General features: G+C 53.5%; 52 protein-coding genes, 6 tRNA genes and 2 pseudogenes (1 of these 60 cut by a window edge). 38 read left to right on the forward strand and 22 right to left on the reverse strand.

Going from position 1 to position 56,755, the window contains the following annotated elements:
* The first annotated feature begins 147 nt into the window (after positions 1–147).
* From B5F38_RS05385 to B5F38_RS05395, 3 genes and pseudogenes are all read left to right on the forward strand, one after another.
* A complete protein-coding gene (locus tag B5F38_RS05385; protein WP_087408293.1) occupies positions 148–1,467 on the forward strand; it encodes a TolC family protein in 1,320 nt (439 codons plus the stop codon).
* Positions 1,468–1,480: 13 nt separating this feature from the next.
* Positions 1,481–2,540 (forward strand): annotated as a pseudogene (locus B5F38_RS05390) (HlyD family secretion protein).
* Positions 2,524–4,137, forward strand: a complete 1,614-nt coding sequence (locus B5F38_RS05395; RefSeq protein WP_087408294.1) for a hypothetical protein — start codon at positions 2,524–2,526, stop codon at positions 4,135–4,137. The pseudogene B5F38_RS05390 and the gene B5F38_RS05395 overlap by 17 nt, the downstream one beginning before the upstream one ends.
* Before the next feature lie 78 nt (positions 4,138–4,215).
* Here the strand turns inward: B5F38_RS05395 and B5F38_RS05400 are convergent, their stop codons facing one another.
* Positions 4,216–4,914: a GIY-YIG nuclease family protein gene (locus tag B5F38_RS05400; RefSeq protein WP_087408295.1), complete on the reverse strand. Its 699-nt coding sequence runs from the start codon at positions 4,912–4,914 to the stop codon at positions 4,216–4,218.
* 275 nt (positions 4,915–5,189) lie between these two features.
* On the opposite strand from B5F38_RS05400, the gene B5F38_RS05405 reads away from it, so the two are divergent.
* Entirely contained in the window at positions 5,190–6,527 is a 1,338-nt protein-coding gene (locus B5F38_RS05405) for a cytidylate kinase family protein (protein ID WP_087408296.1), read from the forward strand.
* Between the two features lie 176 nt (positions 6,528–6,703).
* Here B5F38_RS05405 and B5F38_RS05410 read toward each other — a convergent pair.
* From B5F38_RS05410 to prmC, 10 genes are all read right to left on the reverse strand, one after another.
* Positions 6,704–6,787 (reverse strand) — tRNA-Leu (locus B5F38_RS05410).
* 5 nt (positions 6,788–6,792) lie between these two features.
* Positions 6,793–6,868 (reverse strand) — tRNA-Gly (locus B5F38_RS05415).
* 141 nt (positions 6,869–7,009) lie between these two features.
* Positions 7,010–7,495 (reverse strand): hypothetical protein, encoded by a 486-nt coding sequence (locus tag B5F38_RS05420; RefSeq protein ID WP_087408297.1) that lies wholly within the window; start codon positions 7,493–7,495, stop codon positions 7,010–7,012.
* A complete protein-coding gene (locus B5F38_RS05425; protein ID WP_087408298.1) occupies positions 7,492–8,484 on the reverse strand; it encodes an aldo/keto reductase in 993 nt (330 codons plus the stop codon). Before B5F38_RS05425 ends, B5F38_RS05420 begins: the two co-directional genes overlap by 4 nt.
* A 4-nt stretch (positions 8,485–8,488) precedes the next feature.
* Positions 8,489–9,838 (reverse strand): argininosuccinate lyase, encoded by a 1,350-nt coding sequence (argH, locus tag B5F38_RS05430; protein WP_087408299.1) that lies wholly within the window; start codon positions 9,836–9,838, stop codon positions 8,489–8,491.
* 54 nt (positions 9,839–9,892) lie between these two features.
* Complete coding sequence (locus B5F38_RS05435) at positions 9,893–10,324, reverse strand: SRPBCC family protein (RefSeq protein WP_087408300.1); 432 nt, start codon at positions 10,322–10,324, stop codon at positions 9,893–9,895.
* Complete coding sequence (pyrE, locus tag B5F38_RS05440) at positions 10,321–10,974, reverse strand: orotate phosphoribosyltransferase (protein WP_087408301.1); 654 nt, start codon at positions 10,972–10,974, stop codon at positions 10,321–10,323. The genes B5F38_RS05435 and pyrE overlap by 4 nt, the downstream gene beginning before the upstream one ends.
* An 87-nt stretch (positions 10,975–11,061) precedes the next feature.
* The gene (locus tag B5F38_RS05445) at positions 11,062–11,757 is read right to left on the reverse strand and encodes a phosphoribosyltransferase family protein (protein ID WP_087408302.1); all 696 of its coding nucleotides are present in this window, start codon (positions 11,755–11,757) and stop codon (positions 11,062–11,064) included.
* Entirely contained in the window at positions 11,754–12,221 is a 468-nt protein-coding gene (locus B5F38_RS05450) for a regulatory protein RecX (RefSeq protein ID WP_087408303.1), read from the reverse strand. The genes B5F38_RS05445 and B5F38_RS05450 overlap by 4 nt, the downstream gene beginning before the upstream one ends.
* Complete coding sequence (gene prmC / locus B5F38_RS05455) at positions 12,214–13,074, reverse strand: peptide chain release factor N(5)-glutamine methyltransferase (RefSeq protein WP_087408304.1); 861 nt, start codon at positions 13,072–13,074, stop codon at positions 12,214–12,216. The genes B5F38_RS05450 and prmC overlap by 8 nt, the downstream gene beginning before the upstream one ends.
* A gap of 117 nt (positions 13,075–13,191) precedes the next feature.
* Here prmC and ribD point away from each other — a divergent pair, with 117 nt between their 5' ends.
* The 9 genes from ribD to B5F38_RS05500 all read left to right on the forward strand — a co-directional run bounded on the left by ribD (position 13,192) and on the right by B5F38_RS05500 (position 22,907).
* On the forward strand, positions 13,192–14,244 hold the full coding sequence (gene ribD, locus B5F38_RS05460) for a bifunctional diaminohydroxyphosphoribosylaminopyrimidine deaminase/5-amino-6-(5-phosphoribosylamino)uracil reductase RibD (protein ID WP_087408305.1): 1,053 nt from the start codon (positions 13,192–13,194) through the stop codon (positions 14,242–14,244).
* Between the two features lie 287 nt (positions 14,245–14,531).
* Positions 14,532–16,025 (forward strand): DUF6242 domain-containing protein, encoded by a 1,494-nt coding sequence (locus B5F38_RS05465; RefSeq protein ID WP_087408306.1) that lies wholly within the window; start codon positions 14,532–14,534, stop codon positions 16,023–16,025.
* Between the two features lie 86 nt (positions 16,026–16,111).
* On the forward strand, positions 16,112–16,786 hold the full coding sequence (locus tag B5F38_RS05470; protein ID WP_087408307.1) for a DUF6089 family protein: 675 nt from the start codon (positions 16,112–16,114) through the stop codon (positions 16,784–16,786).
* Positions 16,787–16,791: 5 nt separating this feature from the next.
* Complete coding sequence (locus tag B5F38_RS05475; protein ID WP_087408308.1) at positions 16,792–17,529, forward strand: isoprenyl transferase; 738 nt, start codon at positions 16,792–16,794, stop codon at positions 17,527–17,529.
* 33 nt (positions 17,530–17,562) lie between these two features.
* Positions 17,563–20,199, forward strand: a complete 2,637-nt coding sequence (locus tag B5F38_RS05480) for a POTRA domain-containing protein (RefSeq protein ID WP_087408480.1) — start codon at positions 17,563–17,565, stop codon at positions 20,197–20,199.
* Between the two features lie 155 nt (positions 20,200–20,354).
* Positions 20,355–20,870: an OmpH family outer membrane protein gene (locus B5F38_RS05485; protein WP_087408309.1), complete on the forward strand. Its 516-nt coding sequence runs from the start codon at positions 20,355–20,357 to the stop codon at positions 20,868–20,870.
* A 53-nt stretch (positions 20,871–20,923) separates the two neighbouring features.
* Entirely contained in the window at positions 20,924–21,439 is a 516-nt protein-coding gene (locus B5F38_RS05490; protein ID WP_087408310.1) for an OmpH family outer membrane protein, read from the forward strand.
* 78 nt (positions 21,440–21,517) lie between these two features.
* Complete coding sequence (gene murI / locus B5F38_RS05495; protein WP_241147812.1) at positions 21,518–22,363, forward strand: glutamate racemase; 846 nt, start codon at positions 21,518–21,520, stop codon at positions 22,361–22,363.
* A gap of 19 nt (positions 22,364–22,382) precedes the next feature.
* Entirely contained in the window at positions 22,383–22,907 is a 525-nt protein-coding gene (locus B5F38_RS05500; protein WP_206422480.1) for a S4 domain-containing protein, read from the forward strand.
* A 175-nt stretch (positions 22,908–23,082) separates the two neighbouring features.
* Here B5F38_RS05500 and B5F38_RS05505 read toward each other — a convergent pair whose 3' ends face one another.
* The 3 genes from B5F38_RS05505 to B5F38_RS05515 form a co-directional block, all read right to left on the reverse strand.
* Positions 23,083–24,144, reverse strand: a complete 1,062-nt coding sequence (locus B5F38_RS05505; protein WP_087408311.1) for a YeiH family protein — start codon at positions 24,142–24,144, stop codon at positions 23,083–23,085.
* A gap of 264 nt (positions 24,145–24,408) precedes the next feature.
* Positions 24,409–24,927, reverse strand: coding sequence for a gamma carbonic anhydrase family protein (locus tag B5F38_RS05510; protein WP_087408312.1), 519 nt, complete (start codon positions 24,925–24,927; stop codon positions 24,409–24,411).
* A 29-nt stretch (positions 24,928–24,956) separates the two neighbouring features.
* Positions 24,957–26,735, reverse strand: coding sequence for an aminopeptidase P family protein (locus B5F38_RS05515; protein WP_087408313.1), 1,779 nt, complete (start codon positions 26,733–26,735; stop codon positions 24,957–24,959).
* Between the two features lie 338 nt (positions 26,736–27,073).
* On the opposite strand from B5F38_RS05515, the gene rpsU reads away from it, so the two are divergent.
* From rpsU to B5F38_RS05600, 17 genes are all read left to right on the forward strand, one after another.
* Positions 27,074–27,265: a 30S ribosomal protein S21 gene (gene rpsU / locus B5F38_RS05520; RefSeq protein ID WP_087408314.1), complete on the forward strand. Its 192-nt coding sequence runs from the start codon at positions 27,074–27,076 to the stop codon at positions 27,263–27,265.
* 76 nt (positions 27,266–27,341) lie between these two features.
* On the forward strand, positions 27,342–28,223 hold the full coding sequence (locus B5F38_RS05525; RefSeq protein ID WP_087408315.1) for a tyrosine-type recombinase/integrase: 882 nt from the start codon (positions 27,342–27,344) through the stop codon (positions 28,221–28,223).
* Positions 28,224–28,237: 14 nt separating this feature from the next.
* Entirely contained in the window at positions 28,238–28,540 is a 303-nt protein-coding gene (raiA, locus tag B5F38_RS05530; RefSeq protein ID WP_087408316.1) for a ribosome-associated translation inhibitor RaiA, read from the forward strand.
* 162 nt (positions 28,541–28,702) lie between these two features.
* Positions 28,703–28,785, forward strand: a tRNA-Tyr gene (locus B5F38_RS05535).
* Positions 28,786–28,884: 99 nt separating this feature from the next.
* Positions 28,885–28,959: transfer RNA gene (locus tag B5F38_RS05540), tRNA-Thr, on the forward strand.
* Between the two features lie 42 nt (positions 28,960–29,001).
* Positions 29,002–30,186, forward strand: coding sequence for an elongation factor Tu (tuf, locus tag B5F38_RS05545; protein ID WP_025279249.1), 1,185 nt, complete (start codon positions 29,002–29,004; stop codon positions 30,184–30,186).
* A 64-nt stretch (positions 30,187–30,250) separates the two neighbouring features.
* Positions 30,251–30,323, forward strand: a tRNA-Trp gene (locus B5F38_RS05550).
* Between the two features lie 17 nt (positions 30,324–30,340).
* Complete coding sequence (gene secE, locus B5F38_RS05555) at positions 30,341–30,538, forward strand: preprotein translocase subunit SecE (protein ID WP_025279250.1); 198 nt, start codon at positions 30,341–30,343, stop codon at positions 30,536–30,538.
* A 16-nt stretch (positions 30,539–30,554) separates the two neighbouring features.
* The gene (gene nusG / locus B5F38_RS05560) at positions 30,555–31,100 is read left to right on the forward strand and encodes a transcription termination/antitermination protein NusG (RefSeq protein WP_087408317.1); all 546 of its coding nucleotides are present in this window, start codon (positions 30,555–30,557) and stop codon (positions 31,098–31,100) included.
* Between the two features lie 61 nt (positions 31,101–31,161).
* Positions 31,162–31,605, forward strand: coding sequence for a 50S ribosomal protein L11 (rplK, locus tag B5F38_RS05565; protein ID WP_087408318.1), 444 nt, complete (start codon positions 31,162–31,164; stop codon positions 31,603–31,605).
* A gap of 15 nt (positions 31,606–31,620) precedes the next feature.
* Positions 31,621–32,319 carry a 50S ribosomal protein L1 gene (gene rplA / locus B5F38_RS05570; protein WP_087408319.1) on the forward strand — a complete coding sequence of 233 codons (699 nt, stop codon included), beginning with the start codon at positions 31,621–31,623 and terminating at the stop codon, positions 32,317–32,319.
* A gap of 11 nt (positions 32,320–32,330) precedes the next feature.
* Positions 32,331–32,846 (forward strand): 50S ribosomal protein L10, encoded by a 516-nt coding sequence (rplJ, locus tag B5F38_RS05575; RefSeq protein WP_087408320.1) that lies wholly within the window; start codon positions 32,331–32,333, stop codon positions 32,844–32,846.
* Between the two features lie 51 nt (positions 32,847–32,897).
* Entirely contained in the window at positions 32,898–33,272 is a 375-nt protein-coding gene (gene rplL / locus B5F38_RS05580) for a 50S ribosomal protein L7/L12 (protein ID WP_087408321.1), read from the forward strand.
* Positions 33,273–33,376: 104 nt separating this feature from the next.
* The gene (gene rpoB / locus B5F38_RS05585; RefSeq protein ID WP_087408322.1) at positions 33,377–37,189 is read left to right on the forward strand and encodes a DNA-directed RNA polymerase subunit beta; all 3,813 of its coding nucleotides are present in this window, start codon (positions 33,377–33,379) and stop codon (positions 37,187–37,189) included.
* Positions 37,190–37,262: 73 nt separating this feature from the next.
* The gene (gene rpoC / locus B5F38_RS05590) at positions 37,263–41,537 is read left to right on the forward strand and encodes a DNA-directed RNA polymerase subunit beta' (protein WP_087408323.1); all 4,275 of its coding nucleotides are present in this window, start codon (positions 37,263–37,265) and stop codon (positions 41,535–41,537) included.
* Positions 41,538–41,726: 189 nt separating this feature from the next.
* Positions 41,727–42,554, forward strand: a complete 828-nt coding sequence (locus tag B5F38_RS05595; protein ID WP_087408483.1) for a metallophosphoesterase — start codon at positions 41,727–41,729, stop codon at positions 42,552–42,554.
* Positions 42,535–43,188: a hypothetical protein gene (locus B5F38_RS05600; RefSeq protein WP_087408324.1), complete on the forward strand. Its 654-nt coding sequence runs from the start codon at positions 42,535–42,537 to the stop codon at positions 43,186–43,188. The genes B5F38_RS05595 and B5F38_RS05600 overlap by 20 nt, the downstream gene beginning before the upstream one ends.
* 5 nt (positions 43,189–43,193) lie before the next feature.
* Here B5F38_RS05600 and B5F38_RS05605 read toward each other — a convergent pair whose 3' ends face one another.
* The 3 genes from B5F38_RS05605 to B5F38_RS05615 form a co-directional block, all read right to left on the reverse strand.
* Positions 43,194–43,853 (reverse strand): ATP-binding cassette domain-containing protein, encoded by a 660-nt coding sequence (locus tag B5F38_RS05605; protein WP_087408325.1) that lies wholly within the window; start codon positions 43,851–43,853, stop codon positions 43,194–43,196.
* On the reverse strand, positions 43,834–44,718 hold the full coding sequence (locus B5F38_RS05610) for a zinc ABC transporter substrate-binding protein (protein ID WP_087408326.1): 885 nt from the start codon (positions 44,716–44,718) through the stop codon (positions 43,834–43,836). Before B5F38_RS05610 ends, B5F38_RS05605 begins: the two co-directional genes overlap by 20 nt.
* Before the next feature lie 159 nt (positions 44,719–44,877).
* Positions 44,878–45,411 carry a GNAT family N-acetyltransferase gene (locus tag B5F38_RS05615; protein WP_087408327.1) on the reverse strand — a complete coding sequence of 178 codons (534 nt, stop codon included), beginning with the start codon at positions 45,409–45,411 and terminating at the stop codon, positions 44,878–44,880.
* A 369-nt stretch (positions 45,412–45,780) separates the two neighbouring features.
* Between B5F38_RS05615 and B5F38_RS05620 the strand changes: the two genes are divergently transcribed.
* The 3 genes from B5F38_RS05620 (at position 45,781) to B5F38_RS05630 (ending at position 48,631) form a co-directional block, all read left to right on the forward strand.
* Positions 45,781–46,257 (forward strand): Lrp/AsnC ligand binding domain-containing protein, encoded by a 477-nt coding sequence (locus tag B5F38_RS05620; protein ID WP_087408328.1) that lies wholly within the window; start codon positions 45,781–45,783, stop codon positions 46,255–46,257.
* A gap of 352 nt (positions 46,258–46,609) precedes the next feature.
* Positions 46,610–47,668, forward strand: a complete 1,059-nt coding sequence (trpS, locus tag B5F38_RS05625) for a tryptophan--tRNA ligase (RefSeq protein WP_087408329.1) — start codon at positions 46,610–46,612, stop codon at positions 47,666–47,668.
* Positions 47,669–47,686: 18 nt separating this feature from the next.
* A complete protein-coding gene (locus tag B5F38_RS05630; RefSeq protein WP_087408330.1) occupies positions 47,687–48,631 on the forward strand; it encodes a cation diffusion facilitator family transporter in 945 nt (314 codons plus the stop codon).
* Positions 48,632–48,721: 90 nt separating this feature from the next.
* Here the strand turns inward: B5F38_RS05630 and dprA are convergent, their stop codons facing one another.
* A complete protein-coding gene (dprA, locus tag B5F38_RS05635; protein WP_087408331.1) occupies positions 48,722–49,819 on the reverse strand; it encodes a DNA-processing protein DprA in 1,098 nt (365 codons plus the stop codon).
* A gap of 27 nt (positions 49,820–49,846) precedes the next feature.
* On the reverse strand, positions 49,847–50,254 hold the full coding sequence (locus B5F38_RS05640) for an acyl-CoA thioesterase (protein WP_087408332.1): 408 nt from the start codon (positions 50,252–50,254) through the stop codon (positions 49,847–49,849).
* A 77-nt stretch (positions 50,255–50,331) separates the two neighbouring features.
* Here B5F38_RS05640 and B5F38_RS05645 point away from each other — a divergent pair, with 77 nt between their 5' ends.
* Both B5F38_RS05645 and B5F38_RS05650 read left to right on the forward strand, forming a co-directional pair.
* A complete protein-coding gene (locus B5F38_RS05645; protein ID WP_087408333.1) occupies positions 50,332–51,534 on the forward strand; it encodes a carcinine hydrolase/isopenicillin-N N-acyltransferase family protein in 1,203 nt (400 codons plus the stop codon).
* Between the two features lie 306 nt (positions 51,535–51,840).
* Positions 51,841–52,263, forward strand: a pseudogene (locus B5F38_RS05650) (mobilization protein); the annotation flags it as partial.
* A gap of 48 nt (positions 52,264–52,311) precedes the next feature.
* On the opposite strand, the gene B5F38_RS05655 reads toward B5F38_RS05650, so the two are convergent.
* On the reverse strand, positions 52,312–52,806 hold the full coding sequence (locus B5F38_RS05655; RefSeq protein WP_087408334.1) for a hypothetical protein: 495 nt from the start codon (positions 52,804–52,806) through the stop codon (positions 52,312–52,314).
* Between the two features lie 25 nt (positions 52,807–52,831).
* On the opposite strand from B5F38_RS05655, the gene B5F38_RS14250 reads away from it, so the two are divergent.
* Positions 52,832–53,215 carry a hypothetical protein gene (locus tag B5F38_RS14250; protein WP_158096845.1) on the forward strand — a complete coding sequence of 128 codons (384 nt, stop codon included), beginning with the start codon at positions 52,832–52,834 and terminating at the stop codon, positions 53,213–53,215.
* 31 nt (positions 53,216–53,246) lie between these two features.
* On the opposite strand, the gene B5F38_RS05660 is transcribed toward B5F38_RS14250, so the two are convergent.
* Positions 53,247–53,320, reverse strand: a tRNA-Asp gene (locus B5F38_RS05660).
* A 152-nt stretch (positions 53,321–53,472) separates the two neighbouring features.
* Positions 53,473–54,507, reverse strand: coding sequence for an aspartate--ammonia ligase (asnA, locus tag B5F38_RS05665; protein WP_087408335.1), 1,035 nt, complete (start codon positions 54,505–54,507; stop codon positions 53,473–53,475).
* 325 nt (positions 54,508–54,832) lie between these two features.
* Between asnA and B5F38_RS05670 the strand changes: the two genes are divergently transcribed.
* Positions 54,833–55,801 carry a phosphatidylglycerol lysyltransferase domain-containing protein gene (locus B5F38_RS05670; RefSeq protein WP_087408336.1) on the forward strand — a complete coding sequence of 323 codons (969 nt, stop codon included), beginning with the start codon at positions 54,833–54,835 and terminating at the stop codon, positions 55,799–55,801.
* Between the two features lie 315 nt (positions 55,802–56,116).
* Positions 56,117–56,755, forward strand: the 5' end (the start) of a protein-coding gene (locus B5F38_RS05675; protein ID WP_087408337.1) for a zinc-dependent metalloprotease. 1,899 nt of this gene lie beyond the right edge of the window; 639 of the gene's 2,538 nt are visible here — the first part of the coding sequence; its start codon is at positions 56,117–56,119; its stop codon lies off the right edge, out of view.

Here is a 56,755-nt window from a genome sequence, read left to right on the forward strand (position 1 = left end):
TTCTAGGGCAATTGGAGGTATTCTTTTTATCTTTAGCTAAGATACAAATTTTATATTACATTGGCAATCAATTCGTTATAAAGTTTTATTCTTTTTACGACAGTCCCTAGTTAATCCTACATTTTTAATTCATAATTTTTTTTACGAATGAACAAATTCTACTTGTCCATAGCGGTGCTGTGTGCATCGTTATGTGCAGGTGGTGCATGTGCTCAGGAGCCGGTCCGTCGGGTGTTTACGCTGGACGAGATTTTCGACCTGGCCGATCGCAACAGCAAGACACTGCGCCCCTCGTTTACGGCAATCGATGAGGCTAACGAGGCGGTGAGAGTCGCCAAAAACGACCGCTTACCCGACATAGATGTCTCGCTTTCTTTTAGTTACTTGGGCGATGGAACCCTGATGGAGCGTGATTTCACGCAGGTGGAACGGGCTCCGATGCCTCACTTGGGAAACAACTTTGCACTGGAGGTTTCGCAAATCATCTATTCGGGTGGAGCCGTTTCGAACGGTATCGCCATAGCACAGTTGCAAGAGCAGAATGCCCGGCTCGACTGGGCCAAAGACCGCAACAAGGTGCGTTTCCTGCTGGCGGGTTACTACTTCGACCTCTTCAAGCAGCTCAATCTGATCAAGGTTTATGAGCAGAATATCGAGCAGACCAAACAGTTGCTCAAGGATATACGGGCCAAGCAGGGCGAGGGTCTGGCGTTGAAAAACGACATCACCCGCTACGAGCTGCTGCTCTCGGACCTCGAGTTTACCGTCGTGCAAATCAAGAACACGCTGGGTATCCTCAACCGCAACCTGGTTACCAACCTGGGGCTCGACGAGTCGGTATGGATCGAGCCCGACACCACCCTGCTGTCGCGCACGCTGCCCATGGGCGATGCGGCCTACTGGCAAAACGAGGCGATGGAAAACTCGCCCGAACTGAAGCAGTTGGCTCTGGCCGTGCAGATGAACAAGCATCAGGATAAAATCGTGAAGTCCGACCGCCTGCCCAAGATTGCCCTCATGGCCGGCAACCATTTCGACGGCCCTATCACCATCGAGGTTCCTCCCATCAACAAGAATTTCAACTACTGGTATGTAGGCGTAGGGATAAGTTACAATCTGGCTTCGCTCTACAAGACCAACAAGGCGGCCAGCCGCAGCAAGCTGACCATACGCCGCACACAGGAGCGATATGACGACGCGAGCGAACAGACCGGACTGGTCGTGCAGGCGGCCTATGTGCGCTATATCGAGGCCTATGAACAGCTGGTTACCCGCAAGAAGAACGTAGAGCTGGCCGGCCAGAACTACACCGTCATCGCCAACCGCTACAAAAACGAGCTTGCGCTCATCACCGATATGCTCGATGCGAGCAACTCCAAACTCTCGGCCGAGGTACAGCTGGCCAATGCGCAAATCGACATCGCTTTCAATTATTACAAACTTCTTTATTTAACAGGTACATTATAAATCGTTTACAGCTATGAATAAGAAATCACGCAAAATAGTATTCAACGTCGTGGCCATCGCCTTGCTGGTGATTGGTTTTGTATGGGTATGCTCGCGATTTGTCCATCTGGGACGGGTCGAGTATACCGACAATGCGCAGGTACGTCAGCACATCGTACCGGTAAACAGCCGGTTGCAGGGCTTTATCAAGAAGATTTATTTCGAGGAGTATGAGCCGGTGCACAAGGGCGACACGCTGTTGCTCATCGAGGATGCCGAGTTCCGCCTGCGGGTGGCTCAGGCCGAGGCCGACTACCAGAATGCGCTGGCCGGCCGCAGCGCCATGGGTACGGCCGTATCGACGGCCCACAACAACCTGGCCGTGTCGGATGCCGGTATCGAGGAGGTAGAGGTGCTGCTGAAGAATGCCGAGAAAGACTACGAGCGTTACAAGAAGCTGCTTTCCGAAGAGGCTGTGACGCAACAGCAATACGACGGGATGAAGACCAATTACGAGGCCTTGAAGGCCAAGTATGAGATGCTGGTGCGGCAGAGACGTTCGGCCTCGCTGGTGAAGGATGAACAGGCGCAACGCCTCGACCAGAACGAGGCTGCCGTGGCTGTGGCCGAGGCGGCTCTCGACCTGGCCAACCTGAACTTGTCGTACACGGTGGTGCTGGCTCCCTGCGACGGGGTGACTTCGCGCAAGACCATTCAGGAGGGGCAGCTCATTCAGCCGGGGCAGACACTGGTGTCGATTGTCGACGAGGCCGAGAAGTGGGTCGTTGCCAACTACAAGGAGACCCAGACGGCCCACATTGCCAAGGGGATGCCGGTCGACATGACCATCGATGCCATTCCCGGGGTGGTCTATAAAGGTCGGGTGCAGTCCATCTCGAAAGCTACGGGTGCCCAGTATTCGCTGGTACCGCAAGACAACTCGGCCGGCAACTTCGTGAAGGTCGAGCAGCGTATCCCGGTGCGTATCGTCTTTTCGGAGGAGAACTCGCCCGAGGATATGGACAAGCTGCGGGCCGGATTGATTGAACGTAGAGTGTGAGGTAAAGTATCGCGACCATGACTCCGCTCGATGACTTGATGCGCCGGGTGCCCGCCTTCAAGGAGTGGGTGCCCATGTGGGCGCGGGTAGTGTCGTTTCTCTTTTGCATTCTGGTGTTCCAGTGCTCGGGGGGTATCTACCTCTCGTCGGTGAGCGAGATGATGGGGGCCACGACGCTGATGCAGGAAGATATACTCATGGCCGGTTATGCCTCGTTTATCGGCATTACGATGATTTTCCCCGTCCTGTTCCGGCTGAAATTCAGGTTGCCGACACGCACCATTCTGCCCATCGTGGCCGTGGGGCTTATCGTGGGCAATATCATCACGATGAGCACCGACAACCTGATGGTACTGGCGATAACCTGTTTCTTCACGGGAGTGTTGCGCATGTGGGGAACCTTCAAGTGCTTCTCGTCGATACAGTTGCGCATCACCCCCACGCGTAACTTTGCCGTATTCTTCCCGGTTATCTACCTCACGGTATTTGGCTGCATACAATTCTCGGGGCTGGTCACCACCTACCTCACCTACTTTTACAGCTGGCACTACATGCACTACCTGGCCGTAGGGCTGTTGCTGGTGGTGATTGTCCTATCGCAGTGGCTGCTGCGCAAGTTCTATCTGCGTCCGCCGCTGCCGCTCTTCGGCATCGACTGGCTGGGTGCCGTGCTCTGGAGCGTGGTGCTGCTGCTCATCGCATTTGCCTTTAACTACGGCGACTATTACGACTGGTTCGACTCGCCCTACATACGGCTGGCACTGGTGTGTGCGGCTCTGTTTCTCTTCCTGAGTCTGCAGCGCATGTGGCACATACGTCACCCCTATATCGAGCCCGAGACCTTCAAGTACTGGCACTTCGGCACGGTGGTGCTCCTCTTCTTCGCCCTCAACTGCCTGTCGGCCACCTCGACGGTGCTGCAAGGAGCTTTTACGGGAGGCATCCTCCACTACGATTCGCTCAATGCCATCTCGCTCAATGTACCCGGTCTGCTGGGTGTCGTAGCCGGGGCACTCCTGTCGCTACTGCTCCTGGCCCGCTGGCAGATGAGTTACAAGACGGTGACCTTCATCGGGTTTGTGCTGATGGTGGCCTATCAGTTGGTGATGTACTTCTTGATTTCGCCCGACATGAATATCGAGCGGCTCTACCTGCCGCTCTTCCTGAAGAATGCGGGCAATGTGATGATTTATGTGACCCTGACTACCTATCTGTCGCAGATTGTGCCCTTCCGGCACTTCTTTCAGGCCCTTTGTGCCGTGGGTTTCGTGCGCGAGGGGATAGGTGGCCCCATCGCTTCGGCGCTGGTGGCCCGGGTCTTCAAGATGGCGATGCAGTCGAACTACTACACCCTGGGCGGCTCGCTCGATGCCGTGAACCCGCTCACGGACCAGGTACCTTTCTCGGCCTACTTCGGCGAGTTGCAGCGGCAGGCTACGCTGGTCTCGATCAAGCAGGTGTTCGGCTATGCCGTGTTGCTGGGTATCCTGTTCCTCATCGTGATACTCTTCACCCGGTATGCGCGCATTACGCATCGTGTCAAGCTCTTCCGCGTGCCGGTCGTAGGCCGGCTCTTTGCCATCAACCTCTCGCACGAGCGGATGGAAGAGAGTGAACAAGCCGAACGGTAATGACGCTTGAATGATTCAGATAAAAACACAGCCCGCTTTTTGGCGGGCTGTGTGCGTAATTGAAATGTCGATATTGAATTACTCTGTGGCAGGCTCGGACTGTACCTCCAACTCTTCGTCGTCTTGTTCAATCTCTCTCCTCAGCTCTTCGAGAACCTTTCCCTTATAGGTGAAATATTTGGCCCCTTGATAGGTGCCCGACGTATTGCGCTTGTCTTCGGGCATGAAAGTCCCTACAAAGGGCGAGAGTTTATAGATGCGGCCATCGTATTCGATGGAGTTGTCGCTGGCTACTTTTACCTGTATACCCGTGGGAATGAATGTAATATATTCGCCAATAGGAATACCGACCAGACTGAACCGGAAGCGTTCGCGCTTGACTACTCTCTTGTTGTTGGTTGGGGGGCAGTCGTTACCCGGTTCTTGAATGGGCCTGTTGTCGCGATACTCTGTGATGACAGCGTCGTCGATGGTTTGGGCTATGTCCTTGAATATGTCTAAAGCAACTTGTGGCGGCACATTGAAAAACTCTCTGTTTTGGCGAATCCGTAGGTCGGTTAATCGGTCTATGGTTTTGTGTACGAGCTTTTCGACCTCGTTGAATTTTACGGTCTTGATGGTCGCATAAATCTCGAAAGGCAATGGCACGGCGGTATTATCCAGTTCTTTGGAGCGAATATCGACCGGGCGGGCACTCTTCCCGATTTTGACCCAGTCTTCACGAAAACTGGGATTGGTCAAAATATATACATATCCGGGTTCTGTCGTGGTATTCATATTGAATAAGGCTTTGCAATAACAGTAGTGAGAGGGGGTGCAGACACAAGTGAAAATTCACCGGTTCCATTGGGTTGACTATGCCGAACCACATCCTCTCTTTTACAAAGATAGCTATTTGAGGGTAAAGATTTAGGTTATTTGTAAAAAATATCATTTCGAGCAGGATCTCGGCCCTTCGCCGCAAGTATAAATAAGTTTAAAGACCGGGTAAGAGCCAGCCGGTTAAGCCGGTTTTTGCGTAATTTCGCAGTTGTTTTGAAATATTACCAATTATGAACGGGAAGAGGAGTAAGGCGGAGTGGCTGCGGCGCTATGCCAGTTTTGTAGTTATTCTTTTTGTAATCGCTTTCGGTACCTCCTTGTCTATACGGGCCAACCTGGGCTCGTCGCCTATATCGGCTCCCCCCTATATCTTGTCGTTGGTCCCGGGAGTGAACCTGACGATGGGGCAGCTCACCATCTGCATGCACGTGTTTTTCATCACCATTCAGATTCTGTTGCTGCGCCGTAATTTCGAGGCCCGGCAGTATACCCAGATTCTGGTCTCTTTCCTGTTCGGATTCTATACCGACCTCACGATGTGGTTGACCGGTTTCCTGCAAATCCCCTTCGACATCAACCCCATGATAGGTTATCCCTTGCGATTCATCGAGCTGCTCATCGGTGGTGCCGTGTTGGCATTCGGCATTGCGTGCGAGGTGCGTTGCGACTCGCTGATGCTGGCCGGTGAGGGGCTGCCGCTGGCCATATCGAAGTTTCTGAAAAAGGATTTCGGCAAGGTGAAGATCTGTTCCGATACTTCGCTGGTGCTCATCGGTACGATATTCATGTTCATCTTCTTCGGTCTCTGGAGCTGGGAGATGGTTGGTGTAGGTACACTCGTCTCGATGTTTTACGTGGGCTTTATGGTTCGGGTATTCGCCCCGCACATCGGGTGGCTCGACCGCATCTTTATCCCCAAGGCCGAACGGCAGGCTGCTGCGATTGTGGCTGCCGACGAGTGGAGCGGCAACCGCATCATCACCATCGCCCGCATGTATGGCAGTGGGGGCAATGCCGTGGGCGAGGCTGTTGCCCACTGGTTGGGCTGCCCCTGTTACAACCGGCAGATTATAGACCAGACGGCCCGGGAGATGGGCTACTCGACCGACTTTGTGGCCCAGACCGAGCAGAATCTCCCCACCAGCCGCCTGTGGGAGTTGATATTTGCCGATAGCGGTATACCCGCCTCGATGAACCCCTCGAAGGACGATGCCATCTATGTGAACCAGAGCCGTACCATCCGTGAACTGGCTCATAAGGGCGAGTGTGTCATCATCGGCCGGTTGGGCAACTGGATTCTCCGCGACGACCCGCACGTGCTGCGTGTCTTCATCACCTCGGGCCGAGACTTTGCCGTGAAGCAGCTGGTCGACAAACTCCATATTTCGCCCGAAGAGGCTGCCCGTAAAATCGAGCGGGTGAATACCGGTCGGGCCAATCACTACTGGCACTACACCGGCAAACAGTGGACCGATATTGCCGGCTACGACTTGGTAATCAATACCGAACGTACCGGCATCGATGGAGCCGTGGATATGATTCTGCGTGCTTTCAAGAATGTGAAGTAGGGGATAGTCGGGTAGTAGCTTCTTCCCTTTTGATGTTTGTGCAATCTATTTTTGGACTGCGTGGCTGCCTTCTGCATCGGGTGTAGGAGGGAGCACCCTTTTGTTTTGTTACACCCCTGTGGCTACCTGAAAAAATAAATAGAGCTGAAAATCAAATGATTAACAGCTCTATACAGTACCCGAAGGGGGACTTGAACCCCCACAGCCGCAATGGCCAAAGGATTTTAAGTCCTTCGTGTCTACCATTCCACCATTCGGGCAGCCTTGGAGCGAAAAACGGGACTCGAACCCGCGACCCCAACCTTGGCAAGGTTGTGCTCTACCAACTGAGCTATTTTCGCAAATGCGATTGCAAAGATAAAATGCTTTTTTGGTTCTGCAAAATTACGACTCGAAAATCTGTTCCCGTCGGACATTACCCGTGTGGTGAGGTGACCCGGCCTCACAAGCGAAGTCCGGGCGCACTATACCGGGTGTGCAGGTTAGCGGAAGATGAGCTGCCCGCCGGCGGTACCGTAGGGAGCTATCTGGTAGCTTTGCAAGAAGTAGCGACCGTCTTTGGCGGCGCCGGTCATGGGGCCACCGGTCGAGATGTCGTAGGTAGAGCCACATTTGGGGCAACGCAGGCAGAAGTTGTCTTCGTCGAACTCGATGCGGATGTTGGGGTTTATCTCGACAGGGCAGCAGAGGTCGTAGACGAAGGGGATGGCGTGCTCGTTGGTCACGAGCATGAGTCCTCCGTAGCCGGTAGCCGAGGAGAGGTTGTAGGGAAATCCGGCGGGGAGTTTCTGGCTGAGGATAAAGCGGCGGTGTATGAAACTGCCACTTACGCCATACTGGTCCCACATGGCCTGGCTGGCAAACTCGACCCGCACGGCTGCGGCGGGTATGCGGTCGCGGTCGCCTCCGTCGCAGGCAACGGCGGCCAAGGCGAGCAGGAGCAGGAGTAGGTGTTGCAATCGTTTCATTTCAGTATCTCCTCTATCATTTCGGTTTCGGTGTCCGTGAGCGACAGGGCCGTGGTGGCGTGCAGGTTGTCTTTCAGCTGGTCGAGGTTGCGGGCGCCCACGATTACGGTGCTCACTTCGCTTTGGCGCAATACCCAGGCGAGGGCCAGTTGCGAGAGGGTTTGTCCCCGCTGGTCGGCTATCGCTTTCAGCCGGGCCACGCGAGCTATCTTTTCGGGGGTGATATCGGTTGTCTTCAGATACCCTTCGGGGCGGGCGGCACGCGAGTCGGCCGGGATGCCGTGCAGGTATTTGCCGGTGAGTATGCCTTGGGCCAGCGGCGAGAAGGCTACGACGCCTATACCTTTGGAGGCGCAGAGTTGCAGGTGGTGCTCCTCGACGTGGCGGTCGAACATGTTGTAGCGGTCCTGGTAGGCCAGGCAGGGTACACCGGCGGAGTGCAGGTAGTTGAGGGCATAGAGCAGCTTGTCGATGGGGTATTTCGAGAGCCCGATGTAGAGCGCTTTGCCCTGGCGCACGATGTCGACGAGGGCCTGCATGGTCTCGTCGATGGGGGTAACCCCGTCGTAGCGGTGGCTGTAGAAGAGGTCGACGTAGTCGAGCCCCATGCGTTGCAGACTTTGGTCGATGCTGGCCATGAGGTTCTTGCGCGAGCTGTTGCCGCCGTAGGGGCCGGGCCACATGTCGTGACCGGCTTTCGAGGTGATGAACATCTCGTCGCGGTGGGCGGCGAAGCACTGTTTCATCATGCGGCCGAAATTCTCCTCGGCACTGCCGGCGGGCGGTCCGTAGTTGTTGGCCAGGTCGAAGTGGCAAATGCCGTGATCGAAGGCATATTTGACCATCTCGAGTTGGGTGGCATACGAGTCGATGTGACCGAAGTTGTGCCAGAATCCGAGCGAGATGACGGGCAGTTGTATGCCGCTGTTTCCGCAACGGCGATAAATCATGCCGTTGGTGTAGCGGTCGGGTTGCGGTTGGTAATCCATAGGCCTATGAGTTTTGGCGACCGAGAAGCCGGGCTTCGGCCTCCTGGGCGCGAGCGAAGTCGAAACTGGCGACCGTCTGCTGCATGAGGGCGGTGATGCGGTCGTTGCACAAGTTGCCCATGCTGCCTTCGTGGGTGTGGACGATGTGCTTGTCGGGGGTGAAGTGCCCGGCCTCGATCTCGAGCCCCACCTGCTTGTAGGCATCGCGAAAGGGGACACCGGCCTGTACGCGGCGGTTCACCTCCTCGACGCTGAACATGAGGTTGTAGCGCGGGTCGTCGACGATGTGGGTGTTGACCTCGATTTGCGACATCATCTGGTTGACCATGTGCAGGCAGTCGTCCAGTTCGTCGAAGGCGGGGAGGAACAACTCCTTGATGATTTGCAGGTCGCGGAAGTAGCCCGAAGGCAAGTTGTTGGCTATGAGTGTAATCTGGTAGGGAAGGGCCTGCAGCTTGTTGCATTTGGCCCGGGTCAGTTCGAATACGTCGGGGTTCTTCTTGTGGGGCATGATGCTCGAGCCGGTGGTAAAGGCGTCGGGCAACTTGATGAAGGCGAAGTTTTGCGAGTTGTAGAGGCAGGCGTCGAAGGCCAGTTTGGCCAGCGTCGCCGCTATCGAGGCGATGGCCGAGGCGACGATGCGCTCGGTCTTGCCGCGTCCCATCTGGGCATACACCACGTTGTAGTCCATCGACTCGAATCCCAGCAGGTCGGTGGTGCGGGTGCGGTCGAGGGGGAACGACGAACCATATCCGGCAGCCGACCCCAGCGGGTTGCGGTTGCACACCCGGTAGGCGGCTTGCATGACGATGAGGTCGTCGACCAGGCTCTCGGCGTATGCCGCAAACCAGAGGCCGAACGACGAGGGCATGGCCACCTGCAGGTGGGTGTAGCCCGGCATGAGTACCTGTTTGTACCGTTCGCTTTGGTCGATGAGCGTATTGAACAGCGTCTCTACCCCCTCGACGGTATGTTGCAGCCGGGCCCGGGTGAAGAGCTTGAGGTCGACCAGCACCTGGTCGTTGCGCGAGCGTCCGCTGTGTATCTTCTTGCCCATGTCGCCCAACCGGCGGGTGAGCATCAGCTCGACCTGCGAGTGCACATCCTCGACCCCCTCTTCGATGGTGAATTGCCCCGACTGGGTTTCGGCGTAGATGTGTCGTAACTCGGCGGTCAGCTTCTCCAGCTCGTCGGCCGAGAGGAGCCCGATGGATTGCAACATGTTGATGTGAGCCAGCGAGCCCAGAATGTCGTAGGGGGCCAGATAGAGGTCCATTTCCCGGTCCCGGCCTACGGTGAATCGCTCTACGTCGTGATTGACCTGTACCGATTTTTCCCAAAGTTTCTGTGCCATTCGAGTTACGTTTTTAAGATTCTACAAATAGATTGCGGGCAGACTACCTCCTGATTATTGCTCGTAGGGGAGCACCACCAGCATGTCGGCCATTTTGTCGACCCCCTCTTGCAAGGGTTTCGACACCATGGGCTTGATGAAGGGGTTGAGGTCGGCCTTGACGGTGACGCGCGAAGCGGTCTCGCACTCGCCGGTGGGTACGAACTGTATCCACAGGTTGAGGGGCAGCGGCGAGTTTTCGGCCTCGAACTTGATGGTCTTGTTGGGCTCCCGGTTTACGATGCGGAAGGTGACCGAGCCGATGGGGCTCACCTCGATCGAGAGGCTGTCGCTGTCGTATCCCGTAATCTTGAGTTTGTTCTGGTTTTCGGGAGCGTTCAACACGCTTTGGAAGCGGTCGAGGTTCGAGAGGTCGGAGAGCAGGGCATACACCTTCTCTACGGCGTGGGCAATCCGCACCGTTTTACTTTCGAAACTGCTGGTCATACGGCGGGCGTGTTGTTGGGACCTTGCCAGCTCGAGGGGTCTTTGCGCCACTCTTGCAGAGTCTCGAGGTCTTCGGGTTTGATATAGTTGGTCTCGAGAGCCGTCTCGAGCATGGCGTTGTAGTTGCTCAACGTAATCAGTTCTACCTGAGCGGCCTTGAACTTGCGCGTGGCAACGGGGAAGCCGTAGGTGAAGATGGCTACCATACCGATGACTTCGCAGCCGGCGTTGCGGATGGCTTCGACTGCTTTCAGACTGCTGCCGCCGGTCGAGATGAGGTCTTCGATAACGACTACCTTTTGTCCGGGAACCAGGTTACCCTCGATGAGGTTCTCGAGTCCGTGGTCTTTCGGTGCCGAGCGCACATATACATAGGGTAACCCCAGTGTGTCGGCTACCAGTGCACCTTGGGCAATGGCGCCTGTGGCTACGCCGGCAATGGCATCGGCCGAGCCGAAGTTTTCCATAATAACCCGGCAAAGTTCTACCTTGATGAAACTTCTCACCTCGGGGTAGGAGAGGGTACGGCGGTTATCGGTGTATATGGGTGAATTCCAGCCCGATGCCCATACGAAAGGATTCTCGGGTTGCAGTTTGATGGCTCTGATTTTTAAGAGTTTCTCGGCCAGTAATCGTTCTACCGTTTTCATGACGAATAATATTTAGGATAATCGAAAGACAAAGGTAAGAAAAATAGCAGATAAACGGCCGAATGGAATCTAAAAATATGAAAATATTTACTGCGCGGCAGCCAGGGTGAGGCAACTGATGCGAGGCTCGCCGTGGGCGTGGAGTGCTTGGGCGCAGGCCAAGAGGGTGGCGCCGGTGGTCACCACGTCGTCGACGAGCAGGATGTGGCGGCCGGTCAGGTCGGGAGCCAGCCGGGCGTCGTAGGCCGAGTGGGTGTCGAGCCAGCGGTCGTAGATGCCCTTGCGGGTTTGCGAGTGGGAGTCGCGGGTGTGCTGCAGCCAACGGGTGCAGAGTTCTATGCCGGTGGCGTGTGCCACGCCGCGGGCTATCCATTCGCTCTGGTTGTAGCCCCGGCGGCGCAGTTTGGCGGGATGCAGGGGCACGGGTACCAGTGTGTCGATGCCGTCGAAGAACCGGTGCGGCTGTAACTCGCGGGCAAAGATTTCGCCCAGTACGAGGCCGCACCGTTTGCCGCCGTGGTATTTGATGTGGTGTATCAGTTGCCTCACGTCGCCCGGGGTGGTGAAGTGGAAGAAGGCGGCGCATCGCTCGATGGGAATCTTGCCCAGAAAGAGCTGGGCCATGGGGCTGAGTGGGTCGAGGTGGTAGCCGGTGCGGGGCAGGCGGTGCAGGCAGCCGGTACAGAGCCCCCGCTCGTCGCGGTTCATGGCCCGCAGGCAGACGGGGCAGAGGCGCGGAAAGAAGAGGTCGAGCAGGTCGTCGAGCGGATGGAGCCGTTTCATGGCACGACCTGTTTTAATGCGTTGAAAATAAGTGCTGATTCGAATCCCCGGGAGGTGGCGAAGCGGAAGAGTTTGGCCCGTCGGGCTTCGGGGTCGTCGTCGCGAATCGAGCGCGATTTGGCTTGCAGCAGTTCGAGCAGACGGTCGTTGTACTGCTCCTCGTCGAGGGTGGCGAGGGCGTGGTCTATGTCGCTGCCGTCGATGCGTTTCTGCTGCAGGGCGTAGCGCATCTTGATGCGGCCCCATCCCGAGAAGCGGAATTTGTCTTTGACGAAGGCCACGGCGTAACGTTGCTCGTCGATAAACCGCTCTTGCACGAGCCGGTCGATGATGGTGCGGCTGTCGGCTTCGGTCACGCCCCATCGGGCCAGTTTTTCACGAATGTCGGCCGTGCAGTGTTCGGCCGATGAGCAGAGGGCGGCGGCCCGGTGCAGGGCTTCGGGGGGTGTCAGTATTTTAGCCATGAGCGTGAGGTTTTATGGCCGATGCAAACCGGTCTTTGTCGTAGAGGTCGTGTATGATGCGTATCTGTTCGTAGCCCTGGCGCTCCAGCATGCAGGCGCAGGCGGGGCCCTGAGCCTCGTTGATTTCGAAGTAGAGGCGGCCGCCGGGCGAGAGCAGGGTGAGACCGTCGCGGGCTATCTTGTCGTAGAAGAGCAACGGGGTCTCGTCGGGGACGAAGAGGGCTTCGTGCGGTTCGTAGCCCAGCACGTTTTCGCTCATGGCCCGGCTTTCGCTCCGGCAGATGTAGGGCGGGTTGCTCACGATGAGGTCGAGCGAACCGGGCGTGAGTTGCGAGAGGTCGTAGTGGAGGATGTCGCGCTGGTAGAAGTCGACCGTCACCTGCTGGAGCTCGGCGTTGCGGCGGGCAATCGCCAGGGCCTCGGGCGAGAGTTCCCACGCCTCGACCCGGCATTGGGGCAGCTCCCGAGCCAGGGTGACGGCAATGCAGCCGCTGCCCGTACCCAGGTCGGCGATGCGCAGCGGGCGGCTGCGGTTCTCGTCGATGATGAGGCGCACCAGCTCTTCGGTCTCGGGGCGGGGAATGAGCGCGCCGGGGGCGATGTAGAAGCGGCGGTCGCAAAACCATGCATAGCCCAGAATGTACTGGATAGGCTCCTGCCGGGCGAGCCGACTGGCTATCTCCTCGATTTTTCGGTGCATATCCTCAGATAAAATCGTATCTTTGCGGAGCAGTATATCGGTAGGGGTATAGTCGCACAGTGCCTCGAAAATCAGCCGGATGAAGCCGTTGATTTCGCCGGGCGGATAGATGCCCTGGAGGGTGTGGCGCAGGAGGTCGATACTCGGTTGCATGTTGACAGTTGTTAGGAACCGAGGCGATACAGACCCGTAAAACCTGCTGCCGATGGCTGCCGTGCCGGGGTGTCGCTGTCTCGGTGTGTGGCAAAGGTAAATAAAAAAGTTCAAGATATGGATAGAGATGTAGATTCTGCTTTCATGCGCCGGTGCCTGCAACTGGCTTCGCTGGGGCGCGGCCATGTGGCTCCCAACCCCATGGTGGGGGCGGTGGTGGTGCACGAGGGGCGCATCATCGGCGAGGGGTATCACCGCTGTTTCGGCAAGCCTCATGCCGAGGTGAACGCCATCGCCTCGGTGGCCTACGAGTCGCTGTTGCCCCAGTCGACCCTGTATGTATCGCTCGAGCCCTGCTCGCATTACGGGAAGACACCGCCCTGTGCCGAACTGATTGTGGCCAAACGCATTCCGCGGGTGGTCGTGGGGTGTCTCGACCCCTTCCCGGCCGTGTCGGGACGAGGTGTTGCCCGGCTGCGCGAGGCGGGCGTCGAGGTGGTTACCGGCGTGCTCGAGGCCGAGTGTCTGGCGTTGAACCGTACCTTTATGACCTTTCAGACCCGCCATCGCCCCTTCGTCACCCTCAAGTGGGCGCAGAGCAGCGACGGGTTCATCGACCGGGTGCGTGAGCCGGGTGAACCGGCGGCCCGTATCTCGGACGATGTCTCGTCCGTGTGGGTGCACCGCCTGCGGGCCGAGTCCGACGCTATTCTGGTGGGAACCCGCACGGCCATATCCGACAACCCTTCGCTCACGACGCGCCTCTGGCCCGGACGTTCGCCCCTGCGCATCGTGCTCGACGAGCATGCCCGCGTGCCGGCCGACCGGCAACTCTTTACCGACGGCCTGCCTACGCTCGTGGTGACCGGCCCGGAGACCGACTACCCGGTGCTGCCGCCGTCGGTCGAGGTGGTGCACCTGCCCTTTGGCGAGGCATTGATACCGGCCCTGCTCGACGAGCTATATCGTCGTCGCCTGCAGCATCTCGTAGTCGAGGGTGGTGCTGCTCTGTTACAGTCGTTTATCGACGCGGGCCACTGGGACGAGGCCCGTGTTGAGACCGGCCCCCTCGTGCTGGAGCAGGGTGTGGCCGCCCCGTCGATGGGTCGGCTACCGCAACAGACAGAGTGGTGCGGCCGGGCCCGAATCGAGTGGTACGAAAATAGGTAAAAAGCAACCGTTCACCCGGCGAATCGTGCGGTTTGTCTAAAATTGTGCGTGCGGCCTTGCTGTTTTTGCTATTTTTGTTTCACGGAAACCGGATGCGGTTGGGCATAACAAATTCGAAGTGTTTGCCCATACGTTCACCTTTCGCCATTTTGAACTCGGAAAAGCCTAAGCGACAAGTAGAGGCTTATCCATAAATAATTATAATTATCGGAGTTTGTAGTATGCAAAGAAAAAAATGTTGCTAAATTTGCCGATTGTAACTGCAAACTTGTAACGCATATCAGTTGATGAAGACGCAAAAAATATACTTTTTTCTGTGTATAGCCGCTCTGTTTTTATCTGGCATTTCGTGCAACTCTACCGATGACGAGGAGATAACCTATACCATCTCGGAGAGTGTGCGGGTTACCAGCTTCTCTTTGGCAGCCAACGACTCGGTGTTGGCCAATCTCGATACCGTATTCTTCACCATCGACCTGAACGGTGGGCAGATTTTCAATGCCGACTCCCTGCCGGTGGGTACCGACGTATCGGCCTTGATTGCCAACATTTCGTTCGACAACGTGGCACAGGCAAAAATCATCATGGACCGCGGCGATGCCACCAAAAACGATACCATCGACTATCTGGCTTCGCCTACCGACTCGATTGACTTTACATCGAAGGTGTCGCTGGTGGTAACCGCTCAGAACGGGGTGACCGAGAAGTGGTATTCGCTGAAGGTCAACGTGCATCAGATGGACCCCGACTCGCTCTACTGGAACGCCCCCTTCGGGGTGAAGCCGCTGCCGTGTGGCGAAGGTGTTGCCGTGACGACGCAGAAGGCGGTCTACTTTAAGGGGAAAGCCTATTCGTTTATCGAGTCCAATTCGACTTGTACCGTATATATGACCGACAATCCCTATGCCGGCGAGTGGACTTCGCAGACGGTGACTGCCTTTACACCCAAAGTGCAGTCGGTTCAGGCGACCGACGACGCCCTCTATATGCTGGACCAGAGCGGCGAGCTCTATCGCTCGGAAGATGGTGCGAACTGGACCGCAACAGGCCAAAGTTTCTACTCGCTGGTAGGCTCGTGGAAATCGCGCGTGCTGGGTGTCGTCCTGGACAATGGCGTCTACAAACACGACTGCTATCCGCGTCCCGAGGGTTTCACCCCCTATCCCGTACCCGAAAACTTCCCCGTTACGGGCAGCAGCCAGATGGTTACCTTCGTGTCGGAGTACGACCTGAATACCCCCCAGTCGATTATGATTGGCGGCCGCACGGCCAACAACCGCCTGACGGGAGCCACCTGGGGTTACGACGGTGAGGCTTGGGCACAGCTCGCCGGGTCGATAAAACCCTGCGAGGGAGCGTTGCTCTTCCCCTATTTCACCTTTACGACCAACGAATATTGGATTACGACCCAATACACCTCGTGGATTGTCATCGGCGGCCGCGAAGCCGAAGGGGTGGCCGACTCGGTATATGTGTCGGTCAACAACGGCAATACGTGGACAGCAGCCCCCGAATCGCTGGCCATGCCCTCCTATATCAATCCGCGGGCCTTTGCCTCGGTGCTGGTCATCGGCTCTGACTTCAGCGCTTCACAGAAGGCATCGCCGCTGTGGCGATTCATGCCCGTGCGTCAGGTAGCCGGTATGGCCACCACGCGAGCCAACGACGATTACAAGATTCCCTACATCTATATCTTTGGTGGAGAAAACAACTCGGGTACCGTCTACAACCAGATATGGCGGGGCGCGATAGGACGCCTGCGGTATCCGCCTATACCTTGATAGCGATGGGGGAGAGTGAACGGGACATATACTTTTCATCGGATTATTCCGTTTTATGTATGTAGGCATGTAAAAATGGCGCGCACATGAAAAGAATAATTCCGATATTAGTGATGTTGATCAGTTGCACGGCCGCCGTGTCGGCACAAGACTACCGCTTCGATGCGGGTCTGGCCGGAGGCATAAGCTGTTATATGGGCGATGCGAACCAAGTGTCGCCGTGGCACCGGCCGGGAGTGGCGGTGAGCGGGGTCTTCCGCTTTTTGCTCAACTACCGGTGGGCTGTCAAGACCGATTTTTCGGCCATGCAGTTTTCGGGCGATACCCGCGACTTCGACAACCGGTTTCCCAACGGGAGCGACTATTCGTTCGAGAGTTGGCAATACCGGTTGGGCGGACAGATAGAGTTCAACTTTTTCAACTACGGAATGGGTTACTCCTATCTGGGTACCAAGCGCCTGTCGCCCTATTTGCTGGCGGGGGCCGGTGTAGGATACTCGACCGTCGAGAGTGGTTACGTGAGTGTCGACGGCTCGTTGGGCGTGGGGGTGAAATACAAGATAGCCCCGCGATGGAACATAAGTTTGGAGTTTGCCATGCACAAGACGTTGGGCGACAGCTTCGACGGCAAGTCATTGAGCGACCCCTATAATATAAAGAGTAGCGTGCTGAAGAATACCGATTGGTTTTCAACGACGTTGTTTTCGATCACGTATGAATTTGGCCGCAAGAAAGGAATTTGTAACAACGATAATCGTTGAAAAACATGACATACGCAGAGCAGATAAATCGTACTCGTGTGCCTAAGCACATCGCCATTATCATGGACGGCAACGGCCGTTGGGCCAAGGAACGGGGACTGGATCGCTCGGAGGGCCATCGCAAGGGACTCGACGTAGTCCACGAAATTACCGATGCCGCCGCCGAGGTGGGGGTACAGTACCTTACGCTATATGCCTTCTCGACCGAGAACTGGAACCGGCCGCAAGCCGAGGTCGACGCCCTGATGGCTCTGGTGGTCTTCGGTATCGAACGCGAGACCCCCGGCATGATCGAGAAGGGGGTGCGCCTGTCGGTCATCGGCGACATAGACCGTCTGCCGGCCGACGTCAAAGCCCGTCTGTTGAAGTGTATCAGCGACACCTCGGGCGGGAAACGCATCGTCTTGAATCTGGCTCTCAGCTACTCGTCGCGGTGGGAGATTGCCCGTGCCGCCCGCTGCATTGCCCGGGAGGTCGAGGCCGGTCGTCTGGCTGTCGACGACATCACCGAGACAACCCTCGATCGCTACATGACCACGGCCGACATGCCCAACCCCGATTTGCTCATCCGCACCGGCGGCGAGATACGCCTCAGTAACTTCCTGCTGTGGCAGTTGTCCTATGCCGAGTTCTATTTTACCGAGGAGTATTGGCCCGACTTTACCGGCGAGAGCCTCTACCAGGCCATTGTCGAGTACCAGTCGCGTGAACGTCGGTTCGGCAAAACGAGTGAACAACTATAAATGAAGAATTTGAACTTGAAAATACAGTATAATATGCCTTTAAGGTATCTGGCCGTCTTTTTGACATTGTCTTTGTGTTCATGGGCGGCAACCGCACAGAATGAAGAGAAGCTCGACACGATATACAACCCCAAAGTTGTCTACTCGGCTATTCCGCAGAAATACGAAATTGCCGGTATTACCGTGACCGGTGCACCCAACTACGAGGACTATGTGCTCATCGGTTACTCGGGGCTCGAGGTGGGACAGGTAATCGAGATTCCCGGTAACGCCATTACCGATGCTGCCAAGAAATTCTGGCGGCAGGGCCTCTTCTCCGACGTGGTCATCAAGTTGACCAAGACCTATGGCGACAAGGCGTGGATCGAAATTCAGCTCAAGCAACAGCCGCGTATCTCGCAAATCAACTACCACGGCCTCAAGAAGAGCGAGCGCGAAGATCTGGAGATGCGTCTGGGGCTGGTGAAGGGTAACCAGATTACCCCCAACATTGTCGACCGTGCCACTTCCATCATCAAGAAACATTTCGAGGAGAAGGGCTTCAAGAATGCCGAGGTAAACATCCGGCAGACCGATGACCTCACCCACGAAAACGAGGTAATCGTCGACATCTACATCGACAAGAAAGAGAAAATCAAAGTTCACAAGATATACATCGAGGGCAACCAGGCTCTCTCGGACCGGAAGATCAAGTGGGCTATGAAGAAGACCAACGAGAAGGGCAACCTGCTCCACCTCTTCCGTACCAAGAAATTTGTCGAGGAGAACTACAAAAACGACAAGAACCTCATTATCGAGAAGTACAACGAGCTGGGCTACCGCGATGCAACCATCGTGAGCGACAGCGTGGTACGCTACAACGACAAGACCGTCGACGTCTACCTCACCATCGACGAGGGCGACAAATACTACATCCGCAACATCGACTGGGTGGGCAACACCATCTATCCCTCGGACTACCTCTCGGCCGTGCTGGGCATGAAGCCGGGCGATGTCTATAACCAGAAGATGCTCAACAAGCGGACCATGGAGGACGAAGATGCCGTGGCCAACCTCTACATGGACCGCGGTTACCTCTTCTTCCAGCTGGTGCCCATCGAGGGGAATGTACAGAACGACTCCATCGATCTGGAGATTCGCCTCTTCGAGGGTCCGCAGGCCCGCATCAACAAGGTGGTCATCAACGGTAACGACCGTCTGTACGAGCACGTTATCCGTCGTGAGCTGCGTACCAAGCCGGGCGAACTCTTCAGCAAGTCGGACCTCATGCGTTCGGCCCGTGAGATTGCCCAGACCGGTCACTTCGACCCCGAGACCATGGACATCAAACCCGAGCCCAACGAAGAGAACGGTACGGTAGACCTTATCTACAACCTCGAGTCGAAGGCCAACGACCAGATTGAATTCTCGGCCGGTTGGGGCCAGACGGGTGTAATTGGTAAACTCAGTCTCAAATTCACCAACTTCTCCATCAAGAACCTGTTGAACCCCAAATCGTTCAAGGGTATTATCCCGCAGGGCGACGGACAGACTTTCACCATCAGTGCGCAGACCAATGCCCGCTACTATCAGCAGTACAGCATCTCGTTCTACGACCCCTGGTTCGGTGGCAAGCGTCCTAACTCGTTCCAGTTCTCGGCCTATTACAGCCGCCAGACCGGTATCGAGAGCTCGTTCCTGAGCAATGCCTACAACAGCATCTACAACAATGCGTTGTATGGCGGTTATTATGGAAGTTACGGCGGCTACTACAACAACTATTACAACGACTACTACCAGAGTGCCTACGAGAACGCACTCGACCCCAACAAGTCGTTGCAGATGGTGGGTGTATCGTTCGGCTTCGGTAAACGGTTGGAGTGGCCCGACGACTACTTCACCTTCATGGCCGAGCTCGGTTACCAGGCCTATATCCTCAAGAACTGGGAGTACCTCTATTACATGCAGAACGGTACGTCGCACAGCTTCACGCTGGGTCTGACTCTGGGTCGTAGCTCTATCGACAACCCCATCTACACCCGCCGCGGTTCGCAGTTCACCCTCTCGGCACAGTTCACGCCGCCCTATTCGCTCTTCTCCAAGACCGACTACAAGAGCCTCTACGAAAGCTCGTCGCGAGCCGACCGCGAGAAACTCTACCGCTGGATCGAGTATTACAAGATCAAGTTCAAGAGCCGCGTCTATACGCCGCTGAACAACTCGGAGAAATATACGCTGGTGCTCATGGGCCGTGCCGACTTCGGTTTGCTGGGCTCGTACAACAAATACAAACAGACCCCCTTCGAGACCTTCTGTGTGGGAGGTGACGGTATGACCGGTTCCTATACCTATGCTACCGAGACCATCGGTTTGAGAGGTTATGACAACAACTCGCTCACGCCTTATTATGACGGTCGTGCCTATACCCGCTTCTCGATGGAGTTGCACTTCCCGTTCCTGTTGCAACCCTCATCGACCATCTACGGTTTGGCCTTTGTCGAGGGCGGTAATGCCTGGACCCAGCTCGAGAATTTCAACCCCTTCTCGCTGAAACGTTCGGCCGGTGTGGGTGTGCGCATCTTCCTGCCGATGATTGGTCTGATGGGTATCGACTGGGCCTACGGTTTCGACAAGGTACAGGGCGAACGCGGTGGAGGCCACTTCCACTTCATCCTGGGTCAGGAATTTTAATTTGTGAAAAAACAGATGTATTTTGTGTTAAATGCTCTAAAAGGATAGCGCGGTTTAATAGAATCGCGCTATCTTTATTTTTCGGAGACTGTGGTGATTGGTTCGGTCTCTCCCCGAGAACGTAGAAATGTATAACTAAAACCCTGAAATGTGATATGAAAAGAATAGTTCTTTTGGCGATCGCGGCGATAGCCTTTGCCGCTTCGTCGGTAGCCCAGAAATATGCGTTGATTGATATGGAGTATATTCTCAAGAACATACCTTCGTACGAGATGGCCAACGAGCAGTTGAACCAGGTGTCGCAACGCTGGCAAAAAGAGTGCGACGACAAGGCGGCCGAGGCCAAGACCATGTATCAGAACTACCAGTCGGACCTGGTGTTCCTGACCGAAGACATGAAGGTGAAACGCGAAGAGGAGATTCGCGACAAGGAGACCGAGGTGGTAGAGTTGCGTCGGAAATACTTCGGCCCCGAAGGCGAACTGTTCAAAAAACGCGAGAGTCTGATGAAACCTATCCAGGACGACATTTACAATGCCATCAAGAAAATTTCGGAGGAGAAAGGCTACTCGATGGTTATCGACCGAGCTTCGTCGCCCAATATCATTTTTGCTTCACCCAAGATAGATATTAGTAATGAAGTGCTCGCAAAGTTAGGATATTCAAAATAATTGCGTACTTTTGCACTGTTATTCGTAACTAACAATAAAAACAAAAATATAGTATGATCAAAAAACTTCTTTTTGCTGCTGTGTGCTTCTGCTCGCTGAGCTTCATGGCACAAGCGCAACAGGCCCTTAAATTCGGTACCGTAAATTCTCAGGAGATTTTCATGCTGATGCCCGAGAAAGCAACTGCCGAGAAGACTCTTCAAGATATTAACAAGAAGTATGAGGATGAATTCATGAAGATTCAGGAAGAGTTTACCAAGAAATATAAAGAGTATATGGCTTTGGGCGACACGATTCCCGAGACAATCCGTGCCCGTCGCATGCAAGAGGTTCAGGATTCTCAATCGCGTATCGAGAGCTTCCGCGAAATGGCCGCTCAAGATATCCAGAAACAACAGGAGGCCCTCTTCGCTCCTATCCAACAGAAACTGATGGACGCCATCAAGTCGGTAGGTGCCGAAGGCAAATACACCTATATCTTCGACTTGGCCTATCCTATTGTCATCTATCAGGGTGCACCCAGCGAAGATGTAACTCCGTTGGTAAAAGCCAAATTGGGCTTGAAATAATTATTCCCTCGTCGAGGGACTGTATAAAAGGGTGATAATGTAACTTATCATCCTTTTTCCATATATACGGGAACAGAGATGAATGTAAACAAAGAGCATACGATGATGGGCCCCATCGGGGTCTTCGACTCGGGTTACGGCGGCCTCACCATACTCGAGCAGGTGCGTCGGGGATTGCCCCAGTACGACTACCTATATCTGGGCGATAACGCCCGGGCGCCATACGGTACACGTTCGTTCGAGATTGTCTATGAGTTTACCAAGCAGGCGGTGCTGCACCTCTTCGATCAGGGGTGTTCGCTGGTGATACTGGCCTGCAATACGGCTTCGGCCAAGGCGCTGCGCAGCATTCAGCAGAACGATTTGCCTCGCATTGCTCCCGATCGTCGGGTGCTGGGGGTGATACGCCCCACCGTCGAGGCGCTGGCCGAGCTTACCCGCACCGGCCACATAGGTGTGTTGGCTACGCCGGGTACCATACAGTCGCGGTCGTACGAGATGGAAATCAAGAAGATGTACCCCGGTTACGAGGTCTACGGACAGGCTTGCCCCATGTGGGTTCCGCTGGTCGAGAACAACGAGGCGCAGGGTCCCGGTGCCGATTACTTCGTGAAGAAGTACATCGACGAACTGCTGGCCCAGTCACCCGCCATCGATACGGTGGTGCTGGGGTGCACCCACTATCCGCTGTTACTCGATAAGATCAGGAGATACCTCCCCCCGTCGGTATCGGTGGTGGTACAGGGGCCGCTGGTAACCGACCGGTTGGCCGACTATCTGCACCGTCACCCCGAGATCGAAACCCGTTGCTCGAAGGGTGGCCACTGCCGCTACCTCACCACCGAGGCAACCGGCAAATTCTCCGAGGCGGCTACGCTCTTCCTTCACGAGCCGGTAGGGGCCGAACACATTGTATTGGGATAACTGAAAAATATTTATGACTATGGCAAAGAAAGAGACTCTGCCGGGTATCCGGCTCAACAAATACATCAGCGACTCGGGCTTCTGCTCCCGCCGGGAGGCCGACAAACTCATTACCGACGAACGGGTCACCATCAACGGCCATCTGGCCACACTGGGCAGCCGGGTCGAAGAGGGCGACAAGGTGAAAATCGACGGCGAACCGCTGCACTACATCCCCATGGAACAGCGCGAGTACAAGTTGCGCCGTTACGGGGCTTCGTCGCGCCGCAACAGCTCGTTCGGGGCCGAGGCTGCCGAGGAGCGGTCGACCCACCGTCCGGCGCGCAATCGGGCTGCAGAGGGGCGCGAGAGCGATTCGCAAGGCGGGCGTCGCACCCGTCATGCCGCTCACGAGTCGGGCCGTCGCAGAGCACAACCGGCCAAACCTCGGGCCGAGCGTGTCGACAAGAAAGATGCTGCCGGGCGTAGTGCTTCGGCCGACCATACACGGGGCCGGGGCACAACCTCCAAGAGTCGTCCCGACGAGAAACGCCGTCGGGGCTGATGGCCATGAGGCCGTGCCGGTTTCCGATGTGGAGAAGGGCGGCCCTTGAGCCCCCTTGTGCTGCGAAACGAACCTATACGACAATCCCCCTTGCCTGTGAGCTACATGCTTCCGGCAAGGGGGATTGTTTTTTTTATCTTGAGATCTCCTTTTCCTTGAGAAGAAAGTGGCTTGCTTAGACCAGCCATTTAACCAGCAGGTAACCACCGCCCACCAGCCAGATGAAGAGCCCGAAGGCCAAAATGAAAGGTTTGGCTCCTGCCTGTTTGAACTTGTCAATGCTGGTCTCGGCGCCCAGTGCCGTCATGGCCATGGTCAGCATGAAAGTATCGAGGTATTCGATGGCTCCGTTCAGGGGAATGTCTTTTACGGTCGGGGCATCGAAGAGGTACTGGAGCAAGGAATTCAGGCAGATGATGCCGATGAATCCGAAAGCAAACCAGGGAATGGTAATCTTGCTCTTGGCCACTGTGCCGTCGGCTGATACTTTTTTACGTCCGGCAAGGGCGAAGCTCATGATGACCAATACGGGGGCCAGGAGCATGACACGAATCATCTTGGTGATGGTGGCTGTACCGGCAATGCCCAGCGTATCGGTGGGGTCCATCGCATTGCCTGCACCGGCAACGTGGGCCACTTCGTGCAGGGTACTTCCCGTGTAGATGGCTACCTGGGTATCGGACAGACTGGAGAGCAGTCCTGAGCGGTACATGATGGGGTAGAGGAACATGGCAATGGTTCCGAAAATGACTACGGTAGACACGGCGATGGCGGTCTTATGGCCTTCGCACTTGATAACCGGCTCGGCACCGAGTACGGCAGCTGCACCACAGATGGCACTGCCGGTAGAGGTAATCAGGGCGGTGTCTTTGTCTATCTTCAGCAGCTTGCCCAGGAAGATGCCCAGGAAGATGGTGCCGCAAACGATGATGCTGTCTACCAGAATGGCCGGGAGACCTACGGCGGCCACATCGGTCAGCGTCAGGCGGAAACCGTAGAGTACGATACCGGCGCGCAGAATCTGTTTCGAACAGAATTTGATACCCGGCACCCAGGTCTCGGGCAGCCGGTTGCGCAAGCTGTTGGCGTAGAGCATGCCCAATACGATACCCACGATGAGCGGACTGAGCGAGAGATTTTTTATAAACTGGATCTCGGCGATGTAGAAAGCCGAAAACGAGAAGAGTACAATCAATAGAATACCATGAAGTACGTTTCCTTGTTTTTCGCTGATCATAACAGTTGAATATTAGAGTGTTTTGTTTTGTATTATTGACTTGAGCGGCGAAACAGACCGGGCCGTTTCCCGGGGAAAACACATTTACCCGTCGGGTGGTTTTCCGGTTTCGCGCTGCAAAGGTAGGTTTTTATTTCAAAAGTTATGATTTCTTTGTAGTTATAATCTATAACCAGAGGTTATGCCCCGCCTGCTCCCGGGTTAAACGCACCGAGGGGCTGCCCGCAAAGGCAGCCCCTCGGTGTATGGGTTGAAGGGTAGGGGTTACTCCTCTTCGTACCAGGTCGAGTACATCAGGTAGTTTTTGGCAATCTTCTGGTTGATTTCCTTCGACTGTTCGGGATCGACCATCTTGATGAATTTGGCCGGAGTCCCGCCCCAGAGTTCGCCCGGTTTGATAACCGTCTTGCTCAGCACTACTGCACCGGCAGCCACGATGGCGCCTTCGCCCACTACGGCATGGTCGAGCACGACCGAGCCCATGCCTATGAGGGCTCCGTTGTGTATGGTGGCTCCGTGTATGGTCACGTTGTGGCCTATCGACACGTCGTCGCCAATCTCGATTGTCGATTTTTCGTAGAGGGTATGCAGTACCGCACCGTCTTGAATGTTCACCCGGTTGCCGATGCGTATCGAGTTGACATCGCCCCGCAACACGGCTCCGAACCAGATGCTGCATTCGTCACCGATGACGGTATCGCCTATGAGTACGGCATTGTCGGCCAGGAAGCAGTTCTTGCCGACCTTGGGGGTAAAGCCCCGCACAGATTTTATAAGTGCCATATCGAATCTATTTTTTTAGTTTGTATCCGTTAGATAGATGTTGTCTTGCGGTGCAACCATTGCTGTTCCTCCTCGTTGAGCATGGGGCTGAGGCGGTCGTATACCATTTCGTGGTAGTTGTTGAGCCATTCGATCTCCTTCTCGGTCATAATCGAGAGGTCGAGCGCCTCGGTGTCGAAGGGGAAGAGAGTGAGGGTCTCGAAGCGGTAGAACATGCCGAACTCGTTCTGGTAGTCGGGAACGGTGAGAATGAGGTTCTCGCAACGGATGCCATACTCGCCCGTGCGGTAGAGACCCGGTTCGTTCGAGGTAATCATGCCCGGCATGAGCGGGGTGGGGTTCTCTTCGAGGCGGATGTTTTGCGGTCCCTCGTGCACGTTGAGGAAGTGGCCCACGCCGTGGCCTGTGCCGTGCAGGTAGTTGAGGTGGTCGTCCCACAGGAAGTGACGGGCCAGAGCATCGAGCTGCGAGCCCCGGGTGCCTTGCGGGAAGTGGCAAGAGGCCAGTGCGATGTGCCCCTTCATTACCAGCGTGAAGTCGCGTTTCTGCCGCGGCGAAAGGTTGCCCAGCGAGATGGTGCGGGTGATGTCGGTCGTGCCGTCGAGGTATTGGGCACCCGAGTCGATGAGCAGGAATCCGCGGCGGGTAATGGTGGCGTTGCTCTCGGGGGTAGCCGTGTAGTGGACGATGGCGCCGTGCTCGTTGAAGCCGGCGATGGTGGCGAAGCTCTCGCCCACGTAGAGGTTCTGTTGCGAGCGGAACTCACGCAGTTTTTCGGCTACGGTAATCTCGGTCACTTTGCCGCTGTCGATATTCTGTTCGAGCCAGCGGAAGAAGCGAACCAGAGCTACACCGTCGCGAATCATGGCCTCGCGGGTGCCGGCCAGTTGAGTCTCGTTCTTGATGCTCTTGAGCAGGGCAATGGGCGATTGTCCCGACACGGAGGTGGCGTTGAGTTTATTTAATAAGGTATAGTTGATTTTGTTGGTGTCGACGAATACCTTTTTCTCGACCGGCAGAGAGCCCACGAAGTCGAAGATGCTGTCGTAGGGCATGATTTCGACGGCATTCTTTTTCAAGTATTGGCATACGGTGTCGCCAATCTTGTCCTGGTCGATGAAGAGGATACGACGGTCGTCGTCGATATAGGCATAGCACACTACCACGGGGTTGCACTTCACGTCGTTGCCGCGGATGTTGAAGGCCCAGGCAATCTCGTCGAGGGCAGCCAGCAGCAAGGCTTCGGCTCCGGCCTGGTGTACCTGCTCCATGATGCGGGTCATCTTGTCGGCTACCGATTCGCCGCTATATTTCTCCTCGTGGATGAAGACCTCGTTTTTGGGAATCGAGGGGCGTCCCTCCCAGATGGTGTCGAAGGGGGTGAAGTCGGAGACGAAGTGAAGTCCGTGACTCTCGAAGTTCTGCTTCATCTTGGCGGCTTGCGAAGCCCCGAACAGCGTACCGTCGATAGCTACGGTAGCCCCTTGCGGCAGAGTCTTCAAGAGCCATTGTTCGATGGTGGGCGTATCGGGTAACCCCTCTTTGAAGAGCTCGAAACCCGAGCCCTCGAGTTGTTGCGCTGCTTGCAGGAAGTAGCGAGAGTCGGTCCACAGTCCGGCCTGATTGGTGGTTACGACAGCGGTTCCGGCCGATCCGTTAAATCCTGAAATCCAGGTGCGTGCAGCCCAGTGACTGGCATAATACTCGCTTTGGTGCGGATCGGTCCCCGGTATGATAAACGCGGTAATACCGGCTTTGCCCATCTCTTCGCGCAGGGCTTTCAGTCGGGGTAATGTCGATTTGCTCATAATATCTCTTTTTTATATGTGTGTCTTGTCCCTATCCGAGCGGTAATTCCCGGCATCGGCCTGAGCGGAAATCGTTGTATCGAGCCCTTGCCGGTATTATCGTTGCCCGAAAGAAAAAAAATCATTTGCCTGTAAAGGTAGTCATATTTGAGAAAATACGAAGATAAAAGCGTGTGAAAATATTGGAACGAAGATGAATGTCTGGCGGCGCCCCTTTCTATAAATTTTATGGATAAGGTGTATTTTAGGGGTCGAAAGTTTTGCTAATCACAAAACAATCTATAATTTTGCACCGCAATTGTTCAAAAGGAAATAAATAAACTAATATCTAAATAATTATGATTATAGTTCCAGTAAAAGAAGGCGAAAACATCGAAAAGGCTTTGAAGAAATTCAAACGGAAATTTGAAAAAACAGGTGTAATAAAAGAATTGCGTAACCGTCAGGCATTTGAAAAACCGTCGGTAACGAACCGTAAAAAGATGATGCGGGCTATCTACATCCAGAAGCTCCACCAGGACGAAGAGTAATTTTTTTATTGCCGGCAGGTATTGGATTTTTCAATAATTTCCCTTATATTCGTAGCGTAAGTAAAAGCTACGAGTTATGCTGGTCGAATCGTTTTTAAGATATATCCGGTATGAGAAGAATCTTTCTACTCATACCGTATTGTCATATAAAAACGATTTGTTTCAGTTTAAAGCGTTCCTTGAAACCCTCGAGCCCGGGTGTGAGCTGCAACAGGTTACCCCCGAGCAGGTGAGGGAGTGGATAGCCTCGTTGTCTGAGGATGGGCTTACGGCTCGCAGTATCTCGCGCAAGGTCTCCTCGCTTCGGGCGTTCTATCGTTATCTGGTAAGTCAGTCGGTTGTGGCGGGCAGTCCGGTAAACGATGTACGGGTACCCAAGGTGAGGAAGAAATTGCCGGTCTATTTGCGGCGCGATACCATGGACGAGTTGCTCGACGACGTGTCGTATGGCGATGACCTGGAAGGCGTGCGCAACAAGTTGATTATCGAGATGTTCTATAATACCGGCATCCGTCGGGCCGAGCTGATAGGCTTGAAAGACGAGGATGTGCGCGAAGGAGAGATAAAAGTGACCGGTAAACGCAACAAGCAGCGGTTGGTCCCTTACGGAGCCGAGTTGGCCGAACTGATAGCCGACTACCGTCGGATGCGTAGCGAAGCCGGGTTGGGCGATGCCGAATACTTCTTTATAAGGAAGAGCGGAGAGCCCCTCTATCCGCAACTGGTCTATCGGGTGGTGAAACAAGCCTTGTCGCAGGTGTGCACCCTCGAGAAGCGAAGTCCGCACGTACTGCGTCATACCTTTGCCTCGGTCATGCTCAACAACGGAGCCGGGCTCAACAGTGTCAAGGAACTGCTCGGGCACCATTCATTAGCTTCAACCGAAGTATATACACATATCACGTTTGAAGAACTGAAACAAAGTTATAACCAGGCTTTCCCCCAAAGAAAGCCATAAAAAAAGGAGGTAATATGGAAATCCGTATTCAAGCTATTCATTTCGACGCATCGGAGAAGTTGGAAAAATTCATTCAGAAAAAAGTTTCCAAACTCGAACAATATTACGATGGCATCATTGCCGTAGAAGTTTCATTGAAGGTGGTAAAGCCCGAGACTGCGCAAAATAAAGAAGCGGGCATAAAAGTATTTGTGCCTCGCAACGAGTCGGTATTTTCGAGCAAAGTGGCTGATTCTTTTGAAGAAGCGGTCGATGTTGCTATCGAAGCTCTCATTAAGCAACTCGTGAAGTTGAAAGAAAAGATGAGGGAAAAATAAAAAAAAAGCTCCGATATTTTTGTAGTTTAAAAATTATGCCTAAATTTGCACCCGTTTCTCACCGATATGAGCTGTGAAGAGCGGGTGCAAAATTGTCCCGAACGAAGAGCGGAGTGAGATGAGAGGGCGGCGGCTCTCGATGAAAAACGAAAAGACTGAAAGGGGCAAATACCAGAGTGGCCAAATGGGGCAGACTGTAAATCTGCTGGCTTACGCCTTCGGTGGTTCGAATCCATCTTTGCCCACAAGAAAGAGGCGAAAACGGTACGATGAAAAGCCGTCGGTTCTCCGGGTCGAATCTCCCACAGGTGTTGAAGTCGATCTTTCACTCGAAAAGAAATATTGCCAATGTAGCTCAGGGGTAGAGCACTTCCTTGGTAAGGAAGAGGTCACGGGTTCAAATCCCGTCATCGGCTCCAAGTTTTTAGAACGCTAATCAATTTTATAAAAAATACAAAACTATGGCAAAAGAACAGTTTCAACGTACCAAACCCCACGTAAACATTGGTACTATTGGTCACGTAGACCACGGTAAAACGACCTTGACCGCCGCCATTACGATGGTACTTGCAAAGAAAGGTCTTTCTGAAATGCGCTCGTTCGACTCGATCGATAACGCACCTGAGGAAAAAGAGCGTGGTATTACGATTAATACTTCGCACGTAGAATATGAAACTGCAAACCGCCACTATGCACACGTTGACTGCCCGGGTCACGCCGACTATGTAAAGAACATGGTAACCGGTGCTGCTCAGATGGATGGTGCAATTATCGTGGTTGCAGCTACCGACGGTCCTATGCCCCAAACTCGTGAGCACATCCTGTTGGCTCGTCAGGTGAACGTTCCTCGTATCGTTGTATTCCTGAACAAATGTGATATGGTAGACGACGAAGAGATGCTCGAACTCGTTGAAATGGAGATGAGAGAGTTGCTCAACGCCTATGAATATGATGGTGACAACACGCCTATCATCCGTGGTTCTGCCCTCGGTGCCTTGAATGGCGAACCCAAATGGGAAGAGAAAATCATGGAGTTGATGGATGCCGTAGATACTTGGATTCCTCTGCCTCCGCGTGATGTTGATAAACCCTTCTTGATGCCTGTTGAGGACGTATTCTCGATTACTGGTCGTGGTACTGTTGCTACGGGTCGTATCGAGGCCGGTCGCGTAAAAGTTGGCGACGAGGTACAGATCCTGGGTCTGGGCGCCGACAAGAAATCGGTTGTAACCGGTGTTGAGATGTTCCGCAAGATCCTCGACGAAGGTGAAGCTGGTGATAACGTAGGTCTGTTGCTCCGTGGTATCGACAAGAACGAAATCAAACGTGGTATGGTAATCTGCCACCCGGGACAAGTAAAACCCCACTCGGAATTCAAGGCTCAAGTTTATATCTTGAAGAAAGAAGAAGGTGGTCGTCACACTCCGTTCCACAACCACTATCGTCCTCAATTCTACATCCGTACGCTTGACGTAACGGGCGAAATCACTCTCCCCGAAGGTGTAGAAATGGTAATGCCTGGTGACCACGTAACTATCAACGTGAAACTCATCACTCCGGTTGCTTGCGACAAAGGTCTGCGTTTCGCAATCCGTGAAGGTGGCCGTACGGTAGGTTCGGGTCAAATCACCGAAATCTTGGACTAATCGCATAGCGAATTAGCTTAGATAAAATTACAAAAATCAGCCCTCATTGCGGGGCTGATTTTATACGGGTCTAGCTCAGTTGGTAGAGCACTGGTCTCCAAAACCAGGTGTCGGGAGTTCGAGTCTCTCGACCCGTGCAAAACTGAATGAAACAATGAAGAAATTGAAAATACTTGCCGATATCCAGGATTCTTACAATGAACTGGTTCATAAAGTATCTTGGCCGACCAAATCGGAGTTGGCAAATAGCGCTGTAGTGGTTATGTTCGCTTCCCTTATTATCGCTATAGTGATATTTGCAATGGATCAATGTATTGACAAAATCATGCACCTTATTTACGGAGGTTTTTAATTAGGGAGGTAAATCAATGTCTGAAGAAAAAAAAGGCTGGTACGTTCTGCGTGCCATTAGCGGAAAAGAGAGCAAGGTCAAAGAAGTTCTTGATGCCGAAATCAAGAATACTGATCTTGGCAATTACGTATTTCAGGTCTTGATACCTACCGAAAAAGTCTACACCGTACGTAACGGCAAAAAAGTGGTAAAGGAGAAAAACCTTTACTCGGGTTATGTTTTTGTGGAAGCCATCTTAGTAGGCGAGGTTATTCACCACCTGCGCAACACCACCAACGTCATCGATTTCCTGGGTGGAAAATCCAATCAACCGGAGCCCCTGCGGCCTTCGGAAGTTAATCGTATGTTGGGGGCAGTAGACGAAATGCAAGAGGTGGGCGACGAGCCCGCCGTTGTATATCACGTAGGCGAAACGGTAAAAGTAAACTATGGCCCCTTCAACGGCTTTAGCGGAATTATCGAAGAGGTGAACAACGAGAAGAAGAAGCTGAAGGTGATGGTGAAGATCTTTGGTCGCAAGACTCCGTTGGAACTGGAAAATTCGCAAGTAGAGCGGGAGTAATACAAGAGGTTACGCGCTTGTATGAATCCTCGGTATTTTAATAATATCAAAATTAAAAACAATGGCTAAAGAAATTGCTGGACAAATCAAATTACAGATTAAAGGTGGTGCAGCAAACCCCTCTCCTCCCGTAGGACCTGCTCTGGGTTCCAAGGGTATCAACATCATGGAGTTTTGCAAGCAATTCAATGCCCGTACCCAAGACAAGGCCGGTAAGATTTTGCCGGTTGTCATCACCTATTACAGCGACAAGTCGTTCGACTTTGTTGTAAAGACGCCTCCCGTTGCCATCCAGGTACTGGAAGCTGCCAAAGTAAAAGGTGGTTCGGCCGAGCCCAATCGTAAGAAAGTGGGTGAGATCACTTGGGATCAGGTAAAAGCAATCGCCGAGGACAAAATGGTTGACTTGAACTGTTTTACCGTAGAATCGGCCATGCGCATGGTTGCTGGTACAGCTAGAAGTATGGGTATCACCGTAAAAGGGGAATTCCCGGTAAATAACTAATAAACTTCAATTGAAATGGGTAAACTGACAAAAAATCAAAAGTTAGCTTTAGCAAAGATTGAAGCAGGGAAGGCCTACTCACTCAGCGAGGCATCTCAGTTGGTGAAGGATGTAACCTTTACCAAATTCGACGCATCGCTTGATATTGATGTACGCTTGGGTGTTGACCCTCGTAAAGCCAATCAAATGGTACGTGGCGTCGTTTCGTTGCCTCACGGAACCGGTAAGCAAGTGCGTGTATTGGTGCTCTGTACGCCCGATGCCGAGACTGCAGCCAAAGAGGCTGGTGCCGACTACGTAGGATTGGACGAGTATATCGAGAAAATCAAAGGCGGTTGGACCGATATCGACGTAATCATTACGATGCCTGCTATCATGGGTAAAATCGGTGCTCTGGGACGTATCCTCGGCCCTCGTGGTCTGATGCCTAACCCCAAGAGCGGTACGGTAACTACCGATGTGGCTAAAGCTGTAAAAGAAGTAAAACAAGGTAAGATCGACTTCAAAGTCGACAAGAATGGTATAGTACATGCCTCCATAGGTAAGATTTCGTTTGCTGCCGACCAGATTCGCGACAACGCTCGTGAGTTTGTTTCGACCCTGATCAAACTGAAACCGACTGCTGCTAAGGGTGCTTATATCAAGAGTATTTATCTTTCGAGTACAATGAGCCCGGGTATCAAGATTGATCCCAAATCAGTTGACGAGAACTAAAACATGGAATTATGAGAAAGGAAGATAAAGGCACTATTATTGCACAAATAGCAGATACTGTAAAGGAGTATAGCTGCTTCTACCTCGCCGAAACCGCTACGTTGAACGCCGAGAAAACGAGCAATCTGCGTCGCGCTTGTTTCAAGGAAGGTATCAAAATGTTGGTTGTAAAGAACGCCCTGCTGCACAAGGCTCTCGAAGGTCTCGATGCCGACTACTCGCCTCTGTATGGCGCTTTGAAGGGTTCTACAACGATGTTCTTCTCGAATGTGGGTAACGCTCCGGCCAAACTGATCAAGGAGTTCAGAAAAACCTCTGAAGACCTCGTATTGAAAGCCGCCTATGTAGAAGAAAGTTTCTATATCGGCGCCGATCAGTTGGATACGCTGGTTGCCATCAAGAGCAAAAACGAACTTATTGCTGACGTTATCGCCCTCTTGCAGTCTCCTGCCAAGAATGTGGTATCGGCTCTTCAGTCAGGCGGTTCGACTATTCATGGAGTATTGCAGACTCTATCAGAAAGATAACTTTTTATACACAAACATTATTACGAATAATAACATTTAATTCATACAAAAATGGCAGATTTGAAAGCTTTTGCAGAACAATTAGTTAACTTGACCGTAAAGGAAGTAAACGAACTTGCTCAAATTTTGAAAGACGAATATGGTATTGAACCTGCTGCTGCAGCTGTTGCTGTTGCTGCTGCTCCCGCTGCCGGCGGAGCTGCTGCTGAAGAAAAAACATCGTTCGATGTTGTTCTGAAAGCTCCGGGTGCAAACAAACTGGCTATCGTTAAATTGGTGAAAGAACTCACCGGACTTGGCTTGAAAGAAGCTAAAGACCTCGTAGACGGTGCTCCCAACAACGTAAAAGAAGGTCTTGCTAAAGCTGATGCTGAAGCTCTGAAAAAACAACTCGAAGACGCTGGAGCAGAAGTTGAACTTAAATAATATATCTGGTAATCAGATAGGTTGGTTAAGAATCATCTTAGTCGGTGATTCTTAACCTTTTTGTGTATATATTTTTAATTAAGTTCACTTAATCCATTCTATAAATGTCTTCTACAATAGGTAAACCACGCGTAAATTTCGCTTCAATCAAAAATCCGCTTCCTTATCCGGATTTCCTTGAAGTTCAGTTGAAGTCGTTTCAAGACTTTTTGCAACTCGACACTCCGCCTGAAAAGAGAAAAAACGAAGGTCTTTTCAAGGTCTTTGCCGAGAACTTTCCCATTGCTGATACGCGCAACAACTTTGTCCTCGAATTCCTGGACTATTATATCGACCCGCCCAGATACACCATCGAAGAGTGTCTCGAGAGAGGGTTGACATACAGCGTACCTTTAAAGGCTAAACTGAAACTATACTGCACCGACCCCGATCACGAGGATTTCGCTACGGTAATACAAGACGTTTATTTGGGCCCCATCCCTTACATGACGGCTAAGGGTACCTTTGTCATCAACGGTGCCGAGCGGGTAGTGGTATCGCAGTTACACCGTTCTCCGGGTGTCTTCTTCGGACAAAGTACGCATGCCAACGGTACCAAACTTTATTCGGCTCGTATCATTCCGTTCAGAGGATCGTGGATTGAGTTTGCCACCGACATCAACAACGTGATGTATGCCTATATCGACCGGAAGAAAAAATTGCCCGTGACCACGCTGCTGCGTGCCATCGGCTTCGAGACCGATAAGGACATTCTCGAAATCTTCGGTCTGGCAGAAGACCTCAAAGTCTCCAAGACCAACCTGAAAAAAGCCATCGGTCGCCGCTTGGCCGGTAACGTGGTGAAGTCGTGGGTCGAAGACTTTGTCGACGAGGATACGGGCGAGGTTGTTTCTATCGAACGTACCGAAATCGTGATTCCTCGTGAAACCGTCCTGGAAGAGTCGCACATCGCCGACATTCTCGAGTCGGGGGTTCAAAACATCCTTCTCCACAAGGAAGGCGGGAATACCTCGGACTACTCGATTATCTTCAACACCCTCCAGAAAGACTCCAGTAACTCGGAGAAGGAAGCCGTGCTCTATATCTATCGTCAGTTGCGTAACGCCGAGCCGGCCGACGAAGCCAGCGCTCGTGAGGTGATAACCAACCTCTTCTTCTCGGAAAAGCGTTACGACCTGGGCGAAGTAGGACGTTACAGAATAAACAAGAAATTAAACCTCTCCACCTCGCCCGACGTGAAGGTGCTCACCAAAGAGGATATTATCGAGATCATCAAATACCTTATCGAGCTTATCAACTCGAAGACCGATGTCGACGATATCGACCACTTGAGCAACCGTCGTGTGCGTACTGTGGGAGAGCAATTATACAACCAGTTCGGTGTCGGGTTGGCCCGTATGGCCCGTACCATCCGCGAGCGTATGAATGTGCGCGACAACGAGGTATTCACCCCCATCGACCTGATCAACGCCAAGACGATTTCGTCGGTAATCAATACCTTCTTCGGTACCAACGCCCTGTCGCAGTTCATGGACCAGACCAACCCGTTGGCCGAGATTACCCACAAGCGCCGTATGTCGGCCCTGGGCCCCGGCGGTCTGTCGCGTGAGCGTGCCGGTTTCGAGGTGCGCGACGTGCACTATACCCACTATGGCCGTCTGTGTCCTATCGAGACGCCTGAGGGTCCTAACATCGGTCTGATTTCGTCGTTGTGCGTATATGCCAAAATCAACGATTTGGGCTTCATCGAGACTCCGTATCGCAAGGTGAAAGACGGCAAGGTAGATTTGTCGCCCGAAGGTGTCGTATACCTGACTGCCGAAGTGGAAGAGGGTCAGATTATTGCCCAGGGTAATGCCCCGTTGAACGACGACGGTACCTTTATCCGCAATCGGGTAAAAGCTCGTTTGGGTGCCGACTTCCCCATTGTATCGCCCGACCAGGTGAACCTGATGGATGTGTCGCCTACGCAGATTGCTTCGATTGCCGCATCGCTCATCCCCTTCCTCGAGCACGACGATGCCAACCGTGCGTTGATGGGATCGAACATGATGCGCCAGGCCGTACCTCTGTTGCGCTCCGAGGCTCCTATCGTAGGAACCGGCATCGAGGGCCAGTTGATACGCGACTCGCGTACTCAGATTATGGCCGAAGGCGAAGGTGTAGTCGAGTTTGTCGATGCTACGGTTATCCGCATCCGTTACGACCGCACCGAAGACGAAGAGTTTGTAAGTTTCGAAGATGCCGTTAAAGAATACAAGTTACCCAAATTCCGCAAGACCAACCAGAGCACCACGATCGACCTGCGTCCTATCTGCCACAAAGGCGACCGTGTGAAAGCCGGCGATATTCTCACCGAGGGTTATTCGACCGAAAACGGTGAGTTGGCTCTGGGCCGCAACCTCAAGGTGGCCTTCATGCCTTGGAAGGGTTACAACTACGAGGATGCCATCGTGCTGAACGAACGTATGGTTCGCGAAGACATCCTCACCTCGGTTCACGTCGACGAGTATTCGCTCGAGGTACGTGAGACCAAGCGCGGTATGGAAGAACTTACTTCCGATATTCCCAACGTGAGCGAGGATGCTACCAAAGATCTCGACGAGCGTGGTATTATCCGGGTAGGTGCCCAGGTGAACCCCGGCGATATTATGATCGGTAAGATTACGCCCAAGGGAGAGTCCGATCCTTCGCCCGAAGAGAAACTGTTGCGTGCCATCTTCGGCGACAAGGCCGGCGACGTGAAGGATGCTTCGTTGAAAGCTACCCCCTCGCTGAAAGGTGTCGTTATCGGTACCAACCTCTTCTCGCGCGCCATCAAGAAGAAAAAATCGAAACTCAGCGACAAAGCCATCTTGCCCAAACTCGACGAAGAGTATGAAGAGAAGATGAACGGCTTGAAGTCGATACTTATCGACAAGCTGCTCGTGCTCACACAAGGCAAGGTTTCGCAGGGTGTGAAAGACTTTATGGGTACCGACATCGTGCCCAAGGGCACCAAGTTTACCCAGGCTGTTCTCAGCAAAATCGACTACACCTCGGTACAGGTGAGCAAGTGGACGACCGATGCCGCCAAGAACGACTTGATTCGTGCCACCATCATCAACTACCTGAAGAAGTACAAGGAGTACGATGCCGAATTGCGTCGTAAGAAATTCGACATCTCGATCGGCGACGAGCTCCCCTCGGGTATCGTGCAAATGGCCAAGGTATACATCGCCAAGAAACGTAAGATCAGCGTGGGCGACAAGATGGCCGGTCGTCACGGTAACAAAGGTATCGTGTCGCGTATCGTGCGTCAGGAAGATATGCCGTTCCTGGCCGACGGTACTCCCGTCGACATCGTGCTGAACCCGCTGGGTGTGCCTTCGCGTATGAACTTGGGACAGATTTTCGAAACCGTTCTGGGTTGGGCCGGTGCCGAGCTGGGCGAGAAATTCGCTACGCCTATCTTCGACGGTGCCAGCCTCGACGACCTCAACGCCTGGACCGACAAGGCCGGTCTGCCTCGCTACGGTAAGACCTACCTCTACGACGGTGGTACCGGCGAACGCTTCGACCAACCGGCTACGGTAGGTGTCATTTACATGCTGAAACTGGGCCACATGGTCGAAGACAAGATGCACGCCCGTTCCATCGGTCCGTACTCACTCATTACGCAACAGCCGTTGGGTGGTAAGGCACAGTTCGGTGGTCAGCGTTTCGGTGAGATGGAGGTTTGGGCACTCGAAGCCTTCGGTGCCGCTCACGTGCTGCAAGAGATCTTGACCATCAAGTCGGACGATGTGGTAGGACGTTCGAAAGCCTACGAGGCTATCGTCAAAGGCGAGCCCATGCCTACGCCCGGTATCCCCGAGTCGCTGAATGTGCTCTTGCACGAATTGCGAGGCCTCGGTCTTAGTGTCAACTTAGAATAAAATAAAATCCAAACGGTCGGGCCGTCGCCCTGTGCGGCGGCCGGGCCAATAACTCTTTATACATTAAACATTTATGGCTTTTAGAAAAGATAACAAAATAAAGAGTAACTTTTCGAAGATTTCGATTGGTTTGGCTTCGCCCGAGGAGATTTTGGAGAACTCGAGCGGCGAGGTGCTGAAACCCGAAACCATCAACTACCGTACCTACAAACCCGAGCGCGACGGTCTGTTCTGCGAGCGCATCTTCGGTCCGGTAAAGGACTATGAGTGCCACTGCGGAAAATACAAACGCATCCGTTACAAGGGTATTGTCTGCGACCGATGCGGTGTCGAGGTGACCGAGAAGAAGGTGCGCCGCGAACGTATGGGTCACATCCAGTTGGTTGTGCCTGTGGCCCACATCTGGTATTTCCGTTCGCTGCCCAACAAGATTGGGTATCTGCTGGGATTGCCCAGCAAAAAACTCGACGCCGTTATCTACTACGAGCGTTACATCGTTATACAACCGGGTCCTCAAACCGACCTGGCCACTTACGACCTCCTTTCTGAAGAGGAGTATCTGAACATCATGGATTCGCTCCCCCGCGAAAACCAGATGCTCGAAGATACCGACCCCAACAAGTTCATCGCCAAGATGGGTGCCGAGGCCATCTACGACCTGCTGTGCCGTCTCGACCTCGACGAACTCTCTTACGAGCTGCGTCACCGCGCCAGCACCGACGGCTCTCAACAACGCAAGACCGAGGCTTTGAAACGCCTGCAGGTCGTTGAGTCGTTCCGTGCTTCGAAGGGCCGCAACCGTCCCGAGTGGATGATCTTGAAGGTAATCCCCGTGATTCCCCCCGAACTGCGTCCGTTGGTTCCCCTCGATGGTGGACGTTTTGCCACCAGCGACCTCAACGACCTCTATCGCCGGGTTATCATCCGCAACAACCGTCTGAAACGATTGATGGAAATCAAGGCCCCCGAGGTGATTCTGCGCAACGAAAAACGTATGTTGCAAGAGGCTGTCGACTCGCTGCTCGACAACTCGCGCAAGTCGAGCGCCGTCAAGACCGAGGCCAACCGTCCGTTGAAATCGCTCTCCGACAGTTTGAAGGGTAAACAGGGTCGTTTCCGTCAGAACCTGCTCGGTAAACGTGTCGACTACTCGGCCCGTTCGGTTATCGTCGTAGGTCCTGAATTGAAGATGCACGAATGCGGTCTGCCCAAAAACATGGCGGCCGAACTTTATAAACCCTTTATCATCCGCAAGCTCATCGAGCGCGGTATCGTCAAGACCGTGAAATCGGCCAAGAAGATCGTGGACCGCAAGGAGCCCGTCGTATGGGATATCCTCGAACACGTGATGAAGGGACACCCCGTGCTGCTGAACCGTGCCCCGACGTTGCACCGTCTGGGTATCCAGGCTTTCCAACCCAAGATGATCGAGGGTAAGGCTATCCAACTGCACCCGCTGGCATGTACGGCATTCAACGCCGACTTCGATGGTGACCAGATGGCCGTGCACTTGCCTCTGGGCAACGAGGCTATCCTTGAGGCTCAACTGCTCATGTTGGGTGCGCACAACATTCTCAACCCGGCCAACGGTGCACCTATCACCGTGCCTTCGCAAGACATGGTTCTGGGTCTGTACTACATTACCAAACTGCGTCCCGGTTCGCTGGGCGAGGGGCTGAAGTTCTATGGCCCCGAAGAGGCCGAGATTGCCTACAACGAAGGTAAGGTTTCGTTGCACGCTCCCGTATCGGTAGTGGTGAAAGATGTCGACAAAGACGGCAACATCATCGAGCACATGGTCGAGAATACTTCGGTAGGCCGTGTACTGGTGAACCAATACGTACCTCAGGAAATCGGCTATGTAAACGAGATTCTTTCGAAGAAGTCGTTGCGCGACATCATCGGTAAGGTAATCAAGGTTTGCGGTGTGACCCGTTCGGCACAGTTCCTTGACGACATCAAGAATCTGGGTTACTACATGGCCTTCAAGGGCGGTCTGTCGTTCAACCTGGGCGACGTGCTCGTTCCGCCTGAAAAGGAGACTTTGGTAGCCGAAGGTAATGCCGAGGTTGAGCAGATTATGAACAACTACAACATGGGTTTCATTACCTACAACGAGCGTTACAACCAGATTATCGATACGTGGACACACGTCAACTCGCGTCTGTCCGACATCCTGATGAAACAGCTTTCGGCCGACAACCAGGGATTCAACTCGGTATTCATGATGCTCGACTCGGGAGCCCGTGGTTCTAAGGACCAGATTCGTCAGCTCTCCGGTATGCGTGGTCTGATGGCCAAGCCGCAGAAGTCGGGTGCCGAGGGTGGTCAAATCATCGAGAACCCTATCTTGGCCAACTTCAAGGAGGGTCTGTCGGTGCTGGAGTACTTCATCTCTACGCACGGTGCTCGTAAGGGTCTTGCCGATACCGCCTTGAAAACAGCCGACGCCGGTTACCTGACCCGTCGTCTGGTCGACGTAGCCCACGATGTGATTATTCACGAGGAGGACTGCGGAACCCTGCGCGGATTGGTTTGCACCGAAATCAAGAACAACGAAGAGGTAGTAGCCTCGCTGGGCGAAAGAATCCTGGGCCGTGTATCGGTTCACGATGTAGTGAACCCCCTCACCAACGAGATTCTGGTTCACGCCGGCGAAGAGATAACCGAGGCTATTGCCCAGAAGATAGAAGAGTCGCCTATCGAGCAAGTCGAGATTCGTTCGGTGCTCACCTGCGAATCGAAGAAAGGCGTCTGCGCCAAGTGCTACGGCCGCAACCTGGCCAACAACCGCATGGTTCAGAAAGGCGAGGCTGTGGGTGTGATTGCTGCACAGTCTATCGGCGAGCCGGGTACACAGCTGACACTGCGTACATTCCACGTCGGTGGTATCGCCTCGAACATCGCTGCCGTATCGAGCGTGAACTCGCGTTACGACGGTATCCTCGAAATCGAAGAGCTTCGTACCGTAGAGAGCGTATCGGATAGCGGCACGAAGGTACAGATTGTCGTAGGTCGTCTGGCCGAAATGCGTATTATCGATCCGCACACCAAGATGGTGCTGATGACGGCCAACATTCCTTACGGTTCGAAGTTGTACTTCAACAACGGCGATACCGTGAAGAAGGGCGACATGATTTGCGAATGGGACCCCTTCAACGCCGTTATCGTTTCGGAGGTTGGCGGTAAAGTCAAATTCGAAGCCGTTGAAGATGGTGTTACCTATCGTGTAGAATCGGACGAACAGTCGGGTTTGAAAGAGAAGATTATCATCGAGTCGAAAGACCGTACCCGTGTACCGTCGGCTCAGATTCTCGATGAGAACGGACAGGTAATCAAAACTTACGCTCTGCCTGTGGGTGCTCACCTGATGATCGAGGATGGCGATACGATTAAGACCGGTGAGGTATTCGTGAAGATACCGCGTGCCGTAGGTAAGGCCGGTGATATCACGGGTGGTCTGCCTCGTGTAACCGAGTTGTTCGAGGCCCGTAACCCGTCCAACCCTGCTGTCGTTTCGGAAATCGACGGCGAGGTTATCTTCGGTAAAGTGAAACGTGGTAACCGTGAAATCTCGGTGGTATCGAAGACCGGCGAGACGAAGAAATATCTGGTACCGCTGTCGAAGCAGATTCTGGTTCAGGAGAACGACTATGTACGTGCCGGTACGCCCCTCTCCGATGGTGCCGTTACGCCCTCCGACATCCTGGCCATCAAAGGCCCCACGGCTGTACAGGAATATATCGTGAACGAGGTTCAGGACGTATACCGCATGCAGGGTGTGAAGATCAACGACAAGCACTTCGAGGTAATCGTTCGCCAGATGATGCGCAAGGTACAGATTCTCGACCCGGGAGATACCCGCTTCCTCGAACAGCAGATTGTCGACAAACGCGATTTCATGGACGAGAACGACCGTATTTGGGGCAAGAAAGTGGTTACCGATCCGGGCGACTCGCAAACGCTCAAGGCCGGTCAGATTGTAACGGCCCGCAAGCTGCGCGACGAAAACTCGGCGCTGAAACGCAAAGACCTCAAGCTCATCCAGGTGCGCGATGCTATCCCCGCAACCTCCGAGCAGATTCTGCAAGGTATCACCCGTGCCGCTCTGCAAACGTCGAGCTTCATGTCGGCCGCTTCGTTCCAGGAGACGACCAAGGTGCTCAACGAGGCTGCCATCAACGGCAAGGTCGATACGCTCGAGGGTATGAAGGAGAACGTCATCTGCGGTCACCTCATCCCGGCCGGTACCGGTCAACGCGAGTTCGACAAGCTCATCGTAGGTTCCAAAGAGGAATTCGACCGTGTGTTTGCCAACCGCAAGAACGTAACCGACTTCTCCAACTGATAACGAGCTGAACATTATAGCATAAAGGGAGCGACTCCATACACGGGTCGCTCCCTTTTTTTATGCCCGGCAGCAACAGCCCGAGTTGTTGCATGCTATTGGAGGTGGGTTGGTTGATAGTTCGGCAATCTTGTCCTATTTAGAAGCCGGCTCTTGCCGGTGGCGTAAAAAGATATACCTTTGGCCCGTATGAGGATAGTGTATTTACCGAAGAATAGATGCCGGAATGTAGTCTGGTTGCTTCTGCTGCTGACGATTACGTCGTGTAACTTGTTGGAGAGCAGTCCGTACGATGCCCGGGTAACGGGCGACACCGGCATCAATGCCCGCAATGTGGCCCGTATCGAGAAGGCTCTGGACGGAAAGAGCAGTTTCAGGTTTGCGTTTATCAGCGATACTCAGCGATGGTACGACGAGACCGAGGCTTTTGTCGCGCATCTCAACAGTCGCGACGATGTCGACTTTGTGCTGCATGGTGGCGATGTCTCCGACTTCGGGGTTACTGAGGAGTTTCTGTGGCAGCGCGACATACTCAATGAACTGAAGGTTCCCTATGTGGTGCTGTTGGGCAATCACGACGTGTTGGGCAACGGAGTGCAGGTGTATCGTAGGGTCTTCGGGGAGGAGAATTTCTCCTTTATGGCCGGCGATGTGAAATTTATCTGCCTCAACACCAACGCCCTGGAGTTCGATTATTCCAACCCGATACCCGATTTCTCCTTTATCAAGGCCCAGCTCAAGGATGATAATCCGGCATATCGTCGCACGATTTATGCCATGCACGTGGCGCCGGGCGACGAGCAGTTCAATAATAATGTAGCCGATGTCTTTCATCTTTATGTGAAGTTGTCGCCCGGGATTCTGTGCGGCCTGTACGGGCATGGGCATACGTTTGCCGAAGCCGATAAGTTTGGCGACGGTATAATCTACTACGAAACGCCCTGTATCGGGAAGCGTTTCTACCTGATGTTTACGATAAACGCGGAGGGATACAGTTATGAACCGGTCTATTTTTAACCGATTGATGGTGACTTTGTCGCTTCTGTGCGTATGGATGTCGGCTCATGGTGAGACTCCGACCGAGCTACCTGCATACGATTATCGGGTAGAACAGTATCGGTCGGGATGGAATCGTCTGGTGCCTCGGTATGTCAAGTTGCAGACTGGAGGCCTGATGGGGGCCGTTTCGGTGGGTACGGGCTGGAATTATGGGCGCGATCACTGGGAGACCGATTTCATACTGGGGCTGATACCCAAGTTCAGCGACGACCATGCACGTGTCTCTCTCACGCTCAAACAGAATTATTATCCGTGGAAAGTGCAGTTGGGCAACTCGCCTTTTACCTTCGAGCCGTTGTCGTGCAGCTTTTTCGTCAATGTGATTATGGACCGGGATTACTGGGTGAGTCAGCTCGACAAGTATCCCAATGGTTACTATTGGTTCTCGACCCGTGTACGAATGAATTTGGGGTTGGGACAGCGGTGGACTCTGCGTATTCCTGAATCCCGCCGCAAGTTTCATCGCTCGGTTTCGTTTTATTACGAGTTCAGTACATGCGATATGTATGTAACCAGTGCCGTAACCAACCGCTACATCTCTTTTTGGGACATATTGCGCCTCTCGTTGGGTGTTAAGTTTCAGATTTTGTGACTCCACTATCGGTCGCCCAGCGTGTGGTCGATATAGAGGTTGCGGTTCGACAGGGTGATGAAGGGTTCGATTTCGTGCGAAACCATCATGATGGTGGTACCCCGGCTCGAGAGTTCACGCAGAATTTCGACCATGCGCACTTCGAACTGGCGGTCGATATACGACGAGGGTTCGTCGAGAATCAGCATCTCGGGGTGCGAGATGAGTGCCCGGCCAAACAAGGTGCGTTGCAACTGTCCACCCGAGAGTACACCGATGGTTTTCTCGCGCAGGGCCGTTATCCCCATGAGGTCGAGCATGTGGTCTATTTCGCGCCGCTCGACCGACTTGGGGCGTTTGGCATTCTTGCCCATCAGCCCCGAGGCTACAACCTCTTCTACGGTGATGGGAAACCGGCTGTCGATGCTGTTTTTCTGGGGCAGATACCCGATGTCGAGCGAGGGGACCTGTCGGCCTCCTTCGAAGAAGTAGATAGCTCCCTGTGTAGGTTTCTGCAAACCCAGTATGGTGCGCAGCAACGAGGTCTTGCCACCGCCGTTCGGTCCCGAAACCAGCAGGAAGTCGCCTCGGAAGATGTCGAGGTTGATGTCTTCGAGCACACTCTTGTCGCCATACGAGAGCCACAGGTTCTCGATGGCTATGATTTTATTCTCCAGCAATGGCATTGGTGATGTTTAAAAGTTCTTCACTCCAGTTATAGCTGAGCGGGTTGATGGAAACCACTTTCGCACCAATCTCTTGAGCAAACGATTCGGCCTGTTTGGCGTCGAATTCCTGTTGGATGAAGATTACCTTCACGTGATTCTCTTTAGCCACGTCGATTGCTTTTTTCAGATAGAAAGCCGAGGGCTCCTTGCCATTGTATTCGAGGCTGAGCTGGTGCAGATTGTAGTCTTTGGCCAGGTAGCTGAGCGAGGGGTGATAGATGGCAAACATGGTTCCGCTTACGGGTGTCAGTTTGCGGGTCATCACCGAGTCGACCTGGTTTATCTCGGCCAGCAGGGCTTCGTAGTTCTGGCGGTATACCTTCTCTCCGCTGGGGTCGAGGCTCACAAAGGCGTCGTACATGTTTTTGGCGATGATACGAGCATTCTTGGGCGAGCTCCAGGTATGAGGGTCGGCATCGAAGTGGTGATGGTGATTGTCACTGTCGTTGTCGCTGTGCTCGTGAGTGCCCGAGAGAATGTTGATACCCTCGGAGTTGTCGAAGATTTTCATGTGCGGATTGTTCTGTTCCAACTTGTCCATCCAGGCCAGTTCAAATCCGATGTGCCCGATTTTGAAGTAGGCAATGCTCTTGCCCAGATGCACGAGGTGCGAAGGCGAAGGGTCGTAAGCCTCGGGATTGCTGCCCGGAGGTACGATGCAGTTGATGTCGAAACGATCGCCTGCGATCTTCTCGGCAAAGTACTTCTGAGGTTGTATGGTTACAGTGACAATCTTTTGTTCTTTGTTTCCGGTCGAGCACGATACGGCTATGAGTGTGAGCAGTATACATGCACAATATTTCAAAAATGAATGTTTCTTCATAATAAAGTCTTTTGCCTCACGGCACATTTTTGTACAAAAATAGTATAATATCATTAAGATTCCTTCTTTTCGTTGCTATTTAATATGTTAAATTCGGCTTTTAACATTTTGCCAATCAGTCGGTCAGCTACGGTTTGTAGGTTGCAGGCGGTTCCGGCTTCACTCTACGCCGTAGACTCGGCTGTGAATGCGGGTCACTACCGCGTCGAAAACGTGGTCGAGGTCGATTGCTCCATACGACATGAGGTAAAGTTCCAGCGAATGACGGTCGGGCGAGTAGGGGGGCTGGGTATAGGGTCTCGTGGAGAGAACGAAGCCCAACCGCTGGTAGAATGCGATACGTCGTCGACTCAGGTCATCTTCGGGTTTCTCGACTTCGAGCACGGCGGGTTTCCCGAGCTGTTCCAGCAGAGCAGTCATGGCTGCGGCACCATAGCCGGCACCCCGGCATCGGCTGTCGATGGCGAAGTGCTCCATATAGGTAAAGTCGCTCCAGGACCAATAGGAGATGAATCCGATGGGATGCTCCTCGTCAGACAGCAGCGCAATGGCAAAATCGTCGTTCTCTCGCAACAGACGCACGACCTCGTCGAAGTCTCTCCGCTCGTCTGGAGGGAAAGACTCGGTATAAATATGCTCGATAAAGTCGAGAGCCGAATCGTTATCGGCACGGACTGGTGAGATTCGTATCATAGTAGGTTGGGGTTATAAGTGGATACAAATATAATAGATTTAAAGGAATCTTTAAAAAAATAGAACTATAAAGTTTCTCGAACCCGTCTCGACAGGCGTGTAAATGGGATAATCGGTGTATGTAACGAAATAGAAAACAGTCTGTATTTTTTGCCACTTAATAATCCCTTGTAGAGGCTGTTTGGTAAATGAAAATTGGAGAAATAGTTTCAAATTGTAACTTTTTTGGAGCCGATGTATCGGTCAAAAATCTTTAATACGGAATACTTCCTGCAAAATTAACAGGATAGATAATCGAAACCTGTAAATTTATTACTATCTTTGTTCTCAAAATAATAAAACAGTTGTAAAAAATCGAAAAAAAGAACCATGGGACATCATCAGTTAGACGAATTGGACTATAAAATTTTGAAACTCATTGCAGCGAATGCACGCATTCCTTTCCTCGAAGTGGCACGGGAGTGTAATGTTTCGGGAGCCGCCATTCATCAGCGGGTACAAAAATTGACCAACCTGGGAATCCTCAAAGGATCGGAATACATTATAGACTCAAACAAGATCGGGTTTGAAACGTGTGCCTATATGGGGTTCTACCTGAAGAATCCGGGCGACTTCGAGCACGTGGTGGAGGAGTTGCACAAAATTCCCGAGGTGGTCGAGTGCCATTTCACGACCGGACAGTACGACATGTTTATCAAACTGTTTGCCCGGAACAACCAGCACCTGCTCGAGATTATCCACACCAAGCTGCAACCCATCGGGCTGTCGCGCACCGAGACGTTGATCTCTTTCCGCGAGATATTCCGTCGCCAGCTTCCTATCGACGAGGTGGAAGACCTGGATTGAGAGCGTCAAAAAAAAGAGTTGAGCGAAATTGAATATACGAGCCCGGTTACACTCCACGGAGAGGAGTTGAACCGGGCTTTGTTTTCGCACACAGCCATTCCGGATTCTGCCGCTCCGCTGGTTGTGTTCCCCTCTGTCAAACAGGGACTCGGTAGTTTGTGCGGATAGTTGTGATTTTTTACTCGGGCGATAAACCATCTTACCGCTATTTTTGTACCTTTGCGGGAGTGTGTTGCCGGGCCCCGTACGGGCTGGACCTCGGAGCGAATCAAACGCCCGGGCGATAAGTCTGCAGCCGCCTCGGAGAGGCATCTAACGAATATAATGATAAGGATATATATTTGTACGAGAAATGAAAGAAGTTGTAGTTAGTGGAATACGCTCCACGGGAAATTTACATTTGGGAAATTATTATGGTGCCCTGCGCAATTTTGTGAAAATGCAGGAAGAGAACAAGTACAACAGTTATTTCTTTATAGCCGACTGGCATGCTCTCACTACGCATCCCGATCCCAAGACGCTGCATGAGAACGTGCGCGACATCCTTTGCGAATATCTGGCTGCGGGGCTCGACCCCGAAAAATCGACTCTGTTTGTACAGAGCGATGTGCCCGAGATACCGGAGATGTATCTGCTGATGAATATGCACGTGGGTATCGGTGAACTGATGCGTACGGCTTCGTTCAAGGACAAGGCCCGCAAGCAACTGGGCATCAAGTCCGATAGCGATGAGGATGTGGAGCACGAGATTATCGGCAACAACACCAACAAGCGGGTGAATGCCGGATTGCTCACATACCCTACGCTGATGGCGGTCGATATTCTCATTCAACACGGTAACTATGTACCGGTAGGCAAGGATCAGGAACAACACCTGGAGTTGACGCGCCGTTTTGCCCGTCGGTTCAACTCGACCTACGGGGTCGAATATTTTGCCGAGCCGCAGAATTTCAACTTCGGCTGCGAGCCTATCAAGGTGCCTGGTCTCGACGGCTCGGGCAAGATGGGTAAGTCGGAGGGCAACTGCGTCTATCTGATTGATGACGAGAAGACTCTGCGCAAGAAAATCATGCGTGCCGTGACCGACGAGGGCCCCAAAGTACCCAATTCGCCCAAGGTAGAGGCGGTCGAGAACCTCTTCACGTTGCTCAAAATCGTCTCTTCGCCCGATACGGTTGCCTACTTCGAAGAGAAATACAATACCTGCGAAATCCGTTACGGCGACTTGAAGAAGCAACTGGCCGAGGATATTCTCAAGGTGACGTTGCCGATTCGGGAGCGCTTCCTCGAAATCCAGAACGACGAGGCTTATCTGGCCCGTGTCGTGAAGATGGGTGCCGAGAAGGCTCGCGCAACCGCCTCGAAGACCTTGCGCGAGGTGCGTGAAATTATGGGATTCAAGCCTTTCTAACCCAGATATTCCGTCGCTATGGAACATCATCACCACCATCACCCGGCCCCCGATTTGCAGAAGCTCAACCGGTCGTTTATCATCGGTATCGTGCTGAATGTGCTCTTCGTCGTGGCCGAGGCGGGAGCCGGTTTCTACTACGATTCGCTGGCTCTGCTCTCCGACGCCGGTCACAACCTGAGCGACGTGGTGAGCCTCGTCCTGGCCCTTTTCGCCTTGCGTCTTTCGCTGGCGAAACCCTCGTTGCAGTATACCTATGGTTACAAGAAGAGTACCGTGCTGGTATCGCTGCTCAATGCGGCTATCTTGTTCGTGGCGGTGGCGGTGATTCTCTACGAGAGTATCGACAAGCTGCGTAATCCGGCGCCGCTCGACGGTAGTGCCATTGCCTGGGTGGCTGCAATCGGTATCGTGGTCAACGCCTTTACGGCCTACCTCTTCTTTGCCGACAAGTCGAAAGACCTGAACGTCAAGGGGGCCTACCTGCACATGGCGGCCGATACGCTGGTGTCGGTGGGTGTGTTGATTTCGGGTGTAGTGATTAAATACACGGGTTGGAATATCATCGACCCCATTATCGGTATTGTGGTGGGTCTGGTGATTCTCTACTCCACCTGGCATCTGCTGCAGGAGAGCCTGCGCCTGGCGCTCGACGGCGTGCCCGAAGGTATCGATGTCGAGCGGGTCGAGCAGGTGCTCTCGTCCGACCCCGACGTCATCAACGTGCACCATCTGCACATCTGGGCCATCAGCACCACGCAAACGGCGCTCACGGCTCATGTGGTGGTGTCGGACATCATGCGCATGCACGAAGTGAAACATCGCTTGAAACAGGCTCTGCACGAGCTGGGTATCGACCATGCCACCTTCGAACTTGAGGTTAAGGAGGAGCATTGCGACGGCCATTGCGACTGTTGCGACGGGGATACCCATTGCGACAACGACACGCAACCCTATTTGTAGCGATAGATAAAATCGAAGATACCACCGGTGGGAGGAAATCGGGCTGGCTGAGCCCCTTTTCTCCCGCTTTTTTTGTGCGTGCGATGAGGTTTACAGTTTGTAGACTCCGCCCGGCAATGCCTTGACCACCCCTTTGAACTCCAGCTCGACCAGCACCGACAGCAGTTGCGACAGCGGTTGGTTCAGCTCGACGGTCATGCGGTTTATCTGCCCCTCGCCCCGGGCCTTCAGGTAGTCGACAATCGGTTGCTCTTCGTCGGTAAGGTCGGGAAAGAGCGAGCGTTGCACCGCCTCGCGTCGGGGTACCTGCCAGCACATGGCTTCGACGAGGTCGTCGGCCGAGGTGATGAGGGCCGCCCGGTTGCGGCGGATCAGGTGGTTGCAGCCGGCCGAACTCTCGCGGTGAATGTCGCCGGGCAAGGCAAAGACGTCGCGGTGATAGCTCTCGGCAATGCCGGCGGTGATGAGGGCACCACCCTTTTCGCGCGACTCGACAATGACTACGGCGTCGGCCAATCCCGCCACAATGCGGTTACGGGCCACGAAAAAGGCCGGATGCATGGCGTGGTAGCCGGGATACTCGGTGAGCAGTCCGCCGTGGGCAACCATCTCGGCCGCCGTGTTGCGGTGGCTCGAGGGGTAGATGTGGTCGAGCCCGTGAGCCAGCACGGCTACCGTGTCGAGCCCCTGCTTCAGGGCCGCGCGGTGAGCACAGATGTCTATGCCGTAGGCCAGTCCGCTCACGATGATGAGGTGGGGAAAACGGGCTGCCAGGTCGCGAATCATCGCCTCGCAGAAGCTGCGCCCGTAGTCGGTGGCTCGGCGGGTACCCACCACGCTCACCACCTTGGCGGCATTCAGGTCGGCCGTACCCCGGTAGTAGAGCAGCGGCGGCGCATCTATGCAGTCGACGAGCCGGTGCGGATAGGCGGGGTCGGTAAAGTAGAGCGGGGTGATGTTCCCCTTCTCGATAAACTCCATCTCCTGTCGGGCTGCCTGCAGGGCTGTGCGGCGGGCATCGTCGTGGAGTATTCGTCCCGTGATGCCCGTCATCTGTTGCAGTTGGGCCTCGGGCAGTTCGAAGAACAGAGCCAGGCTGTCGACCGTCTCGTGGATGTGCTGGGCCAGCGACTTGTTCATGCCCTTGATGCGCGAGAGCGCGATGCGGTAGAGAAGCTCTTGTTCCATGATGAGGGGGAATGATTGGTTGGTCGGTTACTCTTGTTGCAGGAATCGTTCGAAGTAGGGTACAAACTCCTCGCCGCGGGTGATGCGTCCCTGTGTGGTGCACACCGTCTCGACCACCGCCTTGATGCACAGTTCGCCCGACACCTTGTAAATATCCTGGTAGAAGACAAACTTGATGCCCTCGCGGCGCATGTAGAGTTTGCTCACGAAGTGGTCGCGGCTGCGCAGCGGCATCTTGTAGTTGATTTCGATGCGGTTTACCACCGGGTCGATGCCCCGCTCGCGCATCTCGACGAACGAGATGCCCGCAGCCGCCAGAAACTCGTGGCGGGTGTGCTCGAGATAGTGCTGGTAGTTGGCGTTGTTGACGATGCCTTCCATGTCGCACTCGTAGTCGCGCACCTGCATCTCCAGTTCGAAAATATATTGTGACATAATCTTTCGGTATTTGTTCTTTGCAAACTTACGGAAAAAATGAAGAATTTTCCCTATGTTTGTAAAAAATCAAAGCCATGTGTAGACGGTTGTTTCTCCTGTTTATCTTGTGTGTGGTGGCCGGGATGTCGGCCTGGGCCTGTACCTCGGCAGTCGTTTCGGGGCGGGTGACCCCCGACGGACGTCCGCTGTTGTGGAAGCATCGCGATGCTTCCGACCTCAACAACCGCATCGTGCGCTTCGATGCCGTCAAGGGCCAATTCTCTTTCGTGGGGGTGGTCAACGGCACCGACACGTTGGCCCGCGAGGTGTGGACCGGCTACAACAGCGTAGGGTTTGCCGTGATGAACACCGCCTCGTATAACCTCAAGAACGACACCTCGTCGCTGGCCGACCGCGAAGGGGTGGTGATGAAGCGGGCCTTGGCCGTGTGCCGCACGGTCGACGACTTCGCCCGCCTGCTCGACGAGTGGCCCCGGCCCATCGGGGTGGAGGCCAATTTCGGGGCCATCGATGCCGAGGGGGGAGCCGCCTATTTCGAGGTGAACAACTACGAGGTGACCCGCTACGACGTGGCCGACGCTCCCGATGGCTATCTGCTGCGCACCAACTATTCGATGTCGGGCCGCCCCGACGAGGGGTTCGGCTATATCCGCTACGACAATGCCGCCCGACTTTTCGCCCCCGTGGCGGCACAAAAGGCCATTACCCCCGAGTGGCTCACCGGAGTCTGCTCCCGTTCGTTCTATCATACGTTGCTGGGGCGCGATTTCTCGGGCGACAACTGGGCGGTCGATCAAGATTTCATTCCCCGGCGCAGCACCTCGGCCTCACTGGTGGTCGAGGGGGTAAAGCCCGGCGAGTCGCCGGCGTTTACGACAATGTGGACCGTGTTGGGCTATCCCCCCTGCTCGGTGGTGCTGCCGGTGTGGCTCGGCTGCAACAGCGGCGTGCCCGCTTTGTTGCAGGCCAGCGGCGACACATTGCGTGCCCCCTTGTGCGAGTGGGCCAATGCGTTGAAGCGCGAAGCCTTCCCCATCGAGCGCGGCAGCGGGTCGCACTACCTGCACATGGCACGCCTCTTCCGCCCCGACGGTAGCGGCATGACCCAACAACTGCTCGGCCTCGAGAAGGTGGTCTATGCCCAAAGTCGCACCCTGCTCGACGAGGCCCGCCGCTCCGGCTCGTGGAACGACCGGCAGGTCGAACGCACGATGACCCGCATCGAGCGACAAGTCTCGGCCTTTTTTCAGAAAATGTTGGACAGTGGGAGCCGATAAATCTCTTTCCCGAGAATATTCCTTTTGTAGACCGTCCCGCCCGGATATTCCTGGATACCACATCCGTGGTGTGGAATGACAGAACCGTCCTCGCGTAGTGCGGTATGTCTGCAGTATGTCACCCCGCACTCGATGCGGGGTCCAACCCCGGGCTGCAAACGGGGAAATGCCGCAGACAGTATTCTCTGGATTCCGCATCACGGTGCGGAATGACCAAACCGCCGTGTCGTAGCGCGGTATGACATACGATGTAGAGAACTCCCAATTACGGCTTGTTAATCCACAAAGAGGCACTTCTTTTACAGCAGGCAGATACGTAATCTGCAAGGAATACACAATCTGGAGCTTGAAGCCAAAGACAAGGAAATATCACGACTGAATGCTATTCTTGAAAAGGCGTTCAAATGGTTCCCGATGCTCAAAGAAATGTTGAGAATGGAAAAGCTATGCACTGCCATCGGCTTCACCAAAGAAATGATAGAGAGCCTTCTGACGAAGAAAGAGGCTATCAGGTGCAATGGCAGGATTTATTCCGAAGAGCACAGACGGAAGTTTGACATCAGGAATGATATTTTCAAAGTGGAAAAGAATCCGACCAATGACAGTAAACTGGTACTGACCATAAACAGGCAACCGATTGGCGAATGGTTCAAAGAACAATGGGAGAAACTTCGGCAAGGTTTACGAAAAACAGAAGAGCCAAGAAAAAGTAGAGGATTCAAGTTATGATGTAACGAGGGCTGAAAAAGCTGGGGGAATTGATCCTCCAGCTTTTAATTATGATTTTGAAATAGCATCAAGAATAGATAAGTCATGAATATCCTTATCCCGCAATTCATATCCCGAATGGAATATCTTTTGCCCTTTCAATGAAATACATGGAATAACCCTGCCATCCAAAGTAGTTTCACCAAAATAGTCCGACTGAAATTCATACCAACCACCTTGCAAATCCGCTTGTCTGGATGTACCATCCTCATTCAATATAAACGGGTGTATGTCTATATACCCTAATTCGACGCTGTATAATTCCATCCTCGCAGGAAGCCAGTCCGTTTCTATGACGAAACCATTTTCCTGAAGAAAGGCAATCAATTTGTCGGTATAACGGCTGTCAAAATCAATATCCACATCTCTATGGATTCTGGTTTGCCCTCCATGCAGGGCATCTACGCCCCATCCTCCATCGAGCCAATACTTCACGCCTGTACTTTCCAATAAATCCAATATTTGGAATAAGTCTGAAATCGTAATGTGTTCTTTTTTTGTCATAATAAACGATGTCTTTGTGATAAATATGTTATTGCAGAGATTTTATCGAAGAGATGAAACACGCGGCTACTCCGACCGCTCCAATGAGCGTCCCACAGATTACAAACAAGGTTGCAATACTCATGTTTTCAGCCAAATATCCCGATACCAATATCCCCAACAAGGAAGAGAGCGTGCTCAGACTAAATATCAAAGAAAACGTGCGCCCGAGAATTTCCGAAGCGATATTCTGCTGGACAACAGCAATGAACAAGGCGTGATAAATGGCATAAGCAATACCCCCGGCAAACATCAGGCACATAAATCCTATGAACGCATCGACAAAAAACTTTTATACTCTCCCTTTATAATCATAAATAATACGAAAACACCCAACTTTACATTCTTGGGTGTAAAATCGGGTGCTTAATTTGTAAAACATTGATTTCCAATGTTTATTGCGGTGCGGACGGGACTCGAACCCGCGACCCCATGCGTGACAGGCATGTATTCTAACCAGCTGAACTACCGCACCAGTTTCGTTTTGCGAGTGCAAAGATAGAACGCTTTTTTCAATTCTGCAACTCTTCGTTCCAAAAAAAATCGAATTATTTTTTTGCTTCTGTGGCCGGGGGGTCGTACGGTTGTATGGAAAAATCTCATTATCAATCGAAAGCACGGGAGTGATTACAACAGATGAATGTTGTGCCGGGCGCACTCGGCTATCTGCTCTTCGGGCCAGATGCTGGCCTGTACCTCGCCGATGTGGGCTTTCTGGAGCAGAAACATCGAGAAGCGCGATTGCCCGATACCGCCGCCTATCGAGAGAGGCAGTTCGTCGTGGAGCAGGGCCCGGTGGAAATTGAGTTGTGCCCGCTCGGGGCAACCACAGATGTCGAGCTGGCGGAGCAGCGCCTCCTTGTCGACCCGTATTCCCATCGACGAAAGTTCGAAGGGTATTTCCAGCACGGTGTTCCACAGGATAATATCGCCGTTCAGCCCCAGGTAGCCGTCGCTGTTGGGGGTGGTCCAGTCGTCGTAGTCGGGGGCGCGGCCGTCGTGTCGGGTGCCGTCGCTGAGTTGTTGCCCGATGCCGATGAGGAACACTGCCCCGTAACGTCGGGCCGCAGCTGCCTCGCGCTCCTTGGGGGTGAGGTGCGGATACTGTTGCAGCAGCTCCTCGGTGTGGATAAAGGTTATCTCGTCGGGTAGGGTGGGGGTGATGTGGGGGAACTCTTCGTAGATGAGGGCCTCGCACTCCTTGATTACGCGGTAGATGGTGCGCACTGTTTCCTTGAGGTATTCGAGGTTGCGGTCTTCGCGGGTGATGGTCTTCTCCCAGTCCCACTGGTCGACGTAGAGCGAGTGCAGGTTGTCGAGCTCTTCGTGGGTGCGAATGGCATTCATGTCGGTATAGAGTCCGAATCCCGGGGCGATGTCGTAGGCTCCCAGTTTCACCCGCTTCCATTTGGCAAGCGAGTGCACCACCTCGGCCCGACGTCCCTCCATGGCGGCGATGGGGAACGACACGGCACGCTCGTTGCCGTTGAGGTCGTCGTTCAACCCCGTGCCCGAGAGTACAAACAGCGGGGCCGTGACCCGGCGCAGGTTCAGGGCTTTGGAAAGTCGCTCTTGAAAAGCATCTTTCAACATCTTGATGGCCATCTCGGTAGTTTCGGGCAGAAGTTTGAGTTTATAGCGTTGAGGAATGATGAGTGACATTTGGTTTTTTCAGGTTAAAGTTCAAATTCAATTAGTGCAAAATTTCTGCAAATATATATCATTTTTCTAATAATACAAATATTTATATATCAATTTGAGATGTTGAACAAGAATATTGTGTCTTTTATGAAAAAGAATGTCTATTAGTTTTAAATTTTCGGAACCAACGGGTAAAATAGATTGTTTATAAATATGTCACTAATAAAATTTATCTATTTTTGCACCGAGAAAATAGTACAAACGACCGATAACGAAGTCGCTCAGACGATTTTCGATTTTACCGAATCGTTCTTAACCTGAGCCATTTAAGTAAAGAAACAGCCTCATGGAGACAACCCGACCGGGCATCACCCCCGAATCTACACAACCGGCAACGACCGATTGCCACCTGGTATTCAAACCGATTACTCTCGACTCGCTGCACGAGATAGCACCTTACCTGACCCGACAAAGCTACCGCACTTGCGACTTCTCGATTGGCGGCATCTATATGTGGGTCGGTTATTTTGGTTACGAGTATGCCATCTGCCGCGATACCCTCTTTATCAAGGGGGGCGAGGAAGACCATCTGCAAAACACCGCTTTTGCCGTGCCGGTGGGGAGTCTCGATTTGAAAGATTCATTGCTGCTGCTGGGGGCTTACTGCCGCCAGCACGGGTTGCCGTTTATCCTCTCGGCCGTGCCTGAACCGGCGGCGCAGGCCATTGCCGAACTCTATGGTTGCCCCATCACCGAGCTGCCCGACTGGGGCGACTACCTCTACCGGGCTACCGACCTGGCTACCCTCGTGGGGCACCGCTTCAACAAGAAGCGCAACCGGGTGAACAAGTTCAAGAGCACCTATCCCGATTTCCAATACGAAGCCATCACGCCGCAGAACCTGCCCGAAGTGATTGCCTTCTTCGACCGCTACATGCAGGCCTATCACAAAGACAGCGAGCTGTTTGCCTACGAAGAGAGCATGGTGGCTCAAGTGCTGCGCGAGTATGACCGATTGCCGTTCGAAGGGGGTGTGCTGCGCGTGGGGGGCGAGATTGCCGCCTTCTCGGTGGGCGAAGTGGTGGGCGATACCCTGGTCGTGCATATCGAGAAAGCCCGTAAGGAGGTGGTGGGTGCCTACGAAGCCATCAATCTGTTCTACTCGGCACAGATGGTCGAGGCTCACCCCGAGGTGCAGTACATCAACCGTGAGGACGATGCCGGCGATCCGGGTCTGCGCGAGGCCAAGTTGTCGTACAACCCCGAGACCATCCTGAAAAAGTACAACATTCCGCTCGACGACTATCTGCGTTAAAGCCTGGTTTTTGGGCCTTTCCGAGTTTTTCTTGTCATTCAACTGCCGATGCGGCGTCTCTGTCGTATCGTGCTGCGGCACGGTATGCGGGAGATACCGTCTGCGGTGTTTTTCCCTTTTGCGACACGAGGCTGGGCCTGTGGAGGATGAGGTGAACATCGGGGTATGAAGCCCTAAAAGAAGAACGAATGGCCACTAAAATAGCGGGATAGGTTGCACGCTCATTCAGTTTTTTTACGCCTTGTCACTTGTTTCTGCAGTCGGTTTGCTCTATTTTTGCACTTCAATAGAGAAGCATACACAAAAAACAGAGATATGAAGAAACTGGTATGGGCGACGCTTGCGGCCCTCCTCGTTGCCGGAGTGACCCCCGCAGATTGCTACGCCAAACGGAAAAGTAAAAAAGAGAACAAGAAAGAACAGGTGGCCGATACGACCGCCAAAGAGTCGAAATACGACAAGCTCGTCAAGGGAGCCAAGACGCAGAAGGGCATGTTCACCCTGCATCTGACCACCGAAAACAAACTGCTGGTCGAGGTGCCCGACTCGCTGATGAACCGCATCTTCCTGCTCTCGAGCCGGGTGGCCGCTACCACCGACCCCAAGCTCTTCGTGGCCGGCGAGATGACCACCGACCCCTTTATGATTCGCTTCAGCAAGAACGAGCAGACGCTCTTCATGCACCTGGTGCAGCATAGCAACATCATCGACAAGGACGACCCCATTGCTGCTTCGTTCGACAAGAACTTTGGCGACCCCATCATCAAGGCCTTCAAAATCGAGGCCAAGAACGGCAAGGACGTGGTGGTGGACATGAGCGACTTCTTCAAGACCAACGAGAAGATTATCAGCCCCATGCCCAGCAATCCCTCTTCCAAGATAAAGACGGGCACCTACACCTCGGCCAACTCCTACATTCTGGGAGCCAAGAGTTTCCCGCAGAACTGCGAGATT

The sequence above is a fragment of the Barnesiella sp. An22 genome, assembly GCF_002159975.1.
In the GTDB taxonomy this organism is placed as follows: Bacteria; Bacteroidota; Bacteroidia; order Bacteroidales; family Barnesiellaceae; genus Barnesiella; species Barnesiella merdigallinarum.

What these genes read in the sequence shown, in the direction of transcription:
- B5F38_RS05385 (WP_087408293.1), top strand. Translation starts at nt 148, where the DNA reads ATGAACAAATTCTACTTGTCCATAGCGGTGCTGTGTGCATCGTTATGT.
- B5F38_RS05395 (WP_087408294.1), top strand. Translation starts at nt 2,524, where the DNA reads ATGACTCCGCTCGATGACTTGATGCGCCGGGTGCCCGCCTTCAAGGAG.
- B5F38_RS05400 (WP_087408295.1), bottom strand. Translation starts at nt 4,914, where the DNA reads ATGAATACCACGACAGAACCCGGATATGTATATATTTTGACCAATCCC.
- B5F38_RS05405 (WP_087408296.1), top strand. Translation starts at nt 5,190, where the DNA reads ATGAACGGGAAGAGGAGTAAGGCGGAGTGGCTGCGGCGCTATGCCAGT.
- B5F38_RS05420 (WP_087408297.1), bottom strand. Translation starts at nt 7,495, where the DNA reads ATGAAACGATTGCAACACCTACTCCTGCTCCTGCTCGCCTTGGCCGCC.
- B5F38_RS05425 (WP_087408298.1), bottom strand. Translation starts at nt 8,484, where the DNA reads ATGGATTACCAACCGCAACCCGACCGCTACACCAACGGCATGATTTAT.
- argH (WP_087408299.1), bottom strand. Translation starts at nt 9,838, where the DNA reads ATGGCACAGAAACTTTGGGAAAAATCGGTACAGGTCAATCACGACGTA.
- B5F38_RS05435 (WP_087408300.1), bottom strand. Translation starts at nt 10,324, where the DNA reads ATGACCAGCAGTTTCGAAAGTAAAACGGTGCGGATTGCCCACGCCGTA.
- pyrE (WP_087408301.1), bottom strand. Translation starts at nt 10,974, where the DNA reads ATGAAAACGGTAGAACGATTACTGGCCGAGAAACTCTTAAAAATCAGA.
- B5F38_RS05445 (WP_087408302.1), bottom strand. Translation starts at nt 11,757, where the DNA reads ATGAAACGGCTCCATCCGCTCGACGACCTGCTCGACCTCTTCTTTCCG.
- B5F38_RS05450 (WP_087408303.1), bottom strand. Translation starts at nt 12,221, where the DNA reads ATGGCTAAAATACTGACACCCCCCGAAGCCCTGCACCGGGCCGCCGCC.
- prmC (WP_087408304.1), bottom strand. Translation starts at nt 13,074, where the DNA reads ATGCAACCGAGTATCGACCTCCTGCGCCACACCCTCCAGGGCATCTAT.
- ribD (WP_087408305.1), top strand. Translation starts at nt 13,192, where the DNA reads ATGGATAGAGATGTAGATTCTGCTTTCATGCGCCGGTGCCTGCAACTG.
- B5F38_RS05465 (WP_087408306.1), top strand. Translation starts at nt 14,532, where the DNA reads ATGAAGACGCAAAAAATATACTTTTTTCTGTGTATAGCCGCTCTGTTT.
- B5F38_RS05470 (WP_087408307.1), top strand. Translation starts at nt 16,112, where the DNA reads ATGAAAAGAATAATTCCGATATTAGTGATGTTGATCAGTTGCACGGCC.
- B5F38_RS05475 (WP_087408308.1), top strand. Translation starts at nt 16,792, where the DNA reads ATGACATACGCAGAGCAGATAAATCGTACTCGTGTGCCTAAGCACATC.
- B5F38_RS05480 (WP_087408480.1), top strand. Translation starts at nt 17,563, where the DNA reads ATGCCTTTAAGGTATCTGGCCGTCTTTTTGACATTGTCTTTGTGTTCA.
- B5F38_RS05485 (WP_087408309.1), top strand. Translation starts at nt 20,355, where the DNA reads ATGAAAAGAATAGTTCTTTTGGCGATCGCGGCGATAGCCTTTGCCGCT.
- B5F38_RS05490 (WP_087408310.1), top strand. Translation starts at nt 20,924, where the DNA reads ATGATCAAAAAACTTCTTTTTGCTGCTGTGTGCTTCTGCTCGCTGAGC.
- murI (WP_241147812.1), top strand. Translation starts at nt 21,518, where the DNA reads ATGAATGTAAACAAAGAGCATACGATGATGGGCCCCATCGGGGTCTTC.
- B5F38_RS05500 (WP_206422480.1), top strand. Translation starts at nt 22,383, where the DNA reads ATGGCAAAGAAAGAGACTCTGCCGGGTATCCGGCTCAACAAATACATC.
- B5F38_RS05505 (WP_087408311.1), bottom strand. Translation starts at nt 24,144, where the DNA reads ATGATCAGCGAAAAACAAGGAAACGTACTTCATGGTATTCTATTGATT.
- B5F38_RS05510 (WP_087408312.1), bottom strand. Translation starts at nt 24,927, where the DNA reads ATGGCACTTATAAAATCTGTGCGGGGCTTTACCCCCAAGGTCGGCAAG.
- B5F38_RS05515 (WP_087408313.1), bottom strand. Translation starts at nt 26,735, where the DNA reads ATGAGCAAATCGACATTACCCCGACTGAAAGCCCTGCGCGAAGAGATG.
- rpsU (WP_087408314.1), top strand. Translation starts at nt 27,074, where the DNA reads ATGATTATAGTTCCAGTAAAAGAAGGCGAAAACATCGAAAAGGCTTTG.
- B5F38_RS05525 (WP_087408315.1), top strand. Translation starts at nt 27,342, where the DNA reads ATGCTGGTCGAATCGTTTTTAAGATATATCCGGTATGAGAAGAATCTT.
- raiA (WP_087408316.1), top strand. Translation starts at nt 28,238, where the DNA reads ATGGAAATCCGTATTCAAGCTATTCATTTCGACGCATCGGAGAAGTTG.
- tuf (WP_025279249.1), top strand. Translation starts at nt 29,002, where the DNA reads ATGGCAAAAGAACAGTTTCAACGTACCAAACCCCACGTAAACATTGGT.
- secE (WP_025279250.1), top strand. Translation starts at nt 30,341, where the DNA reads ATGAAGAAATTGAAAATACTTGCCGATATCCAGGATTCTTACAATGAA.
- nusG (WP_087408317.1), top strand. Translation starts at nt 30,555, where the DNA reads ATGTCTGAAGAAAAAAAAGGCTGGTACGTTCTGCGTGCCATTAGCGGA.
- rplK (WP_087408318.1), top strand. Translation starts at nt 31,162, where the DNA reads ATGGCTAAAGAAATTGCTGGACAAATCAAATTACAGATTAAAGGTGGT.
- rplA (WP_087408319.1), top strand. Translation starts at nt 31,621, where the DNA reads ATGGGTAAACTGACAAAAAATCAAAAGTTAGCTTTAGCAAAGATTGAA.
- rplJ (WP_087408320.1), top strand. Translation starts at nt 32,331, where the DNA reads ATGAGAAAGGAAGATAAAGGCACTATTATTGCACAAATAGCAGATACT.
- rplL (WP_087408321.1), top strand. Translation starts at nt 32,898, where the DNA reads ATGGCAGATTTGAAAGCTTTTGCAGAACAATTAGTTAACTTGACCGTA.
- rpoB (WP_087408322.1), top strand. Translation starts at nt 33,377, where the DNA reads ATGTCTTCTACAATAGGTAAACCACGCGTAAATTTCGCTTCAATCAAA.
- rpoC (WP_087408323.1), top strand. Translation starts at nt 37,263, where the DNA reads ATGGCTTTTAGAAAAGATAACAAAATAAAGAGTAACTTTTCGAAGATT.
- B5F38_RS05595 (WP_087408483.1), top strand. Translation starts at nt 41,727, where the DNA reads ATGAGGATAGTGTATTTACCGAAGAATAGATGCCGGAATGTAGTCTGG.
- B5F38_RS05600 (WP_087408324.1), top strand. Translation starts at nt 42,535, where the DNA reads ATGAACCGGTCTATTTTTAACCGATTGATGGTGACTTTGTCGCTTCTG.
- B5F38_RS05605 (WP_087408325.1), bottom strand. Translation starts at nt 43,853, where the DNA reads ATGCCATTGCTGGAGAATAAAATCATAGCCATCGAGAACCTGTGGCTC.
- B5F38_RS05610 (WP_087408326.1), bottom strand. Translation starts at nt 44,718, where the DNA reads ATGAAGAAACATTCATTTTTGAAATATTGTGCATGTATACTGCTCACA.
- B5F38_RS05615 (WP_087408327.1), bottom strand. Translation starts at nt 45,411, where the DNA reads ATGATACGAATCTCACCAGTCCGTGCCGATAACGATTCGGCTCTCGAC.
- B5F38_RS05620 (WP_087408328.1), top strand. Translation starts at nt 45,781, where the DNA reads ATGGGACATCATCAGTTAGACGAATTGGACTATAAAATTTTGAAACTC.
- trpS (WP_087408329.1), top strand. Translation starts at nt 46,610, where the DNA reads ATGAAAGAAGTTGTAGTTAGTGGAATACGCTCCACGGGAAATTTACAT.
- B5F38_RS05630 (WP_087408330.1), top strand. Translation starts at nt 47,687, where the DNA reads ATGGAACATCATCACCACCATCACCCGGCCCCCGATTTGCAGAAGCTC.
- dprA (WP_087408331.1), bottom strand. Translation starts at nt 49,819, where the DNA reads ATGGAACAAGAGCTTCTCTACCGCATCGCGCTCTCGCGCATCAAGGGC.
- B5F38_RS05640 (WP_087408332.1), bottom strand. Translation starts at nt 50,254, where the DNA reads ATGTCACAATATATTTTCGAACTGGAGATGCAGGTGCGCGACTACGAG.
- B5F38_RS05645 (WP_087408333.1), top strand. Translation starts at nt 50,332, where the DNA reads ATGTGTAGACGGTTGTTTCTCCTGTTTATCTTGTGTGTGGTGGCCGGG.
- B5F38_RS05655 (WP_087408334.1), bottom strand. Translation starts at nt 52,806, where the DNA reads ATGACAAAAAAAGAACACATTACGATTTCAGACTTATTCCAAATATTG.
- B5F38_RS14250 (WP_158096845.1), top strand. Translation starts at nt 52,832, where the DNA reads ATGTTATTGCAGAGATTTTATCGAAGAGATGAAACACGCGGCTACTCC.
- asnA (WP_087408335.1), bottom strand. Translation starts at nt 54,507, where the DNA reads ATGTCACTCATCATTCCTCAACGCTATAAACTCAAACTTCTGCCCGAA.
- B5F38_RS05670 (WP_087408336.1), top strand. Translation starts at nt 54,833, where the DNA reads ATGGAGACAACCCGACCGGGCATCACCCCCGAATCTACACAACCGGCA.